Raw genomic sequence first — 57,671 nt, 5'->3', positions numbered from 1 at the left:
CATAATGGACATATTATAACCGAAGCTTTTCGGGGTCGCTGCCAGCGTCGCCAGGTTGTGTGCGTACAGAACGCCTGCCACACCGGCTAAGGAAGCAGAGATGGTAAATGCCATCAGTTTGTATTTCGTGATATTGATACCCACAGACTCTGCCGCAATACGGTTGTCGCGGATCGCCATGATCGCACGGCCTGTCCGGGAATTGATGATATTCAATACAATAAACAGGGTCAGGAGTACCAGGATAATGCCGATCGTAAAGGTCGCCGTCTTCGGTGTACCTGTGATACCCTGTGCACCCTTGATGATCACCTGACCGTCCGCTGCCAGCTTTAAGGAAGCTACATCTTTCATGGAAACGTGGATTCCGTTTCCGTCGATGCCGACGTACAGAACATTGATAATATTTTTAACGATCTCACCGAATGCCAGCGTTACAATCGCCAGATAGTCTCCTTTCAGACGCAGAACCGGAATACCGATGAGGATACCAAATACCGCCGCTACCGCCGCACCGACAAAGAGCGCCAGAATGAAGCGTACCTGGTTGCTTGCGATCAGATTTTTCATGGCATGATTAAAAAATGCACCTGAAAACGCACCCGCACACATGAATCCGGCATGACCCAGACTCAGCTCGCCGAGAATACCAACCGTGAGGTTTAAGGAAACCGCCAAAATCGTATAGGTACAAAGTGGAACCAGAATACCCTTTAAAAGACTGTTTACATGGCCGCCTGCCATCATAATCTGAATCAGAATGTAACAGCCGATTACAATCGCATATGTGATCGCATTCTGAATCCGAATTTTATTTTTATATGCGTTCATTTTAAACACCTGCACTTTCTCTTGCTTATTGCAGTTCATGCACCATCTTGTTTTCACACGGCACTTTCCGTTTCAAAAGTCCCCGGCATGAACCATCGTATAATTTTCTCTATTATACTTTCTCCGTCATCTTCTTGCCGAGAATACCGGTCGGGCGGACCAGAAGCACGATAATCAGGACAGAGAATACGATCGCGTCAGAAAGCTGGGAGGAAATATACGCCTTGGCAAGGTTTTCAATGATACCAAGCAGGATACCGCCGATAAATGCGCCCGGAATCGAACCGATACCGCCAAATACTGCTGCCACGAATGCCTTGATACCCGGCATGGAACCGGTGTACGGGGACAGGGACGGGTACGCCGAGCAGAGCAGCACGCCTGCTACTGCCGCCAGAGCGGAACCAATCGCAAAGGTTACGGAGATCGTGCGGTTTACATTGATACCCATCAAGGTTGCCGCACCGCGATCCTCAGAAACCGCCAACATCGCCTGCCCCATTTTCGTCTTGTTGATAAATGTCATCAGGGCAGCCATAATTACGATACAGCTTAAAATCGTCACGATCGTGACACTGGAGATCGAAAGCTTGCCGCCAGCCAGCTTTAATGCCGGTACAGTAATAACTGATGTAAACTGTCTCGCATTGGAACCAAAAATCAGAAGCGCCACGTTCTGGAGCAGATAACTGACACCGATCGCGGTAATCAGAACTGCCAGCGGGGACGCGTCACGCAGCGGTCTGTATGCAACTCGCTCGATCGTAACGCCCAGCACTGTACACACAACCACCGAAGCCAGAATACCCACAACCGGAGAACCGCCCATCGTTGTGACAATCGTAAACACTGTGAAACCGCCTACCATGATGATATCGCCGTGTGCGAAGTTCAGCATACGCGCGATGCCATAAACCATGGTGTAGCCCAGTGCAATGATCGCATAGACACTTCCCAGACTGATGCCATTGATTAAATAAGAAAGAAAACTCATATGTATACACCTACCTCTTTGTTTCTACGTTTTCGCATTTCCCTGTACACGCATTTCGCTGCACATGTTTACCTGTGACCGAATTTGCAGAACAAACATGACCGTCTCACAGTCCGCAGAAAGCAAACACCCGGTCGCCGTCGCAGGCAAGCATGTGCAGTGAACCGTTTTAAAAAGAAAGCTGTTACTAAATGCCCGGCAGCCATCTGCGCCGCCGGACATCCAGTAACAGTCCCATCAGAGCTACATACATATAGCCGCAACGGTTCTGCAGTTTTTAAATTTTTAATTACTGCATCATCTCATATTTACCGTCTTTGATCTCTACAGCTTTCGGCGCTTTCTGCGGCTCGCCTTCTGCCGTCCAGTGCATCTCTGTACCGGTCAGACCATCGATCTGGATCTCAGTCATAGCTGTTTTCAGTGCATCGCAGATATCGGAAGTGCTCATATCCGGTGTGATCTCTGCCTTCTCTGCAGCTGCCTTAATTGCATATACGCCGTCGTAAGCATCTGCTGCGAACTGAAGCGGGTCGATGCCGTAAGCATCACGGTAAGCAGTTACGAAGTCCTGGCTGGACTCCTCGTCTACGGAGAACGGAGTCAGAAGCATCAGACCTTCTGCTAAGGACTTATCAAAGCCATCAACGCTCAGGATACCGTCCATACCATCACAGCCGAAGAACTGCGGGTGGAAATCTTTATCGTTTGCCTGTTTCAGGATAACAGATGCCTCCTGATAGTAGATCGGCAGGAATACCAGATCAGCGCCGGACTCTTTTGCTTTATCAAGCTGTACGGAGAAATCGGTATTGTTATCAGATGTAAATGCCTCGCTGGCTACTACCTCCAGACCCTGATTCGGGGCCTCTGCTACGAAGGACTCGCGGATACCATCGGAGTACTCGCTGGAGCTGTCGTAGATGATAGCGATCTTGGTTGCCAGTTTGTGCTCGCCGATGTACTGAGCGGATGCACGTCCCTGATCCGGGTCAGAATAGCATACGCGGAATGCGTTGTCGCCGGAAATACTCTCAACAGCAGATCCGGACGGAGTCAGCTGGAACAGGTTATCTGCTGCTGTCTCTGCTACAACTGCGATACACGGCTTGGAAGTAACGGTACCAAGAAGCATCTGCATGTTCCAGTCTTTTAAGGTATTGTATGCGTTGATCGCCTTCTCCGGATCATTCTCATCATCCTGGAAGTTGAACGCTACCTGATAACCATTGATACCGCCAGCCTTGTTGATCTCATTGATTGCCAGCTCAGTACCATTCTTTACAGCCTCGCCGTAAGCGCCAGCCGCACCGGTGATCGGTCCGATACCGCCAATTTTAAATACTTCGCCGTCAGCTCCCTCTGCGCCCTGTGCGTCTTCTGCTGCTGATTCAGAAGTGCTCGCATTTCCAGAGCCACCGCAAGCGGTCATAGACATCGCCATCATGGCTGCAAGTCCAAGACTAACTACTCTTTTTTTCATAATATTCTCCTCCAATTCTATGCTGCAATGGAATACAACAACTATTTGAATGAGGCAATTATAAATTTTACCCCTCTAATTGTCAATACAAAAACCACTTAAAAAAGAGGGAATTTAGCGGATTTTCGTTTTTTTTCGCTAAATTCTCTCTTTTCCAGATCTCGTAGTTATATTAAGCATTCTTACAGGTTATAGCAAACACTTTTATAAGCTTTTGTCCACCTGACGTGGACACCTGCATTTTCCAGAAAAAAATAGTAGGTCTCATTGCTATTATTCTGAATTATATCACTCAAATTCAGAATAATGACTGCCTTCTGAATTATCCCTTCCACGGAAGATCGCTCGATTCAATCCGCGGATCGCGCATCATCAGATCCGCCAGCGCCTCTTTCGGAGATTTCCCGTCAAACAACACCTGGTTGACCTGGGAAACGATCGGCATATCGCAGCCGTATTTCTGTGCCAGCAGAAGACCGGCTTTCGCAGAATAAACGCCCTCGACAACCATCTGCACTTCCTTCATCGCCTCATCCATCGTGTATCCCTTTCCAATCAGGATACCCGCCCGGCGGTTGCGGCTGTGCATGCTCGCACAGGTTACGATCAAATCACCGATGCCGGATAATCCGTAGAAGGTCTGCTGTTTTCCGCCCATTGCAATACCCAGACGGGCAATCTCCGCAATTCCGCGGGTGATCAGCGCCGCCTTCGTGTTATCGCCGCATCCCAACCCATCCGCGGTACCGGCTGCCAGCGCAATGACATTTTTAAGAGCCGCGCCAATTTCCACGCCCAGCATATCCGGGCTGGTGTAAACACGGAACACCGGGCTCATAAACACACTCTGCATGAACTCAGCAGTCTTTTTGCGGTGCGCCGCTGCCACACAGGTAGTCGGAAGTCCCCGGCTCACCTCCTCGGCATGGCTCGGTCCGGAAAGGACGGCTACCTCCGCCAGCGGAAGTTCCTCCTCGATGACCTGTGACATCGTCATAAGACTCTGCTCCTCGATTCCTTTCGCCACATCCACAACGATCTGACCGTAACGCAGGTATTCCTTCATCTTCGCCGCCGTACTGCGGACATAGACGGACGGAACCGCCATAATCAGCATATCCTTCTCTGCCATCGCGGTGCGCAGATCCGCTGTCATCTGGATCGGATCCGGAAGTACAACCTCCGGCAGATTTTTGTGCCGTCTGGTGCGGCTCATTTCCTGGATCTCTGTATCAAATGCCGACCAGATTGTCACATCGTGTCCATTATTGTTCAGAAGCATCGCCAGGGCTGTGCCCCAGGTTCCGGCTCCGATAATTCCTACTGCTGCCATCCTGATACCTCCCGACCTGCTTTTCTCTCTTCTTCTCTCTACAGGTCAATGTTTTTTGGAATTTTTTATACATTCCCGTTACTTATGACGTTACTGTTCACGCATACGTGCCCAGTAACGGAATTTGCCGTGGCTCGCATTTCAATACGGCAAATTCCTGCTGCCACCACGTTTTCTTACGGCACTTTCGGTTCCAAAAGTGCCTACCTGTGAACAATTACCTTATGGCAACTATGTAAAGTGTTGTTAAACTTCTTTCATGATTTCTTCGCGCCCAGTTTGTTTTCTGTGCCGGACAACAGACGCCCAATATTGCTCCGATGGCGCCAGATCGCCATGCACATCAGAATCGCGCCCAGTGCATAGAACTGGATGCGGTTCGGCGTGCTTACCCGGTAGGAACCCATGCTCTCAAAGATCACAAGCTCTGCAAAAAAGGTGATCGACACAAGAATCGAACCAAGCGATACATAGCGGGTCAGGAACACCGTCACGGAGAAAATCACGAAACAGGTCAGCGTAATCCGCAGATCCATCGCTGTCATGATGCCCGCCATGCAGGCAATTCCCTTGCCGCCCTTGAATTTCAGGTAAAACGGGAAATTGTGACCGAGTGTGACTCCCAGACCCGCATACAATGCAAGAAGATCCACGTCCGCATTTCCCTTAAACAGCAGACGGCAGACTGCCATTGCAAACACCGCCTTGAAAAAGTCCCCTAAAAATACGATCGCGCCCGCTTTCTTTCCCATCACACGCAGGACGTTCGTAGAACCGGCATTTCCGCTGCCGTACTGGCGGATATCCATATGATTCGCCTTTCCATACAGATAGCCGGACTGGATCAGACCAAAGATATAGCCAATCACAATACAGATGAGACGTTCCATTATTGATCCTTCCCCTTTCTCTCGCGGATCAGGAATTTTAAGGAAGTTCCCTTGAATCCGAATGCGTCACGGATCTTGTTCTCGAGATACCGTGTATATGAGAAATGCATCAGTTCCTTATCATTGACAAACACAACAAATGTCGGCGGTTTGACCGCTACCTGTGTCATATAGTAGAGCTTTAAACGCTTGCCCTTGTCAGACGGCGGCTGCTGCAGTGCCACTGCCTCTGCCAGGATCTCATTGAGAACGCCGGTTGCAATACGCAGTGTCTGATTTTCGCGCACCATGTCGATCATCTCAAACAGCTTATTCATACGCTGTCCGGTCAGTGCGGATACGAACACGAACTCCGCATACGGAATAAAGGACAGAACGGTCTTAATCTTATTGGTGTACTCATAAATAGTCTTATCGGTCTTATCGATCGCATCCCATTTATTTACCACGATGATAATACCTTTTCCACGCTCATGTGCAATACCGGCAATCTTTGCATCCTGCTCGGTTACTCCCTCTTTCGCGTCGATGACCATCAGAACCACATCCGCTCTCTCAACCGCCGTTACGGTACGGATGATGCTGTAGCGCTCCAGCTCCTCCTTGATCTTGCTCTTGCGGCGCAGACCTGCCGTATCGATAAAGACATACTCGGTACCGTTGCGGACAATCTCTGTATCGACTGCATCGCGGGTCGTACCGGCGATATCCGATACGATGACGCGGTTCTCGCCCAGAAGCTTATTTATAATAGAAGATTTACCTACGTTTGGTTTTCCGACAATCGCCACTCTCGGACGGTCATCCTCTTCCTCGTCACCGCTTCCCTCCGGGAAATGTGCCACGACTTCATCCAGCAGATCGCCCAGTCCCAGACGGGAGGCTGCCGAGATCGCTACCGGATCACCGATGCCGAGGTTGTAGAACTCATAGACGTCATTGCCAAATTTCGCCGGATTGTCTACTTTATTGACCGCCAGAACAACCGGTTTTCTCGATTTACGCAGCATATCCGCCACCTTGGAATCCGAATCGGTCATGCCCTGACGCACATCTACGATAAACAGGATCACATCCGCCGTCGCGATCGCGATCTCCGCCTGCTCACGCATCTGGGACAGGATAATATCCTTCGTATCCGGCTCGATACCGCCAGTATCGATCAGGGTAAAAGAATGGTCTAACCAGGTACAGTCCGCGTAAATACGGTCACGCGTTACACCTGGAGTATCTTTTACAATCGAAATCATATCGCCCGCAAGGACGTTGAAAAGGGTGGATTTTCCCACGTTTGGACGTCCAACGACCGCCACCACCGGTTTCTTTTTCATATTTATGCCTCCATTTATTTTCATGCTCCGCAGCTGGTTTGTAAATCCACAGCTGCTATTTTTATTGTCCAGTTACTTGTTTCATTCATTGTGATGCATTTCACATCCAGACGCTTTCTTTCTGTGTGTCCGAAAGCACGTTTTCCACTGTATTTCCAGCCATCACGTTTCTTTCTCATCCTCCAGATCTGAGTCTTCCTCTTCAAAACAAACGACTTCATCCGGAGCATCCTCGTCCAGGTCTTCCGGCTCATATGCGTACACCTGTACGCCATCCAGATCTTCTTCCTGCCAGTTATCATCCATCTGAGCGGCAAATTCCTCCGGATCCGGCTCATACTCGCCATGCCTGGAGCTTTCCTCCTTCACAGGAGCCAGAATTGCTTCCACAAAATCGCGTCCGCTTGATTTTACAATATCCACCGGAACTTGTAAAGCATTTTGTACATCCGTGCGGGTCAGATCATCCAGAAATGTCTCCTCGCCGCTTCGGAACATGGCGCTTGGAAGCAGCAGGCGGCTGCCAAGCGTCTGTTCCTTTAACTGTGCAATCAGATCCTTTGCCGTGATCAGCCCCGCCACCGTGATCCGCTCGCCAAAGAAATCATTGCGGATCGCATATACATGTACCTTTTTCCCCGGAAACTGGCGGCACACGCGCTCTGCATACCGCTCAATATACGGAGCAGCCAACCGTCCCGTTGCAATCGAAATCTCCTCCGGGCACACCTCGCCAGCCTCTCCCGGACGCAGCTGCTCCAGCGCCTCGGCTATCTCCTCCTCCATCAGGCGGATCATGCCGACCCCATTTTCCAGCTGGATATAGCCATCATAGCGATCCGCTTCCGGAAGCGGGCGCCCGGCGCCCATATAAAATTCATCGCTGGCGTGAATGAAGTGAATACCATGTTCCGCATAGATCTTCTTCTGCCATTTCTCTATCAAATCAATGGTATCGCCCAGCTGCTCCGGTGTAAACGGCTCAAGCGGATACAGACCATCGCGGTACTTCGAGAGACCGACCGGCACAACCGAAACACTCTGCATCGCCGGAATGTATTTCGTCAGGTCACGGATCGAACGATCTAACTCCGCCCCGTCATTGACGCCCCGGCATAAAACGATCTGACCGTTCATCGGGATATCCGCCTCATACAGGCGGTCGATTTTCTGGAGTGCCTCACCGGCAAAGCGGTTATGAAGCATCTTGCAGCGCAGCTCCGGATTCGTCGTCTGCACTGAAATATTGATCGGCGCCAGCTTAAACCGGATAATCCGCTCAATATCCTTATCCTTCATATTCGTCAGCGTGATATAGTTGCCCTGCAGGAACGAAAGTCTGGAATCATCGTCCTTAAAATACAGTGTCTCACGCATGCCCGGCGGCATCTGGTCGATGAAACAGAAGATGCACTTATTCCTGCAGGAACGATAATCGCTCATCAGACCATTTTCAAAGGTAATCCCCAGATCCTGATACTCATTTACGATATCCAGTTCCCACTCCTCGCCGTTCTTCTTGCGGACCAGCAGCGTGATCTCCTCACTGTTTATCTTATATTCATAATCAAAAATATCCTCTATCTCATCTCCATCGATCGTCAGAAGGACGTCCCCCGGCTCCAGCTCCATTTCCTCCGCAATCGAGCCCGGATCGACCGATTTTATCAGATGACCTTTTTTCATTTATAAAATCCTCATTTCAAATATTTTTAAACCCTAAGAATCCAGTATTATATTAACAGTAATCAGCTTTTTTGTAAAGTTGTGCTTCTGATTCGCAGATGCGGATTTTTTGTTTCACAGGAAAATACGTCCTATGAAATAAAAAATGAAAGCACGCCAAATATTTGATTTTTTTTGTAATTTTCTCATTTGCTATTGACGTTTCTTATCATAAAATGGTATAAAGTAGTTGTATTATGTCCTGCAAATGGCAGACAAACTTGTACGCTCTGCCCGCATGCATCGAAGGACCTACACTGTTTGGAGGTATAATCATGTCGAATGACTACGTGTTTAATGACACGCTTCCGGTTGCGCCGCTTAAAATTGCCGCACTGGAGAGCTGCCGGGATCTGGCTGAGAAAGTCAACTCCCACATTATCAATTTCCGCCGCAACGATATTGAAGTCCTGAAAAAACGTCAGGAAAATTTACAGTACCGCGGCTATGATGCTGATTCCTACATGCTTGACTGCGCGTGCCCGCGTTTCGGAAGCGGTGAAGCAAAAGGCATCGTCAATGAGTCTGTCCGTGGTACCGATATTTACGCCATGGTCGATGTAACCAACTACAGCCTGACCTACAAAATGAGCGGATTTACCAATCATATGTCCCCGGACGACCATTATCAGGATTTAAAACGTATCATCGGCGCATCCATTGCTACCGCACATCGTGTCAATGTTATCATGCCGTTCTTATATGAAGGACGCCAGCACAAGCGCAGCGGTCGTGAATCCCTTGACTGCGCGATGATGCTCGAAGAACTGATTCAGATGGGCGTAAGCAACATCATTACCTTCGATGCACATGACCCGCGTGTACAGAACTCCATTCCGTTAAGCGGTTTTGATAATTTCATGCCGACCTACCAGTTTATCAAGGCATTACTGAACCATGACAAAACCTTAAAGATCGACAAGGACAACCTGATGGTTATCAGCCCGGACGAGGGCGCTATGTCCCGCGCCGTATATCTGGCAAACAACCTGGGTGTTGACATGGGTATGTTCTACAAACGCCGCGATTACTCCCGTGTTGTCAATGGACGTAACCCGATCGTTGCCCATGAGTTCTTAGGTTCTTCCGTTGAAGGAAAGACCGTTCTCATCATCGATGACATGATCTCCTCCGGCGAGAGCATGCTGGACACCTGCCGCGCCCTCAAAGAGCGCAAGGCAAAACGCGTCGTTGTATGCGCTACCTTCGGTCTGTTCACCAACGGACTTGAGAAATTCGACGAATTTTTCGCAAAAGGTTACCTCGACTGCGTTGTAACCACCAACTTAAACTACCACACGCCGGAACTTCTTAAACGTGACTGGTATGTAGAAGCTGATATGAGCAAATTTATCGCTGCAATCATCAACTCCCTGAACCATAACGTATCTCTGGAGAACGCACTGACACCGACTGCGAAGATCCAGAAGCTGATTAAGCGGTATAACGAGGGACAGATGTAATGAGAATTGACGGCTGATAAACGGCTGTAAATTTCAAAAAACTCCTGCATAAACAGATAAATCTTCATTCTGTGTATGCAGGAGTTTTTTCTAATTAATCTACTCAAACCGCGATTTGCAATTCAATCCATCCCCATCACAAATTCACCTTCTCCCATCCTCTCTCTAAATATCCATTCATCTTCCGTTTCAGCTCTTGATTCTCCTCCGCCTCCAACAGCGGATCTTTATCCATTAATTTCTTCACTTCATCCGAAACTGCCTTCAATATATCTGCATCTGCAAATATATCTGCTAAATGGAATTCGAGATCACCGCTCTGGCGGACGCCGAAGAGGTCTCCGGGACCGCGCAGTTTTAAGTCTTCGGAGGCGATGTAGAAGCCGTCATTTGACTTATTGAGAATATCCAGCCGCTTTCCGGCGTCTTCCTCGCCGGAGGCGTTGACCATGATGCAGTAGGACTGGTCTTTTCCTCGACCGACGCGCCCGCGGAGCTGATGGAGCTGCGCCAGACCGAAACGCTCGGCATTTTCGATCATCATAACGGTGGCATTCGGAACATTGATTCCGACCTCGATGACCGTGGTGGATACCAGCACATGAATCTCATTTGCCGCAAATGCTTCCATGATCGCATTTTTTTCTTTTCCCTTCATCTTTCCGTGCAGATATTCCACCCGGATCGACGGGGACAGGGCGCGGCGCAGCTCTTCGGTATAATCGATGACGTTCTCTGCCTCCAGCATCTCGCTCGGCTCGACCATCGGGCAGATGACGTATGCTTGACGGCCGGCGCGGACTTCATTTTCGATAAAACGGTAGGCGTTCGGGCGAAATTCACGGTTCACGACACAGTTCTTGATCGGCTGCCGGTTTGCCGGAAGTTCATCGATGATGGAAATATCAAGATCCCCATATAAAATAATCGCCAGCGTCCGCGGGATCGGCGTCGCACTCATGACAAGCACATGCGGCTCGCCGCCTTTTTTGCTCAGCATTTCCCGCTGTGCCACTCCAAAACGGTGCTGTTCATCCGTGATTACCAATGCCAGATTGTCGTACACCACTTTTTCCTGAATCAGCGCGTGGGTTCCAATCACGATATCTGCCTCATGATTTTCAATCGACTCTCTGGCAAGCCTTTTTTCCTTCGCTGTCATCGAACCGGTCAGAAGCACCGGACGATATGTGATTCCCAGCGACGCAAACAATTCGGTCATCGACTCGTAATGCTGGCGCGCCAGTACCTCCGTCGGCACCATCAGCGCCCCCTGATATCCATTTGCCGCCGCCTGCAGCAACGCCAGAATCGCCACAATCGTCTTACCCGAACCAACGTCACCCTGAATCAATCGGGTCATGATATGCCCGCCGGACAAATCGGCGTACACCTCCCGGATTACCTTTTTCTGTGCCCCGGTCAGAGCATATGGGAGGCGCTCTTCCACCGACGCCATTTCCCCAGAAATCGTAAATGGATATGCGCTCTTTTTATCTTCTTTTTTGTCTTTGAGCAGGCGCACTGACATCAGGAACATGAAAAATTCATCAAACACAAGACGTTTCCGGGAAAACATCAGTTCTTCCCGGTTTGCCGGAAAATGGATGTGCTCCAGCGCATAGTTGATTTCCGCCAATCCGTACTTTTCCCGCAGACCAGTCGGCAGATATTCCCGTTCCATCTGGTGCATCGTGAGGGCTTCCGTGACTGCCTTTGCGATCGTCTTATTGCCAAGTCCCTTCGTCTGTCCGTAAACCGGCTGCATAGACGACACGACTTTCGCATACTGTTCCGGGCGGTAGATCTCCGGCTGCTCCATCGTAAGTCTTCCCCTTTTTTTTACCACACGGCCACGGAAAATAAAGCGTTCCCCCGCCTTGAGCGTCCCGCGCAGATAGGGCATATTGTACCATGCCAGCGCCAGTGTGCCTCCGCTGTCCCGCAATCCAGCCGTCGTAACCTGCAGGCGCGCTCCATACCGCACCACATCCGCCGTTTTTGCCAGGATTCCGCCGACTGCCGCGATCGTATCTTCCTTCAGTTCCGCGATCGGCTGCGGTTCCTTAAACTCATCATAAGCACGCGGATAATAATGGAGCAGTTCTTCCACCGTTTCCACGCCTATTTTTTGAAATAGCTTTGCCGTCTTTTCACCGATGCCCTTGACAGCGATTATATTCTGCTGTTCCATTTATCTCCTCCTGCTTTTCAGAATATTCTCCGGAAAATCAGCCACGCGGACAGTTACCGGACAAAAAATCCGGGAATACATTGGAATGAAAGAGAGGCAGGACGCAGGGATCTCTCCCCTGACCTGCCTCATTTCATACTTATGAATTATTTTGTTTTATACGTCAAATGTTTTATCTGCGCCATCACATAGAAAATTCATTTTCTCGTTATCTGCATTTTCTCAGCCAATCGTGCAGATTCATTTAACGCATTTCAATCACTTTAAACGACCTAAATCTACTCTACCGAAATCATATAATAGTAAATCGGCTGCCCGCCATTCTGGCATTCAAATTCGCAGGATGTAAATTCTTTGCGGGCTTTCTCACAGAATGCCTCTGCGTCCTCTTCCGTGACATCCTCACCATAATAGATCGTCACAAGCTCAGACTCATCATCTACCATCTTACGAAGTGACTCCATCGCGGTCTCCTCGATATTCTTGCCAACTGCCAGCATGCCGCTGTCGCCGATCCCCATGATATCGCCCTCTGCGATCTCCATACCATCGATCGATGTATTGCGGACTGCGTAGGTAATCTGAGCGGTCTTAACGTGGCTCATCTCCTCAGACATCTGTTCCATATTTTCTTCCGCCGTCAGATCCGGAGCAAAATTAATCAGCGCCGTGATACCCTGCGGAACCGTCTTGGACGGAACTACATATACCTTGGTATCTTCTGACAGGCTCTTTGCCTGCTCTGCCGCCAGAATAATATTTTTATTGTTCGGCAGAATGTAAACTGTCTCGGCATGGACTTTTTCGATTGCTTCCAGCATATCCTCCGTACTCGGATTCATCGTTTGTCCGCCCTCGATGATATAGTCAGCGCCGATGCCCTTGAAAATCTCAGAAAGACCTTCTCCGACCGATACGGCGATAAATCTATATTTCTTGCGTGGTTCTTCCTTCTTCTCTTTGGCTTCTTCTGCCTTCTGCTGTGCCGCCAGACGTTCGGAATCTTTGATCAGTTTCTCCTGATGTTCCTCGCGCATATTGTCAATCTTGATGCGGGACAGGGAACCGTAGGTCAGTGCTTTCTGAATCGCCAGACCTGGATCGTTTGTATGAACGTGAATCTTGACAATATCATCATCTGCCACAACTACCAGGGAGTCGCCGATCGTACTCAGATAATCTTTCAGTTCCTGCTCTGTCGTCTCACCCGCCGGTTTTTCTGCATTGATAATAAATTCCGTACAATAACCAAAACGGATATCCGCTGCCTGCGTGCTTCCGACGCCTGTTGCTGTTTTTGCCGCTCTATTTCCCGATACAGACGGAGTAACTGCCGCGTCGATATCCACGACTTTCCCTTTTAAGCCCTCAATACAGCCCTTGATAACCTGAATCAGACCCTGTCCGCCAGAATCCACTACACCTGCCTCTTTCAGAACCGGAAGCATCTCCGGTGTCTGGCTTAAAACATATTCGCCGTACTCCAATACTTTCTCTGAAAATTCAAGTACGTCCTCGGTCTGCGGTGCCAGTTCTGCTGCTTTATCCGCCATTCCCTTGGCAACAGTCAGAATCGTACCTTCCTTCGGCTTCATAACTGCCTTATAAGCTGTCTCCGTCGCACGGTTAAATGCGTCTGAGAGAACACTCGTCGTAATGACATCTACCGTCTTAATCTCTTTCGTAAATCCGCGGAAGAGCTGTGAAAGGATAACGCCGGAATTGCCTCGTGCGCCGCGCAGGGAACCGGAGGAAATCGCTCGCGCCAGCGCCTCCATCGTCGGATTTTCAACGGCTGCCACTTCTCTGGCGGCTGACAGAATCGTCATCGTCATGTTCGTACCGGTATCTCCATCTGGAACAGGAAATACGTTCAGCTCATTGATCCATTCCTTGTTGGCCTCCAGGCCCTTTGCTCCAGCCAGAAATGCATTCTTTAACATCCCGGCATCTATATAATTCATGCCCACAGGGTTTGTTCCTCCTTAATCTATCACTCTTACGCCTTCAACATAAATGCTGATTTTCTCAACCTTCATGCCAGTAAACTCTTCTACTTTATATTTTACACTCTCGATCAGGTTGTCCGCAACGGTAGAGATGCTGACTCCGTATGCCACGATTACGTGGAAATCGATGCTGAGTGCATTGTCCTTGATGGCTACGTTGATACCGTGTGTCAGGCTTTCTTTTTTAAGCAGTCTTACCAGACCATCTTTCATACTGACAGCCGCCATGCCAACGATACCGAAGCATTCTACTGCTGTCGTTCCGGCGTACATTGCAATTACTTCCGGATCGATCTGGATCGAACCCATTTTATTGTCGATGCGTCCTTTCATATTGACAGCCTCCGTTTCTTTACTTGTTTTTGTTTGATTCGAATTTTATGCCATGATTTTTTACGGGCTGGACATGCGGAGCCGGAGCGGCTCCTGTGTCGGCGCGTGGGATGAGTACTTCACGGGCTGGACATGCGGAGCCGGGGCGGCTCCTGTGTCGGCGCGTGGAATGAAATATATGCGTCTCTCTACCCCGTCATGCAGCTCGATTCCGCTTCGCTCCATCTCGCTCACGGGCTTCGCCCTATGGATAAAAATGTCTGAAATACGGCTTATGTGCAAGCACAACACCGTTTTTCAGCCTTTTTTATCCGCATGACTCATGGCTTACGCGTATATTATACACCACCCACGTTAAAAAGGAAATAGAAAATAGACATCTGTCGAAAACTTTTTTTATTTTTTTTGGTTTTTCACTTGCATATTTTCCTATTTTCTGCTATTATACCTTTGTTATGGATTTTAATAGGAAGTCCAATGATCGGTTAAGGAGGTGCTACGATGGCTAAGTGTGCAATCTGCGAGAAAGCTGCTCATTTTGGTAATGCAGTGAGTCATTCACATAGAAGATCTAACAAAATGTGGAAAGCTAACGTTAAGTCTGTTAAGGTTAAAACTAATGGCGGAGCTCAGAAGATGTATGTATGTACTTCTTGCTTAAGATCCGGTTTAGTTGAAAGAGCCTAAATCGAGTTTAACTGGCCTCAGGTGTCTGCCTGAGGCTTTTTTCTTGTTCTTAGCATAAAGAGCGACAACAAATGTTGGAAATATGCTTTTTGAGCACATTCCAACATTTTATATAAAACCTTTCCTTCAAAACACCCTAAAACAAGTTCAGCAGCGTTCCATACAGCTTCTCATTTCCCATCACCACCAGCGCCAGTTCTTCTTTTGCCTCGCTGAGCTGATAAAAAAGAGCTCTCACATCGCGCTCTGTCGAGCGCAGATATCCCATTTCATCATAATAATAGCGCCCATCCAGCCGATGCACCATGCGATCGACTTCTCGCGTATGGCGAGATTGTATTTCTACGGCAGAATCGGATTGCTTTTCCAGTTTTTCCTGCCAATCGGATTCCTGGCACTCATATCCCTGACGGATGTAATCATTCAGCAAATTAGCTGCTTCTGACTCATCGTTGGCATAAACCACCGCGACATGGGGATAGTGCCGCATTCCGCGTCCGTGCGGCAGGTGCATCATATTTTGTATAAAATAGGAAAGTTCTGCATTCGCACGGATCCGATTCGTCAGGTGGAATGTCTGGATTCCCGGCTGCTCCCCCAAGAGCTTTATTGCACCCAGATCCAATTCTTCCGGCGAAATCATATCCTCACAGTTACTGGAAAAAATAACCGGACGCGTTTTGCCGATCTCCAGCAAAATTTCCAATGTATTGGGCGACAGAAGGTGTGCCTCATCTACTAAGATCGCGCTGTATGCTTCAAACCTGATTTCCGCTCCCGTTTGAACACTATCCTCCGCCAGGTACTCCACCCGCCGCAGCCGCTCATGCAGCACCTTCCACTCTTTTCCCGCTTCACCGCAGTGGATCATGCACACCCGCTGCCGCCCGGAGAGTTTCATCGCAATATCATATAAAAGCAGCGTTTTTCCCGTCCCCGGAAGCCCGGTAAACCAGAAATATCCCGTCCGGTCTGCCCGGATTTTCTTTAAAATCTGGCGTTCAATATCCCTCTGCTGGTATGTCAGGAAATATTCTTTCTTTAAGAACCGTCCCGGCTCTGTGAGCGGCGAAATCAGGTACAGCTCCGCCTGAAACAAGTCTTCGATATCGCCTGGATAATCAGCACTCTCCTGCTGCAAATCCCGGCAGAGCTGTTCCCAGTCCGCCTCCACAATGCGGTCATGATTCGTCAGACGCACCAGGCTGTTCTGGCTGCTAATATAAGTGTACGAACGAATCGGCTTTCCCAGCGCCGCCAGATAATACCGGTTTTGTATGAGCTGCTTGCTGATCGCCTCATCCGACACCTGTCCGCTCTTTAATTCAAGGTTTAAAATTTGTTCTTCCTTGATCTGAAGCAGATCAAACTCTTTCCCCAGTCTCGGAATCTGAAACGAATAGAAAAAACGCAGTGCGTACACCGCCTGCATATGTCTCTCCAACTCCGAAACAAGCGCTTTCATGCTGTCCAGCTCCCATTCCCGTATTTTCAGAAACACATCCCGCCCCGAAAGCTGTCGTTCCAGCTTTTGAAGGTATTCCGTATTCTGATTTCGGGTAATCGTGTAAATAGAGATTGCTTTCATACCTGTACCGCCTACGTTCCTTTTCGCCCTTTCCAAACTTTATAGATCCCTCTTTTTGCCGCAGCACTCCATGAGCGCCGCCAGCACCTTATCCATCTGCAGTGGTTTTGCCAGATGCACATTCATCCCAGCTGCCAAGCACTGCCTGGCATCCTCTTCAAAGGCATTTGCCGTCATGGCAAGAATCGGAATCTGCCTTGCATCCGCCCGCGGAATCGCCCGGATCGCGCGTGTCGCAGCCAGACCATCCATCACTGGCATCATCACATCCATGAGAATCGCATCGAACGTCCCCGGAGGTGCCGCCTCAAAGCAGTCTACTGCTTTCTTCCCGTTCTTCACAATCGTGACATGGGCACCCGCATCGGTCAGAAGTGTTTCCGCGATCTCTGCATTCAACTCATTGTCCTCCGCCAAAAGCAGCTTCAAACCGTGAATATCTCCTGACGGCGCTGCTTCCTTAACCGGGAACTCCTCCGGCGGCGGTGCAATCTCAAATGGAATTTCCACCACAAACGTCGTTCCAATGCCGACCTCACTCGTCACCTCGATGTTTCCGTGCATCTGTTCAATCAGCCCTTTGACGATCGTCATGCCAAGCCCAGTTCCCTGGTAAACACTACGCGCATCATTTTTCTCCTGTGCAAACGGGTCAAAGATGTGATCCAGAAATTCCTGGCTCATGCCAACTCCCGTGTCCGAGATCGTCCACCTATAGACGCACCAGCCGTCCCGTACATCCTGCGCCTCCACCCTGGTACTGATTTTTCCGCCCGGACGATTGTATTTGATGCAGTTTCCATAAATATTCAGGAAAATCTGGCGCAGATGGAGCTGGCTTCCATAAATATACGGATACGGAATCTCCGCTTTTCTTTTATCATACTCCCATTGAATGCCCGCATCTACCGCGCGCTCGATGATGATGCTCACGATATCGCGCGTCATCTCTGCCAATGAAATATAATCATGTGCCAGAATGATCTTTCCCTCTTCCAGCTTGCTCATCTGCAGCACATCATTGATGAGGGACAGCAGATGCCCCGCCGCCACCTGCATTTTCCGGTGATTTTCCATCAGCATCTCCTTATCATCAAAATGTGCCTCATCGATTTTCAAAAGCCCGATAATGCCATTGAGCGGTGTCCGGATATCGTGACTCATGCGGCTTAAGAAATCTGTTTTCGCCCGGTTTGCCGTCCGCATTTCATCAAATGCCGCCTGCAAGCGCGCGTGCTCCTGTTCATCCCGCGCGTGCATCTGCGACGTATCCTGCAGAAGAATGATCGCATGAACCACCGGCATCTCACAAGAAAGCTCCGTATCAAACACGATCGTCTGCGTCATCAGAACTGTTTTCTGTACCCAGCAGATCGTGCCATCCTCCTCCTGGATACAGTATTCCACGGAAATATGTTTCTCCCCTGCCTCAAACCGCTTCAAAAGCTTAGCCGGATCATCTGCTATGCGATAGCTTCCCAAGGTCTCCTGGGTGACCATCTTCATATATTCACTGCAATAATCACGGTAAGAGCACGGCAGCGGATAGTCCATAAATAGCTCCCGGCATCTCTCTTCTTTTCCATTCAGAACAACACCCTTCTCCAGAAGATCCTTTGTCAAATTAACTGTATATATCATATCCGACAGATCCAGGAGTGCATCCACATAGCTGTCATTTTCCAGAATCGACTGTTTGAGCTGTTCATAATAAAGCGTCAGCTGTTCCTTCGCATCTGCCCGTCCTTCTGAACTTTTCCGGATCGTCTCAAATGCCAGCAGGAAATGATGCAGCTTTCCTTTCTCATCCCAATCTACCGGGATCAGCGTCAGGCGGCTGTAGAGTCCCTGATCGTTAGTGTCATACTGCAATTCAAGTAGATCTCCCTCCGCCTGCAGCTTCCCGGAAAGCTTTGAAATCTGCAGACTCTGGCGGATGTAGGCGCGGTCAGCACGAGGCACTCGTTCCGTTGCTATCTGCTCCGCCGCACCGGAATAGCTTCCGTCCGACGCCAGGAAGAAATCAACACTGGCACGGAGTGTCCGGTAGGTATCCATGTGCGCGTCACAGTAGAGACAATCCGAAAAGTTTCTCCCGAACCGGTTTAAAAGCTTGAGCAGGCGGAAATCCAGCCGTTTTTCCGCTGCCGCTTCCTCGCGCTTTACATGGTTTTTGTTGATATACATATTTTTATCGGCAAAATTGAAAAGCTCCCGCATCGTACTGCCCGGAAAATCACTGGCAAGTGCATACCCGGCCGCATAGCTGAGCGGCATATCCGGATATCCCTTTGACTCCTCTGTCATCGCCTCCCGCACATGGGTGAGGCATTCCCGCATGGCCTCCTCATCCAGACCATGCGTAACGGCAATAAATTCATCGCCGCCGTCCCGCCCTACGAACTGTTCCGCAGGCATGGACGCGCGCAGGCAGACGGCGAACCGCCTGATGTAGGCATCCCCCGCCTCATGCCCCATGCTGTTGTTGATTCGGCGGAGATTATTCAGGTCAAAACTGCATACTCCCACATTCTCTGCCGCCGGTTCCGGATCATCCAGCAATTCTTCGCATTTATTCTTATTGGGAAGTCCGGTCGCCTTGTCCAAATACACCTTTTTCTGCAGCGCACGGTTCATCGCCGCAAAGCGCACCGCCTTGATAAATTCATATCCAATCAGAAGCATCAGAACAATAATATCAATCGTGATATATTTTTCAATTACCGTCAGCGAGGATGCCTTCCTCTGGGAATACGCCTCCGCCAGTCCCGTCGCCTCATCACAGATTTCAAAGAACCGCTCGCTCTTATCAATGATCTCTGTATTCTCATAGCCGACTTCTCGGACACGCAGGATTTCATAGTGAAGCGCGGCAAAGTACTCCTCCAACTCCTGCATCTTACTCTGAAACGCCCCGTCATCAAGGCGCACCAGCCCCAGTTCGCCATTGCCATTTCGCAGACCGTCGACGAAGGCCTCAATATCCTGAATCATACCATCCTCCGGCTGACCGGAAATTTCCAATTTAATGATACGCTGTGTCTTTCCGCGCACCAGTCCCGCATAATTGACCACACGCGCCGTTCCCTGAATACTGGAGACAATTCCCATCATCACGATAATCAGTGCCGCCAGCACAACCGCCAGCACGCCGATGCAGATCTGTATTATGTTTGAAGTCTTTTTCTTCTTACTCTTATTCGCATTCTCGGAATCCATCGCTCCGTCCTCCCGTGAAAAAGAATGTGCCTTGGCACATTCTCGCGCCAAGCGCGGTCGCTTGCGACATGTTTCTGGTACGCCCTTTTTCCTGCACCTGCCATCTTGTTATTTTACATCTTATATTCCAGAAAGCATCCATCCTCATGCGACTCAATCCGCCCGACCGCCTGCAGATACGAATAAATAATCACCGTCCCGGCAAACTTCATCCCACGCTTTTTGAGATCTGCCGACACTGCATCTGAGAGCGGCGAGCTGACCTTGCCTGTCTCATGAATCACCGCATCTCCTGTCCAGTGAGTCAGATACGCGTCAAAACTCCCATATTCATTCTGAATTTCCCGGAATATCCGTGCATTCGTGACAGCGGCATGAATTTTCAGCCGGTTATGTACAATTCCCGGGGCGGTCCGGAGTGCTTCCTCCTTCGCCTCGTCGTAACCGCACACCTTGTCCAGGTCAAATTCATCGAACGCGGCGCGGAATGCCTCCCGCTTATTGAGAATGCACTCCCACGAAAGCCCTGCCTGAAAGCATTCAAGGATCAGCATCTCAAAGAGCTTCGCATCATCCCGAACCAGCTTTCCCCACTCCTCGTCGTGGTAACGGATATACAATTCATTCTTTGGATTCGCCCAGCGGCAGCGGTGTTTTCCATCGTGCCATTCCATACGTTTATCTCTCCCTGTTCGTCATTTGCTCTCACATTTTTTGCTTATTTATCCTTGTTTTTCATTCAAGAAAACATAAATATGCCATATCTATCGTTTTGAAGTTCTACATAAGCGGCGCCAGAATCCGCAGCGCCTTCCCCGCAAACCGCCGGATAAACGGATACTTCCGGCAGTTTTCCAGAGTGATCCGCTCGCTCTTTGCAAGTGTTTTCTGGAAATCTTCTTCCACATCCATCACAACCGCATTGCGGAAGAAATAGGACGCGCACTCAAAATGCAGATACAGGCTTCTGAAATCAAGGTTGATCGTTCCGACCACCGCCTTCTCATCGTCGCTCGTAAACATCTTCGCATGGATAAAGCCCGGCGTGTATTCATAGATCTGGACACCAGCCCGCAGAAGCTCCGCGTAATAGCTGCGAGCCAGCAGGTACGCATATAACTTATCCGGTATATGCGGCATGATAATAATGACCTCCACGCCGCGTTTTGCCGCAAACTTGAGCGCCGCCAGCGTCGTATCGTCGAGAATCAGATACGGAGTCGTGATGTGCACATACCGGCGTGAACGCCCTAAAATATCGAGGTACACCGACTCGCCGACATTTTCCCCGTCGAGCGGGCTGTCCGCATACGGCATCACAAAGCCGCCGTAATCCATCCCCGCCGGCATATGAAATTCCGGCGGACATAAAAATCGGCGGTACTCCTCGCCATCCCGCTCCGTCACATCCCAGAGCTGCAGAAACATCATCGTAAAACTATCCACGGCTTTTCCTTTGATCAGGACTGCCGTGTCCTTCCAGTGTCCAAAGCGCACCCGCTGGTTGATATACTCATCCGCCAGGTTCACGCCTCCGGTAAACGCAGTATGACCATCAATCACGCAGATCTTCCGGTGATCGCGGTTATTCTGATAACTCGAGAGAGCCGGACGCACCGGCGCAAAAATCTTGCACTGAATCCCCTTCTCCTGCATCGCCTTCTCATAGCCGTGCGGCAGCGTGAAGAGATTTCCCATGCCGTCATACATAAATCGGACTTCCACGCCCTCGGCGGCCTTCGTCTCTAACACCTGTAAAATCGCATCCCACATCACTCCGTGTTCTACGATAAAATATTCCATAAATATAAAATGTTCCGCTTTTTTGAGTTCTTCCAATAATACTGGAAACATATCATCTCCCAGCGGGAAATAACGTGCCCCCGTATTTTCATACGCCGGGAAACGTCCGTACTGGTTCATATAGCGGACGAGATTGCCGCCACTGGCGCTGATGCTCTCATAGTGTGCCAGCACCTCCGGATCCTGTAAAAGGTACGGACGCAGTTTTGTCCCAACTTCCTCGATCCGCCGGTTAATACGGTGCGTGCCAGGCTGCAGCGTCAAAAACAGATAAAACAGCGTTCCAAACACTGGAAATACCAGAATCGGCACAACCCAGGACAGCTTGATCGTGCTGTTTCCTTCATCGCTGATAATATAGATCAATATCAGGGCACTGAGTATCGCAGATCCGCCATACATATAGATCAGGTACTCTCTAAACCAGTCAAACCCGGCAAAGAGCACAAGAATCTGTATCAGCAGAAACAGCGTTCCCAGCGTGGTACGACCGAAAATCAGACGCAGCAGTTTTTTCAATTTTTTAAGTATTTTCTCCATTTTCTACCAGTCCATTTCTCTATCTTGTTCATCGGGCATCTGCCATATCATTTAAAACTACAGTGCCATCTCTCATAGTATGACAGATTTTTGCAAATAAAACAAGAGGTCAGCCAGAGACTAACACAGATTTATGTGTCATCCCGACTGACCTGTCGTTGTAAGCGCTCATTTTAACAACCGCATTGAAACATCTCACGGATACCCGGCATAAAGCTGTTATATCGCCATTCTTGGCATTTTAGTCCTCCAGCGCCTGACGGATATCCTCGATGATATCATCCACATTCTCAATTCCGACACTCAAACGGATCAGGCTTGGATCAACGCCTGCCTCCCTGAGCTGCTCATCGGAGAGCTGACGGTGAGTATGGCTTGCCGGATGCAGAACGCAGGTTCTCGCATCGGCAACATGGGTTACGATGGCTGCCAGTTTCAGCTTATCCATGAACTCGCCAGCTGCCTGACGACCGCCCTTTAAGCCGAAAGAAATAACGCCGCATGTACCGTTCGGCATATATTTCTGCGCCAGTGCATGGTATTTATCATTTTCAAGTCCCGGATAATTCACCCAGGCCACATCTTCACGACTCTGTAAATACTCGGCGACCTTCTGTGCATTCTCACAGTGGCGCGGCACACGCAGATGCAGTGTCTCCAGACCGATATTCAATAAGAAGGAATTCTGCGGGGACGGGATGGAACCGAGATCACGCATTACCTGTGCGGTTGCCTTGGTGATATAAGCCGCCTTACCGAATTTCTTCGTGTAAATAATGCCGTGGTAAGACTCATCCGGCGTCGTCAGACCCGGGAATTTATCTGCATGTGCCTCCCAGTCAAAGTTGCCACTGTCCACGATGCAGCCGCCGACGGTCATCGCATGTCCATCCATATATTTTGTAGTAGAATGCGTTACAATATCTGCGCCCCACTCGAACGGACGGCAGTTGATCGGAGTTGCAAACGTATTATCTACAATAAATGGAATACCATTTCTGTGTGCAATCCGGGCAAATTTTTCCAGATCCAGCACTACCAGAGCCGGGTTTGCAATCGACTCACCGAATATACACTTTGTGTTCGGGCGGATCGCCTTCTCGATCTCCTCTTCCGGCGCATCCGGGTCAACTAACGTAACATCGACGCCCATTTTTTTCATCGTAACGACAAACAGGTTTGATGTGCCGCCGTATACGGTTGCCGAGCAGACCAGATGATCGCCCGCGCCGCAGATATTAAATACCGCATAAAAGTTTGCCGCCTGTCCGGAGGATGTCAGCATTGCTGCCGCGCCGCCCTCCAACTCACGGATCTTATCTGCGACTGCATCATTGGTCGGGTTTGCCAGACGGGTATAAAAATATCCGTTTTCTTCCAGATCAAAGAGTCTTCCCATCTGCTCACTGGTTGAATACTTAAAGGTCGTGCTCTGGTAGATCGGCAGAATTCTCGGCTCGCCATTTTTCGGCTGCCATCCGCCCTGGATGCACGTTGTTTCCATTGAACGTTTCATTTTTCTTCTCCTTCATATGTTTATTTTTAAATAATTATATAGTAATTGAGCCCATTTTTTAGTACGGCTCTTTTACATCACCATATCAAACAGCGAAAGCTGATTGCTCTCCGGCAGCCCCGTCAGAATTCCCAGCTCTGCCATCAGATCGCACACCGTCTTCGTAACCTTGGTACGGTTGATAAAGTCCTCTTTCGACAAGAACTTTCCGTCCTCCGCCGCAAAAACAATCGCGTCTGCCGCTTTCTCGCCGAGTCCGTCGATACTGCTTAACGACGGCATCAGCTTTCCGTCTATGATCTGGAAATTGCGGGCTTTTGCCCGGTAAATATCGATCGGCATGAACTCAAATCCGCGCGCGTACATTTCCTGTACGATACGCATATCGCGCAGCGTGTCCTGCTCTTTCTTGGAAAGAGAATCCGACCGGCTCTTGTACTCCGCCAGATGGTACTCCAGCTTATCGCGCCCCTGGCACATCAGCTTGTAGGTAAATCCACTCGCACGGATGCTGAAATATGCCGCATAGTACGCCAGCGGGTAAAATACCTTACAGTACGCCACACGCCACGCCATCATAACGTAAGCCGCCGCGTGCGCCTTCGGGAACATATACTTGATTTTCAGGCAGGAATCGATATACCACTGCGGCACATCGTGAGCTTTCATCTCCTCGATCCACTCCGGTTTCAGTCCTTTTCCTTTTCGGACAGACTCCATGATAGTGAAGGAGAGTCCCTCTTCGAGTCCTTTCTGAATCAGATAAATCATAATATCGTCTCGACAACAGATCGCCGTCTGAATCGTCGCCTGTCCGCTCAGGATAAGGTCTTTCGCGTTTCCTAACCATACATCCGTACCGTGGGACAGACCGGAAATCCGCACCAAATCCGAAAAATATTTCGGTTTGGCATCGATCAACATCTGCATCGCGAAGTCTGTACCAAACTCCGGAATGCCAAGCGCCCCGAGCTTACAGCCGCCGAGATCCTCCGGCGTGACACCGAGCGCCTCCGTGTTCTGGAAGAGACTCATGACCTCCTTCGAATCCAGTGGAATATCCTTAACCGGGTCGAGTCCCGTCAAATCCTGCAGCATACGAATCATGGTCGGATCATCGTGTCCGAGAATATCGAGTTTCAACAAGTTGTGGTCGATGGAGTGGTAATCGAAATGCGTCGTGACGGTACGTGTCGTCATATCGTCCGCCGGGTGCTGCACCGGTGTAAACGTGTCAATCTCCTCTCCGAGGGGCAATACGATGATACCGCCCGGATGCTGTCCGGTGGTACGCCGCACGCCGACGCAGCCGGACACGATGCGCTCAATCTCGCACCGGCGCTTACGGATTCCTTTATCCTCATAATAATGCGCCACAAAACCATACGCTGTCTTATCTGCCAGCGTACCGATCGTCCCCGCACGGAAGGTCTGTCCTTTTCCAAAGATGACCTCCGTGTAGCTGTGCGCCCGGCTCTGATATTCACCGGAAAAGTTTAAGTCGATATCCGGCTCCTTATCACCCTTGAATCCCAGGAACGTCTCAAACGGAATGTCGAACCCGTCTTTTTTCAGCGGTTTGCCGCACTTTGGACATATCTTATCCGGCATATCACAGCCCGCCATACCCGAAAACTTTTTTACATCTTCTGAATCAAAATCGTAATAATGGCAACTCGGACAATAGTAGTGCGGACTCAGCGGATTTACCTCCGTGATACCAGACATCGTCGCCGCCAGTGAGGAACCAACGGATCCTCGCGAACCAACCAGATATCCATCCTCATTCGACTTCCAAACCAGTTTCTGCGCGATGATATACATAACGGCAAATCCATTGGAAATGATCGAGTGAAGTTCCCGCTCCAACCGATCGACTACCATCTTCGGCAGCTTATCGCCGTACATATCATGTGCACGGTTGTAGCAGATGGTACGCAGCGTATCATCCGAATTCGGAATAACCGGCGGACACTTGTCCGGGCGTACCGGGGAAATGCGCTCACACATCGCCGCGATCTTGCGCGTGTTTGTGATAACGATCTCCTCCGCCTTATCGCTGCCTAAATATTCAAATTCCCTCAGCATTTCCTCGGTAGTCCGCAAATACAGCGGTGCCTGATCGTCTGCATCCTTAAAGCCCTTGCTCGCCATGATGATACGGCGGTAGACCTCATCCTCCGGATCGAGGAAATGGACATCGCAGGTCGCGCAGACCGGCTTGTTCCACTGTTCGCCAAGTTCAATCACTTTGCGGTTCAGATCCTGCAGATCCTCCCAGGTGTTGACCGAACTTTTCTCATCCCGCAGCATAAATGCGTTGTTTCCAAGCGGCTGCACTTCCAGATAATCGTAGAAATTTGCAATTTTTCCCAGTTCTTCCTCCGGAATCCCGCGCAGGATCGCCTGAAACAGCTCTCCCGCCTCGCACGCCGACCCAAGAATCAGCCCCTCGCGGTGGCTCGCCAGCAGACTCTTCGGAATCCGCGGACGTTTTGCAAAATACGTCAGGTTCGACTGGGAAATCAACCGGTACAGGTTGATTCGCCCGACATCATTCTTCGCCAGAATAATAATATGGTAGGTCGGCATCTTCCGGATCATTTCCGGTGTCATTTTGCTGAGTTCGTTGAGCTGCGTCAGGTTTTCGATATCACGAGCCTTTAACATCTCGATGAACTTGACAAAAATCTCTGCCGTCGCCCCCGCATCATCGACCGCCCGGTGATGGTTTTCGAGGGAAATTTTAAGCTCTTTCGCTACTGTGTCGAGCTTGAAGCGGTTCAGGTTCGGCAGCAGGACACGCGCCAGCGAAACCGTATCGAGAACGGTCGGCTGGAATGTGATTCCCTGCCGTCTCGCGTTTTCTTTGATGAAACTGATATCAAACGACGCGTTGTGCGCGACCATGACTGCACCCTCGCAGAATGCCAGAAACTCCGGCAGAACCTCTTCGATCGTCGGCGCGCTGATTACCATGCCGTCGTTGATGCTTGTCAGCTGTTCAATGTCATAGGGGATTGGCACTTCCGGGTTGACAAATGTGCTGAATTTGTCCACAATCTTTCCATCCGTCACACGCACCGCGCCGATCTCGATGATGCGGTTCTTGATCGGGCTGAAGCCGGTCGTCTCGATATCGAATACAACGCAGGTGTGATCTAACGTCTGTCCTTTCTCATTCTCCGCCAGTTCCTTCATATCATCGACGAGATAGCCCTCAACACCATAGAGGATCTTGAAGTTTTCGCCCTTATCGACCGCATGGTTCGCATCCGGAAACGCCTGCACACAGCCGTGGTCGGTGACAGCGATCGCGTCCATGCCCCACTGTTTGGCACGTTTGATGATATCCTTGACCTCGGAAACACCGTCCATATCGCTCATCTTTGTGTGACAGTGCAGCTCCACTCGCTTGACCGGACTGTTGTCCATCCGCTTGCTGGTGAAATCTTCGCATTTCTTGATGCCGGAAACCGAACCGATCGTCAGCTCGCCATCAAATTTATCAATGTTGGCAACACCCTTGATGCGGACAAACTGTCCCGCCTTGGTCGCCGTCTTCAAATCATCCAGCGTATCCTCCCGTGCAAAGATCTTGACGCCGATTGTATCTGTAAAATCCGTTACCGAAAACATAAACAGTGTGTTGCCGCTGCGAAGCTCCCTTAGCTCGCAGGTCAGGATCTTTCCGCGGATGACAACCTGCCCAACCTCGCCTTCCAACTCCTCGATCGGGCTCGCCTCCTCATCGAAATCGCGCCCAAACAGCACATCCGGATTGTCGGATTTCTTCATATAGCCCGAACGGCGGTACTCGCCGCCCTTGCCAGATCCAGCATTTGCGCTGCCTGCCTGGTTTCTGCCTCCTGCCGGATTCCCCCCGGCTTTCAGCTTACCAACCGGTTTTAAAACAGTCTTTCCCTCGTCAAATGGCAGATCGACACCGCCAGAGGCAGGTTCTGCCCCCGACGGTTCCATATACGCCTCATTGGCACCTGCTGCTCCGGCAGCCACGCCGCTTCCGCCTGCCGCCTGCGGCTTCATGTAGATGATCTCCGGCTCAGTATTCTTCTTCTCAACCGGACGGTAGGAAGTCTTCACAGCCATCGGCACATTGCAGCGCTCGGTGAAGATTTTCTCCAGAATCCGCACCAGTTCCGGTGCCTTATCGCGCACGATCATCGTGTCCTCCAGCGACAGCTTCAGGTATCCTTCTTCTTCAAAATCCATCTCCGCCTTACGGAACATATTATAAAGAAGGATACTGTAATTTTTCAGCTCCATCAAAATGCTGTCCCGGTATACATTCATGAGTTTTTCCGGCGTGTACTGGCTGGACAGATGGTATTTCTCCAAAATCTTGATCGTCACCCGTTTGCCCGGAAACAACTGCTCCTTGATGCCTTTTTCCAGATCGTAGATACTCTGCTTGTGCATCAGGCGCGGGCTGTCGATGTATACGCGGATCACGCTCCGGTCACGGTTCGTCGAGATCTTCTCGATCCCGACCATTTCAAGCAGTCCCCGCACATTTTCCGCAATACGTAAATCTGGAAATACCTCCAGAAATGTTTTCATTCTATCATTCCTTTGCTTTTTTATCTTCCACCATCCGGTCAAGCTCCGCTTTGAGCGCCGGTAAAAGTTCACTCTCCGGCAGTTTTTTCACAATCTCGCCCTTGCGTATCAGAAGTCCTTCGCCGATACCGCCGGCTACCCCGAGATCGGCTTCCTTCGCCTCGCCCGGTCCGTTGACCACGCAGCCCATGACGGCAACCTTGATATCCAGCGGATATCCCTGTACCAGCGTCTCCACCTGGTTTGCCAGACCGATGAGGTCGATCTGCGTGCGTCCGCAGGTCGGACATGAAACAACTTCCACTCCTCCCCGACGAAGGCCCAGCGTCTTCAAAATCAGCTTTGCCGACTTGATCTCCTCCAGCGGGCTGCCTGTCAGGGACACGCGGATCGTATCACCGATTCCCTGACTCAAAATCAGTCCCAGACCGACCGCTGACTTGATATTGCCCGCAATTACAGTTCCCGCCTCTGTGATACCGACATGCAGCGGATAATGAGTCTTTTTTGCAATTAGTTCATGTGCTTTTACACACATCATAACATCCGAAGATTTGATGCTGATAACCAGATTGTCATAACCCATCTGCTCAATCAGGGCAACCTTATCCAGCGCACTCTCAACGAGTCCTTCCGCTGTCACGCCGCCATATTTCTCTACCAATGGCTTTTCCAAAGAACCGCTGTTGACGCCGACACGAATCGGCACGCCATACTCTTTTGCCTTGTCAACCACCGCCTGGATCCGCTCTCTGGAACCGATATTTCCCGGATTGATACGGATTTTGTCCGCGCCGCACTCGATCGCCGCGATCGCGAGACGATAGTCAAAATGAATATCCGCCACCAATGGAATATGTATCTGGCGTTTAATCTCCGTCAGGGCAGCAGCCGCCTCCATTGTCGGCACTGCCACACGGATAATATCGCAGCCCGCGTGCTCCAGCGCCAGAATCTGCTCGACGGTCGCCTTCACATCCTCTGTTTTCGTATTACACATCGACTGGATCAGAATCGGATTGCCGCCGCCGATCTGTCGTTTTCCAATCTGCACCACTTTCGTCTCGTCCCGGTATCCCATATCGTTCCTCCCAAACCATTCTTCTCCGACACAAAATTTCCGGCCTTTTTCGAGCGAATCTTTCATGCCTTTGAATCAAATGAATTAGTAACTGTTCAGTACCTTCACAGTCACGCGCAAAAATCCATCAAAAATTGCCTACGGCAATGGGATTTTTGCCTGCTGGCCCATGTTTTCGTACGGTCAGCGCAGTAAATGCGCAGACCTACTGAACAGTTACATGAATTATTACAATAAATTTCTAATATCATTAAACAATACAAATAACATCAGCGTCATCAACGCCGCCATGCCCGCCATATGGACCATGCCCTCTTTTTCCGGATCAACCGGCTTGCCGCGCAGCATCTCCAGAATGATAAATACAAGCCGTCCGCCGTCCAGCGCCGGAACCGGAAGCAGGTTCATGACACCCAGATTGGCGCTGAGCAGAATACACATATTGGCCAGATTGACAAGCACAATCATAAGTCCGTAGCTCTGGCTCTCCTTGACCGTCGTGCCGATCATCGACACAATCCGCACCGGACCTGCGATATCGTTCGAGCTGACCTGCCGCTTCAGAATCATTCCAAGGCTGCTGAATGTCACACGGATCCAGTAGCGCACTTCGCAGAAGCTATACTGCGCTGTCTGAATCACAGACGCCGGTTTCCGGTAAACGCCGCCGCTGATTCCGATAAGATAGCGTCCCGCCTCCTCGGAATAACGCGGAACCATCTGCGTCGTGTAGGATTTCCCATCCCGCACATACTCCACCGTGACACTCTTTCCCGGATGGAACTGCAGATAGGTCTGCACGTCGCGGTACAGATAGGTGCGCGTGCCATTTAAGCGCTCGATCGTATCGCCCGCCTGCAGCCCCGCCTCCTGTGCCGGATAGCCGTCCTCGACACTGACAACCGATGCCGGGTCAAAGCCCACACAGCTGATCACGAAAAAGGCGCAAAACCACGCCAGAATGAAGTTGAATACGGGCCCTGCCACCACGACTTTAAAACGTGTCCAGGCAGAAACTGCATTAAAATAAGTCCCGGAGGCGCCCGGAGGCAACAGGAGCCGATCCGTTTTTCCATCTGTCAGACTCTGGTTCTGATCGCAGGAACTCCCTTTTTCCGTCTCACCCGGCGCATCATACCCTTCATCTTCCCCCAGCATCATACAAGAACCGCCAAACGGAAGCAGCTTCAGCGAGTACCGCGTCCCGCCTTTCACAAAACTGAAAAGTCTAGGACCCATGCCGAGCGAAAACTCAACGACGCAGATTCCGCCCCGTTTTGCCAATAAAAAATGTCCAAATTCGTGAAACAGCACGATCAGGCTGAATACAATCAGCGCCGCCAGCAAACTTACCAATCTACCACCTGCTCTCTATAAAATCATAGGTTTCCTGTTCTGCTGCCAGAATCTCTTCGACCGTCGGATTCTCTTTCACGGTGTGGTGTTCCATCGCCGCCTCAATCATATCAGTGATGGTCAGATATCCGATCTCGCGATCGAGGAATTTCTGGACTGCCCGCTCATTTGCCGCGTTGAACACGGTCGGAAGCGTGCCGCCGCGCCGTCCGGCTTTGTATGCCAGGGAAAGTCCGTGGAAATTCTCAAAATCCGGCGCTTCAAAGGTAATCTGTGCCAGCTTTGCAAAATCCAGCCGGTCGCCCGCCAGGAAGCGGCGTTCCGGATAATACAGCGCATACTGGATCGGAAGCTTCATATCCGGCGTGCCGAGCTGCGCTATCACCGCGCCGTCCTCGTATTCTACCATTGAATGAATCACACTCTGCGGCTGCACAACCACCTGCACCTGATCCATCTCCACGCCAAAGAGCCATCTTGCCTCCATAACTTCCAGACCTTTGTTTACCATCGTGGAACTGTCGATCGTGATCTTGCGCCCCATCGTCCAGTTCGGATGTTTCAGCGCATCTTCGACCTGAACACCTTTCATCTGCTCTCTCGTCCATCCGCGGAACGGTCCGCCAGACGCTGTCAGGAGAATCTTGTGGATCTTATTTCCCGTCTCACCGTTCAAACTCTGGAAAATCGCGCTGTGCTCGCTGTCCACCGGCAGAATGCGGACATGCTTCTCCTTTGCCAGCGACATAATGATATGCCCGGCCGTTACCAGGGTCTCTTTGTTTGCAAGTGCAATATCTTTTCCAGCATTCATCGCTGCGATCGTCGGGCGGATACCGATCATTCCGACTACCGCTGTCACCACAATCTCCGCACCCAGCTCCGTTGCCACTGCGAGAAGTCCATCCATGCCGCTCTCGACACGGATATCCAGATCGCGCACACGGTCTTTCAGTTCTTTTGCTTTTTCCTCGTTCCAGACCGCCGCGATCTTCGGAGAGAACTCCCGGATCTGTTTCTCCAGAAGATCAATATTGCTTCCAGCCGCCAAAGCCGTTACTTCTATATCTTTATTCGCCCGGACCACTTCCAATGTCTGTGTTCCGATCGATCCGGTTGATCCAAGTATCGCAATTTTTTTCATTTCTTATTCTCCTGTTTCTGTATTTTCATACATGCTTTCGTTTTATCGTAAAAACGTCAGTGCAAAATAAATCGCCGGTGCCGTAAAAATCATGCTGTCGAACCGATCCAGCACGCCGCCGTGTCCCGGAATCAGGTTTCCGTAATCCTTGACATTGTGGTTCCGCTTGATCGCCGACGCCGCCAGATCCCCGATCTGGGAAATGACCGCCGCAATCGCACACGCCACCGCGCATGCCACCATCGGATTGCTGACCTCGTCCATCTTCGCACCGAAGAAATACGCATAAATGCAGCCTAACAGAGCCGATCCGACCACACCGCCGACGGCGCCCTCGATCGATTTTTTCGGGCTTAAAACCGGTGCCAGACGGTGTTTTCCAAGGAGCATTCCCGCGCAGTATGCGCAGGTGTCACAGCCCCAGGAGCTTAAAAAGATCAGCCAAACAAGGTATTTTCCGTCCGCCATTGCCCGCACCTGATACAGGTAGGAAAGCATAATTCCCAGATAAAAAATGCCGAAAAATGCTACTGTAATCTGCTCGGTCCCATATTTCGGAAACGTGAACACGTAAATGCTCATCAGCACCATCAGGGCTGCAATCGCAAGCAGCGTCACATAATGCTGCCCTTCAAACCACACCAGCCCATAATATCCCAGACACGCCAGATACCCGGCGATGCCCGGCGCTTTTTTCTCAATCCCCATAACCCGGTAAAGCTCAAACATACCGATCAGGGAGATCGCGGCGGTCACACAGTACAGAAGGACACCGCCCTTTGTAACCAGTAAAATCGCGAGTGCTACAAGCACAATCCCGCTTATCAGCCTCGTTCTGAACATGGCAACTCCTCCTTATGCCTTGACTCCGCCAAAGCGTCTGTCTCTTTGATTGAACTGCTCAATTGCCTTTATAAGCTCGTCGCGGTTGAAATCCGGCCACAGGCAGTCCGTGATATAAATCTCACTGTAGGCAAGCTGCCACAGCAGATAATTGGACAGGCGGATCTCGCCGCTGGTGCGGATCAGAAGATCCGGATCCGGGATGCCCGCCGTATCTAAATAGGACGCAACGGTCTGCTCTGTCACGTCCTCCGGCACCAGCTTTCCGTCCTGACAGTCCATCATCATATGGCGCACCGCACGCGTAATCTCATCTCTGCCGCCGTAGTTGACTGCGATCACAAAGGTCATGCCCGTGTTTGCCGCCGTCTCGTCTTCCAGACGGTTGATGCCCTCGATGATATCACGGTCAAAGCGCGTGCGGTCGCCGATCATTTTGACTCTTACATTATTTTTCTTGGCAATCTTTAAAAGCCGTTTCAGATAAAAACGGAAGAGCTGCATCAGCGCCCCTACTTCTTCAGCAGAACGTTTCCAGTTTTCCGTTGAAAAACCATATACCGTCAGATAACGGATTCCCAGTCTCGCTGCATCCTCAACCGTCTGTTCAACCGTCACACACCCCTGTTTATGACCTGCGGTTCTCGGGAGACCTCTCTTCTTCGCCCATCTGCCGTTGCCATCCAGAATGAGGGCGACATGCTGCGGAATTACCAGGTTTTCGATGTCCCTTTCCATCCAGTTTTCCTCCATAATATTCCCTTAATAGCCAGAAAACAGGACCAGCCGGCCATCCGCATCTGCAATGCCGGCCAGCCCTGCTTGAGGCAGCCTGATTTTTACATTTAAACTCTATTGTATTTTTATACAGTCATGATCTCAGCTGTTTTTTCTTCTACTGCTTTATCAACCTTTGCGATCATCTTGTCAGTCAGCTTCTGGATCTGATCCTCGCCATCTGCCAGCTCATCCTCGGTGATCTCGCCGCCTTTTTCCAGCTTCTTTAACAGGTCGTTTGCATCACGGCGGATATTGCGGACTGCAACCTTCGCGCCCTCGCCCTTTTTCTTAACATCCTTTGCCAGATCTTTACGGCGTTCCTCAGTAAGCTCCGGGAAAATCAGGCGGACTGCACTTCCATCGTTGTTCGGGTTGATACCCAGATCGGAAGTCAGGATCGCTTTCTCGATGTCCTTAATGAGCTTCTTCTCCCACGGCTGGATCAGAATCATACGCGGCTCCGGTACAGAGATATTTGCCACCTGCTGTAACGGGGTCGGTGCGCCGTAGTAATCTACCTTGATTTTGTCCAGTACATGCGGGTTCGCACGTCCAGCACGAATGGATGTATACTCATTCAGCAGTGCGTCATAGGACTTATTCATCTTCTCTTCGTAAACTTTTAATCTCTCCTGCATAAAATCCTCCTAGTTATGCGGTAACCACTGTACCGTTAATTTTTCCGCGCATTGCATTTACAATTCCGTCTTTTTCATTCAGGCTGAATACTGCCATCGGAACGTGATTTTCCATACACATGATGGAAGCTGTGAGGTCTACGACCGCCAGCTGCTTATCGATCACCTCCTGAATCGTGATCGTATCATACTTCTTTGCATCCGGGTTGATCTTCGGATCGCTGTCATAGACGCCGTCGATCGCCTTGGCCAGAAGAATGCAGTCTGCATCCATCTCAATCGCACGCAGCGCTACGCCGGTATCAGTTGAGAAATACGGATGGCCTGTACCACCTGCAAAAAATACGACCATACCCTTTGAGAAATATTTATTGGCTCTGTCCTTTGAAAACAGCTTCGTCATGGAACCGCACTCAAATGGTGTCAGAATCTGTGTCATCATACCCTCGCTCCGGAAGATCTCCGACACGTAAATACAGTTCATGACCGTTGCCAGCATTCCGATCTGATCCGCCTTGGTCCGATCGATTGCATTGCTCTGGCGGCCTCTCCAGAAGTTTCCGCCGCCGATCACGATACCTACTTCGATTCCGTCATCGACCGCCGTCTTAACCTGTCTGGCTACTTCCTTGACCGTTGCTTCATCAAACCCGGTTTTCTTGTCGCCTGCCAGCGCTTCTCCGCTCAGCTTCAGTAATACCCGCTTTAATTCCATAATTCGGTTCTCCCTGTCTATATGTACGTTCTGATGTACATTTTATCTGTGATGACCGTAAAAAGCTGCGTCACCTTATCAAAGATATTCTACCACAAAAAATCCGAATGTGCGATAGAATTTTCGTAAATCCTGTGCATCCTTTCATCATTTTCCCCAAACGCCTTTCTGTATACGGATTCTTCGCCCTATTTTTCATTTTTTCTCGAATTTTAGCGCCCGTTTTACTTTTTTTCTATTTCACCTTTTCCCGCCGCTCTCATTCTGCCCCCAGTTTCTCATTATTTATCTGCACTTATCCTCTGCAATCTTTTTCTGTGCATTATTTAACAGCCTTCCTAGGTGCAATCCATGTATGTGCATTGTTTTATTGGATATGCATTTTATAACATTGCAAATTTGAATCATTATATTGTTTGATAAAAATCAATTTCCAGCTACAATAGTTATATCAGTTGTAATTATTTATTATCTCTGAAATAACAATAACGCATGATTCTTTCGGATCGGGGAGGCACTTGAAAAATATGACAGCAATCGATCAAAAACAAATTAACAAGCAGCAGACAAACCGTTATGAAAAATATTACCGTCAGATAGGTCTCAACATCGCTTATTACCGCAAACTCCGCGGCATGAGCCAGATGGCTTTAGCAGAGGCGACCGATTTAAGCCGGACTCATATATCCAACATCGAGGCACCGAACATGAAAACGAGTCTTTCCTTAGAGAGTCTCTTTGATATTGCAGGTGTTCTGCAGGTTGCACCGCGCGCCCTGCTCGATTTCCGTGATGAGAAACCGCAGGATTTTCATGAATAAATCATGATAGAGCACGTAGATTCATGAATTTCTTTAAAGCATGACATTTTAGGGTTCCAAAGATAAATTGGAACCCTTTTTGTGGTATTCAAAAGTAAAAAATCAAAATTATGGTGAGCATTTTCCACCTATTTATTCGTCTTCCGGTTAATAAACTCCGTCCTCGTCTTCGAGTAGATAAATTTCTGACTCGCATACAGGCTGTAATAACCAGAGAAACTAAAGCTGACTGCAATCACCAGCACGAAAAACGGCATCGCCTCATAGCCAAAAAGCTCAAAGCCCAGCAGAAGCGTTGAGATCGGGCAGTTTGTGACTCCCACAAAGAGTCCCAGCATACCGCAGGCGGTCATAAGACCGACCGGCTGTCCAAAGAGAAATGCAAAGAAACTGCCAAACGCCGCACCGATCGTCAGGGTCGGCACGATCTCGCCTCCCTTGAAGCCTGCCTCCAGCGTAACCGTCGTAAAGAGAATTTTCATCAGGAAATCCCATGGAAGTCCCTCGCCCTCGAAACATTTTTCAATCAGGGAGACGCCGCTTCCGTTGTAGCGGGTCGAACCGGTCAGAAGCGTCAAAACAATCACAATCGCCGCGCCGGATAGAATCCGCCAGACCGGCGATGGAAGATATTTTTTGTAGAGATGTTCCGTTGTGTGAAGCGTGATGCAGAAAAGCTCCGACACCAGCGCGCAGCCAGCCGCCAGACCGACAGCCACGATCGCTGTTTCAATACTCCACGCAGGAACCGCACCAATCGCAAACTGCTCCGGCATCAGTCCCCAGAACCTCGCCAGCGCCGCCGCCGTAAAGGCAGAAAAGACACATGGAACCAGCGCTGCATAGTACATAACGCCGATGCTGATAACCTCCATCGAAAAGATCGCCGCCGCCATCGGTGTGCCAAACAAGGCGGCAAACACACCGCTCATGCCGCACATGACCGCAATTTTCTTATCTTTCTCATCAAATTTCAGCCATTTTCCGATCTGGGTTCCGATGCTTCCTCCCATCTGCAGCGCCGCGCCCTCCCGTCCGGCAGAACCACCGCCCAGGTGCGTCAGAAGTGTTCCTGCAAAGACTGCCGGGGCAGTCGCAAAACTGATCTCTGTGTTCGAATAGATCGATTCGATCACCATATTTGTGCCCCGGTTATTACTCTCTCCCAGCACATGGTAAACACCCAGAACCAGAAGACCGGTAAGCGGCAGCAGAAAGACCATCCACGGGTGGCTTTGAAAGAATGCCGACACCCATAGGACACATTTTCCAAATGCCGTGCCGATGCAGCCGCTCACAATTCCAATCACAATCGCGCCTTCCACCCATTTTATAAAATAGGAAATATTTTTTAACACCGGCTCATATTTCTCCCGCTTCATTTCAACTCTCCCCTGTCTGCTCTATCCACACTGCTTTTCATTTCCATCTTAGACATCATAGATATTTTTGGATTTTACCAGCTTCGGACGGTAGCCTGCTTCCTTGAGTGCTTCCACTATCTTATTCTTGTGATCCGTACCAAACGCCTCAACGGTGATCCGCAGCTCCACTGCTGCGTTGCGGTTGATGCTGACAAACTGGTTGTGCTCCAGTTTGATGACATTGCCCTGCTCCGCTGCCATCAGATTTGCAACCTTTGCAAGCTCTCCTGGCTTATCCGGCAGCAGTACCGATACGGTAAATACGCGGTCTCTCTGGATCAGACCATGCTGTACGATGGATGCCATTGTGATCACGTCCATGTTGCCGCCGCTCAGGATGGATACGACTTTTTTCTTCTTCACATTCAGGTGTTTCAAAGCAGCCACAGTCAGAAGACCGGAGTTCTCAACGATCATCTTGTGGTTTTCTACCATATCAAGGAATGCCACGATCAGCTCGGAATCCCCGATGGTGATGATATCATCCACATTGATCTGGATGTACGGGAACAGCAGATCGCCCGGGCGTTTAACGGCAGTACCATCCGCGATTGTGTTGACGCTCGGGAGAGTCACTACTTTTCCTTCTTTCAGGGATTCCTGCATACAGTTTGCGCCTGCCGGTTCTACACCGATCACTTTGATCTTCGGATTCAGCAGTTTTGCCAGCGTTGCAACACCGGTACAGAGTCCGCCGCCGCCAATCGGAACCAGAATATAATCAACAGTCGGAAGCTCTTTGATGATCTCCATGGCGATGGTTCCCTGACCGGTGGCTACGTCCAGATCGTTGAAGGGATGGATAAAGGTATATCCGTGCTCCGCTGCCAGCTCATTTGCATATGCCAGCGCCTCATCGAATACATCGCCGTGAAGAACCACCTCTGCGCCATAGCTTCTGGTACGGTTTACCTTCATGAGCGGCGTGGTCGTCGGCATAACAACCGTTGCCTTGCAGCCAGCCAGTTTTGCCGCGTATGCAACGCCCTGTGCATGGTTTCCAGCCGATGCGGTGATCAGACCGCGCTGTTTCTCCTCATCACTCAGGGTGCTGATCTTATAAAATGCACCTCTTACCTTGTAAGCACCTGTATACTGCATATTTTCCGGTTTTAAATATACTTTATTGCCGGTCAAATTCGAAAAATATTCACTGTAAACCAGTTTTGTCTCGGAAATAACCTTGCTGACAACCTCAGTTGCTTCTTCGAATTTCTCCAGCGTCAATCCCTGCGGCTCATCCTGTACTGCCTCTGCTGTCTCTTCCTTTATTGTCTCACTCATTGTCTTTCCTCCATTTATCCGTATTTCTCAGAATGCGCCCTGCTTTTGCCGGTTCTCTGACCAGACAGTCTGCCGGGTGTATCCTCTCTATCTGAATCTACGGCTTAAGCAGATTTGTTCTCCGCCAAACCAGTTTCAGCCGTGGCATGCTCAGCTATTTTTAGCTTTATTCATTCTCTGTCAATGCTTCATTTCTCTTAAACAGTGCATTGACGAAATCATTCGCATCGAATTTCTGTAAATCGTCAATCTTCTCGCCGATTCCGACGTACTTAACCGGAATACCAAGCTCGGACTGGATCGCAACCGCGATACCGCCCTTTGCCGTGCCATCCAGCTTCGTCAGGATGATGCCGGTGATATCCGCCACCTCCATAAACTGTTTTGCCTGTGCAAGCGCGTTCTGACCGGTGGTTCCGTCAAGGACAACCAATGTCTCACGGTAGGCGTCCGGATATTCTTTGTCGATGATCCGGTTGATCTTCTTTAGCTCTTCCATCAGGTTTTTCTTGTTATGCAGACGACCTGCCGTGTCGCAGATCAGCACATCGGCATTTCTTGATTTTGCCGCCGCGATCGCATCGTAGATAACAGCTGCCGGATCAGAACCTTCCTGCTGGGCGATCAGATCAACGCCCGCGCGTCCTGCCCACTCCGTCAGCTGCTCAATCGCTGCCGCACGGAATGTATCCGCCGCCGCCAGAATGACCTTCTTGCCCTGATCCTTTAACTGACCTGCCAGCTTGCCGACCGAGGTCGTCTTGCCGACGCCGTTGACGCCGATCACCAGCACAACCGACTTGCGGTTCTCAAATTCGTAAGCATTTTCGCCCAGATCCATCTGCTCTTTGATGCTGGCAATCAGAAGATCCTTGCACTCTGCCGGATCCTTGATGTGGTTTTCTTTTACCTTTTTCCGGAGATCCTCGACGATCGCCATCGTCGTCTGGATACCCAGATCGCCCATGATAAGCGTTTCTTCGATCTCCTCGTAGAAATCATCATCGATCGCGGAAAAACCGCTGAATACGGAATCAATTCCGCTTACGATGGAATCTCTCGTCTTCGTCAGCCCTTCTACCAGACGGCTGAAAAAACCCCTTTTCTTCTCTCCCATGCCTGCGCCTCCCTTTCTATTTCTGCTCTCTTTTTTGCAATTATAATTCTGCTTTTTTCTCTTCCCGCTCCATCTGCGCCTCGATCAGGCTGACCGATACCAGCGTGGACACACCTTTTTCCTGCATCGTGATACCGTACAGGCGGTCTGCCGACACCATCGTGCCTCTTCGGTGGGTGATGACAATAAACTGCGTGTAGCGCGTCAGCTTATGCAGGTACCCGGCAAACCGGTCTACGTTGGAATCGTCGAGTGCCGCCTCAATCTCATCAAGCAGGCAGAATGGCGACGGTTTTAAGTTCTGAATTGCAAAAAGCAGCGCGATCGCCGTCAATGCTTTCTCCCCACCGGAGAGCTGCATCATATTCTGCAGTTTTTTGCCCGGCGGCTGTGAAATAATCTGGATGCCTGCCTCCAGAATATCTTCTTCCTGCGACAGCTCCAGCGTACCCGTTCCGCCTCCGAATAATTCCTTAAATACTTTATCAAACTCGCGGCGGATCTCACCAAATTTTTCCCTGAACTGACGCCGCATTCCTTCATCGAGCTCCTCGATAATTTTTTCCAGCGCCGCCTGTGCCGCTACCAGATCTTCATGCTGGTTTTTCATAAATTCGTAGCGACCGGATATCTCCTTGTAGTCCTCGATCGCGTTGACATTGACATTCCCAAGGGCGCGGATCTCCATCTTTTTCCCATTGATCGACCGCTTCATTTCTGGAATCGAGGTCAACTCTTCCTTCCGCAGCTCTTCCGCGCGCGAATACGTAAGCTCATACTCACTCCACATATAATCGACCTGCGACTCCAGGCGCTCATTCAGGCGTTCTCTCTGATTCTGGAGACGGAAGTTCTCGCGGTCTAAAAGCTGGAGACGTTCGTTCAGCTCTTCCTTTTTATCAAAGAAAGTTTTCTGCCGCCCCGCCTTTTCTTCCTTCTCACGCTGCTTGTTCTGGATTACCAGTTCCATCTGCGTCCGCTTGTCCCCGGACGCCTGTATCTCGGCTTCCAGCGCTGCAATCTCTCGCTCTCTGGCAGCGATCGTCTCGCTGCTGTCCGCGTGACCGCCGGAAAGTTTCTCTTTCTCTGCCCGGAGACGTTCCTGCTCCTGCAATACACGGCGCAGATTTTCCTCGATAAACGCGCCTTTCTGCTCCGCCTGGGAATACCCAAGCTGTATCTCCGAAAGGGCTGCCGCCGCTTCCCCACGCTGCTTTTTCGCCGTATCAAGACCCGTCTGCTGCTCTTCCACGTACTGGTTCTTCTCATTGCTTAGCGTTTCAAGCTTCGTCTCTTCGGTCTGCAGCTCCCGCAGCGCCCCGCGCAGATCGCCTACCTGCAGTTCGAGTTCCTGATTTTCTGAAGACAGATCCTGCGAGGAATCTGCAATCTCCTGCCGTCTCGCCTCTAACTGGCAGATCGTCAGTTCCAACGTATTCTGCTGGATCTGCATCTGCTGGCGCCTCTCCTGGACGGATGCCAGTGTTCTCTTCGCTTCCGTCAGCCTGCGCCCTGTCTCTGCCAGCTCCTTCTGTACCGCTTCCACCTGTTCCAATGCCTTTTTGCAGGCAGCTTCCAGTTCTTCGATCTCACGGCGGCGTCCCAGCAGATTGCTGCTGTTCTTGAATGCACCACCGGTCATCGAACCGCCAGGGCTTAAAAGCTCGCCGTCCAGCGTCACGATCCGGAGAGAATACCGGTATTTCTTTGCCAGCGCAATCGCATGATCGATCTGATCCACCACGACCACGCGTCCCAGCAGATAGGACACCAGCCCGCTGTATTTCTCATCCGCAGAGACCAGTTCGCTTGCCAGTCCAAGAACCCCCATTTCTTTCAGCGCCCCCGGCTGTCCAAAACTCTGGCGACGTTCCATGCTGGTCAGCGGCAGAAACGTCGCACGGCCATACCGGTTCTTTTTCAGATGTTCAATCAGGCGTTTCGCCGTCTCCTCTGAATCCGTCACAATGTTCTGGATGCTGCCGCCAAGTGCCGTCTCGATCGCCGTCTCATATTTCTTCGTCGTGCTGATCAAATCCGCCACAACGCCATGAATACCCGGAACGCAGTTCCTGACTTCCATCACGCGGCGGATACTGCCGCCGTAGCCCTCGTAGCGCTCCGCCAGATTCCGCATCGATTCCAGCTTTGTCCGGTTCGTGTGGTAATCCTGCTGAAGGCTCGAAAGTTTCTGGTTCAGGCGGCGTTCCTGTTCTTCCTCCGTGCGCGTCTGCTCCTGCAGCGATTTTTCCTGCGCCGAAAACGCTTCCAGACATTCCCGCACCTTCCCTAATTTGGCTTCTTCTTCTTTTTTCTGCTCTTCCTGAACCGACTCATCGCTCTTGAATTTCAAAAGCTTCTGCGTCACTTCCGCCCGGCGCACATCCGCCTGCTCCAGCATCGTCTCATAGCGCTGACGGCGGGCGGCAAGTTCCGCTTTCTGGTTCAGAGCGTCCATGATCTCGGCTTTTGCCGTCTCGATCAAGGTTTCCGTCCGGCTGACCGCCTCGTCCATCGAACGGACTGCTGCCTCCGCCTCCTGCTGTTTTGCTTCGATCGTCTGCACCGATGCATTTAATGCCTGTTTTTCAGACTCATATTCCGCCTGTTCTTCCTCTTTCTGATGCATTTCGCCGTCGATCGACGCCATCCGGCTACGGATATGTTCTTCGTTCATCTGCTCCGTCCGGATCTGCTCTCTGAGAACTCCGATCCGTCCGGTCTTCTCCTGGCGTTCCAGGTCTTCCCGGCTGCACGCCTCACGATCCGCGGCAATCGCCGCATCCAGCGCATCCAGCTCGGTTCCGAGCAATTCGTACTCCGATTTCAGTGTCTCCGATTCCGCCCGCACACTCTCCTGATCGCCGGTCAGAATCATCTCCTTCTGCTCCACTTCCCGGATCTGGCGCTTCAATTCCTCCGATTCTGCCAAAAACAGGTTGGCGTCCAGGCAGCGCAGCTCTTCCCGCAGACGCAGATACTCCTTCGCCTCCTCCGACTGCCGTTCCAACGGTCCTACCTGTTTTTCCAGCTCGGACAAAATATCCGTCACGCGGATCAGGTTCTGTTTTTCATCTTCCAGCTTCTTCTGTGCGATCGCCTTGCGCCGCTTGAATTTCACGATTCCAGCCGCCTCGTCAAACAGCTCGCGCCGTTCCTCCGGCCGCCCGCTTAAAATCTGATCAATCTGCCCCTGTCCGATGATGGAATATCCCTCTTTACCGATACCCGTATCGTAAAAGAGCTCGTTGATATCTTTTAGACGGCAGCTCGTTCCATTAATCTTATATTCACTCTCACCAGAACGGTAAAGACGTCTTGAAACCGTGACTTCATCGTACTCAATCGGAAGTTTGTGATCGGCATTATCCAGTGTGATCGCCACGTAGGCAAATCCTTGCGGTTTTCGAAGCTCCGTACCAGCAAAAATAACGTCCTGCATCGTGCCGCCGCGCAGCTGCCTGCTTCTCTGCTCACCGAGCACCCAGCGCACTGCATCGGCGACATTGCTCTTGCCGCTGCCGTTTGGCCCGACGATGCCCGTGATTCCGTTGTGGAACTCAAACAGAATTTTATTGGCAAATGACTTAAAACCCTGTATCTCAATACTCTTTAAATACATACCTACTCCTGCAGTTTTCTGATAGTGAGGATCCCACGGTACGCCGCACGCTGTTCCGCTGATTTTTTCGTCCGTCCGATGCCGCGGCCGATCTCCTGATCACCCAGCATTGCAGACACTTCGAAACTCTTGTTGTGGTCCGGTCCTTCTTCTTTCAGAAGAACATATGTAAGTGTCTCGTCCGTGTGTCCCTGCACAATCTCCTGCAAGATAGTCTTGCTATCATAAAAGAGCTTTTTGTGTTCCATATCGTTGAGAATAAATCGATGAATAAACTCTTTTGCATTAGCAAAACCACCGTCCAGATAAATCGCACCGATCAGTGCCTCCATCGCATCCGACACCACCGAATCGCGCCCCCGTCCGCCGGTCGCATCCTCGCCTTTTCCAAGCAGCAAAAATCCACCCAGATCGATCTCCTGTGCGCAGAATGCAAGGGTCGGCTCGCAGACCAGACTCGCACGTGTCTTTGTCATATCGCCCTCCGGCATCTCCGGAAACGTGCGGAACAGGAAATCACTCGATACCACTTCCAGCACCGCGTCGCCTAAAAATTCAAGACGCTCGTTGCATCCCAGTTTTCCAAGATGGTGCTCATTGGCATACGAACTGTGTATCATCGCATGTTCCAGAAGCTTCTTGTCCTGAAACGAATAGCCAATCCGTTTTTCCAATTTATTTAATGTATACTCCATATATTTCTCTCTTTCCAGCCTGTCCTGCTGCTGACTGATTCCGGCAATCATTGCTATTTGTGTCTGTGAGCCAGAGTCAAACATCCGTTCTTTTTGGAAAGGAGCTGTCGCGATCCTGCCCTTCGGCAGCCCGCCCAGCCCCTTTGCCTGACAGACTTCTCTATAACTTTTTAACAAACATTGAATTAGTTCAGTGCGTTCTTGATCTGCTCTACTGCATCGCCCACAGATACAATCTTTTCTGCCTCCTCAGTCGGAATTTCGATATCAAACGCCTCCTCGATTCCCATGATAATCTGAAAAATATCCAGCGAATCAGCGCCCAGATCATCCACAAACGTCGTATTTAACGTAATTTCATCTGCTTCAACATTCAGTACCTCCGCGATAATGTTCTGTAATTTTTCAAATTCCATAATTTTCTTCCTTTCTATGAACTTATTTTAAAATATTTAGAATTCTAGATTGATTAAAAACATATCGTTTTTTCGCTACATTTTATAATTTCACGAAAGTTTCACAGACTTTCCTTGATCTTTTCATTAATCGCCTGCTCTTTAAAGGTCACACACTGAAGAATCGAATTGCACACCTCGATGCGCTTGGAATTTCCGTGCGTCTTGACAACCAGCCCCTTCAATCCCAGAAGCGGTGCGCCGCCGTACTGGCTCGCATCGAATGCTTTGAGCGTCGTCTTTAACGCCGGTTTTACAAGCAATGCGCCGATCTTTGAGCGCAGGCTCGTCATCATGCCCTGTTTTACCATGGAAATCAGGGTTGCACCAACACCTTCATAGAGTTTCAAGATGACATTTCCGACAAATGCCTCAGAAACGATGACATCCGCGCCGCCGTGCGGAATCTCGCGTGCCTCGATGCTGCCGATGAAATTGATGTCCTTACATTCTTTTAAGAGCGGGAATGTCTCTTTCACCAGCGCATTGCCCTTCTCTTCCTCCGCACCGATGTTGACGATCGCCACACGCGGATTCTTGATGCCAACCACGTGTTCCATGTAGATGGAGCCCATCTTTGCAAACTGTACCAGATGGGACGGTCTTGCATCGACATTGGCGCCGCAGTCGATCAGCAGGGATACGCCCTTTTCTATCGGAATCAATGGAGCCAGTGGCGGACGTTCAACGCCCTTGATTCTGCCGACGATCACCTGTCCGCCGACCAGAATCGCGCCGGAGCTGCCCGCGGAACAGAATGCATCCGCCTCACCCCTGCGGACCATATTCATGCCGACCACGATGGACGAATCTTTCTTCGTGCGGATCGCATTGACCGGCGGTTCCTCCGTCTCGATGACCTCAGTCGCATTGACAACCTCGATCTGTTCTTTCTTATATGTATGCTTTTTTAATTCTTCTGATACGACTTCTTCCTTGCCGATCAGGAAAATCTGAATATCTTCCCTCGACTGGGCTGCCATCACGGCACCTGCCACGATCTCACCCGGTGCGTTGTCGCCCCCCATGGCATCTACTGCTATCTTAACCATTGCGTGTTCTCCTTCTATAATTTATAACGATACACATACCAAACCTGTCTTCCGCCACTGCGGCATATGTGGTCCGAACGAATCGCTCTTTCATCGTCACGCTGCAGCTGTCCCGCTTTTTATTGTCCACAGCCACATTACATCAATCTTTACTATACTAGAGATCAATCTATAAATCAATAAGATTTGAACCAATTTTCCATTGCATGCATCTGATTGGCAGCATCCTTCCTGCCGATATCATACGTCTCCTGCAATTTTTCAACACTATGTTCGGTTCTGCCGATTGGAAGCGCCACGCTCGGACGGATAACAAAAATTTTTCCCTCTTGTTCGAGGCGATCGATCCATTCCACCGTCTTATTATAGAAATAATAGCGGCTGCGAAGCGCCCTCACGAACGCCGGATATTTGTGATATGCCGCCTCCGGCAGCCAGAAATTGCCCGGTTTCTTGCGGTAGCCCGCCGGACGGGTCAGCACAACGACGCATTTTTTATACCCCATCTTAGCGAAGGCACGCAACGGAATGCTGTCCGTGCAGCCGCCGTCCAAAAGCTTCATTCCACCAACCTCGACCATATGGGACACATACGGAAGGGATGCCGTCGCACGGAAATATTCGACATCTTTGAACATATCTTTGATCTCCAGATACTCTGCTTTCCCTGTCTCCACATTGCTGCATGCAACATAAAACCGTGTATTTCCCCGGTCAAATGCCTCGTAATCATACGGATCCAGCCGTTCCGGTATATCATGGAAGCAGAACTGCTCGTCCACCAGATTTCCCGTCCGCAGCCAGTTTTTAAAGCTCATAAAACGCTTGTCATTGCAGTATTTTTTATAATAGCGGATGCTCCGCTCCTTCTGCCCCGACACAAACGAAGCCCCATGCACTGCCCCCGCCGAGACGCCGATCACGCCGTCAAATGAAATATCATGATCTAAAAACACATCCAGGACGCCCGCTGTGTAAATACCGCGCATCCCGCCGCCCTCCAGAACGAGACCGGTCTTTTTTTCTTTTTTTAACTCTGTCATATATCATCAAACTCCTATTAAATATCTTATATACTATAAAACAAGATCGAACAGATAGCAAATACGATTTTTCTATCTAATTCCATATTTTTTAGTATAACGTTTCTGTTCACGCATACGTGCCCAGTAACGGAATTTGCCGTGGCTTCGCATTTAAATACGGCAAATTCCTGCTGCCACCACGTTTTCTTACGGCACTTTCGGTTCCAAAAGTGCCCACCCGGGAACAGTAACAGTATAACACCTCGGCAGAAAAAGGGAAAGGGGGACGTGCGCCGCCTATGCACACGTTCCCCTTTCTCTTTTTCTTCGATATCCCTATTATTTTATTTCTGCATCGCGTCCATCCGCGCCTGCACATACTCCTCCAGCATCTTCGTCGTTCCCTCAATTCCCAGCCGGCTGCTGTTGATCGAAAGGTCATAATTTCTGGAATCTCCCCAGCGTCCGCGGCTGTAACAGTTGTGGTAGGATTTCCGCCGCCAGTCCTTCGTCTTTACCAGACGTTTCGCCTCGTCCTCTGAAAGTCCGTGCAGCTGCTCGATTCTCTTCACCCGTGTTTCCTCATCGCCCAGCACAAAGATCGTGATCAGTCCGTCATATTCCTTTAAAACCGTCTCCGCACACCGTCCAACTACCACAAACGATTCCCCCGAATCGGCCTTGTCTTTCAGGTAACTGAACTGCATCTGCGCCAGATTGTTCTCCAGAGAGCTTGAAAATCCGCTGACATTGCGCGCCAGAAAACGGTTTAGCGGCTTCTCGTCGTATTTTTCCAGCACACGCGGATCCACACCCTTTTCCTTGGCAATACTGTCCAGCATCCTATGATCATAAATCGGAAGTTCAAAATGCTCTGCCAGCGCTTCCGCTATCTTGTGTCCGCCGCTGCCAAACTGTCTGCTGACCGAGATGATCACTCTGTTTTTCCTCTCCTCCATATAAAAGCCCCCTTAAAAGTATCTCACATATATACAAACCATGGAAATCAGGATTACCAGCACCGTCGCCGGAGCTGCATACCGGCAATATTTCCCCCAGCCGATAAAATGTCCGTTTTTCGCTGCCACTGAGATACCAACTACGTTTGCCGAGGCTCCGATCGGAGTTCCGCAGCCGCCAATATCCGTACCCATCGAAAGCGCCCACGCCAGAACCGAGAGATCCATGCCGCCTGCCTGCGCCAGACTCCGGATAACCGGGATCATCGTCGCCGCAAATGGGATATTGTCCACAAATGCACTCGCAAGCGCCGACAGCCACAGCACAATCGCTACTACCCATTTTACATTATTTCCACTGACTGCGTCAATGATCCCTGCTAAAGAATTTAGGACGCCCGTCTGCTCCATGCCGCCGACCACGACAAAAAGACCAATGAAGAATAGCAGCGTCTTATAGTCAAGCTTCTTAATCATGCTGAGCGCCTCACCGCCGGATGCCAGCAGCGAAAAAGCACCGATAAATACGCCGATCGTCGCAACTGTCAGTCCCGTCTGTGCATGCGTCACCAGCATCACGATCGCCGCCGCAAAGATTACCACGCTGACCGCAAACCGTTTCCGATCCGCGATCGCCTCCTGTGGGGATGGATATGTAACCGCTTCGTCATGCTTTTCACTCGCCTTTAATTCTTTCCTAAAGGAAAAATAGAAAAACAGCACGACAAAAATCAGCGAAACACCCGCCATCATACCTGTATTTAAAATAAAATCTTTAAATGAATATCCGAGCGAGGTTCCGATGATGATATTCGGCGGATCGCCGCACATCGTCGCAGAGCCGCCCAGATTCGAACAGAAGATCTCTGAAATGATCATCGGAATCGGATCAAAATGCAGAAGATGCGCCAGCTCTACCGTGACCGCTGCCAAAAAAAGAATAACGGTAATACTGTCGATAAACATCGCCAGAAGCGCCGACATCAGCATAAATGAAATAAAAATCGGGATCGTCTTATAATGTACCGCCTTGGCGATTGTCAGGCACAGCCACCGGAAAAATCCCGCGCGCTCCATGCCCTCCACCATCAGCATCATACCGGCAATAAAAAGAATCGTCGCCCAGTTGATGCCGCTCGAGGACTCTGCCGCCGCCTCGGTCTGAAACCAGAAGTTCGGAACCATGAAGCTGTGCAGGCTCAGTGTCTCCGCCGCTGCCGCCTCACTGTGCATACAGACGCCAAACACCAGCACCAGCGTCAGAAGCCCGCATCCGAGCGATACGATATGCCTCTCAATGTGATCCCAGATGATAAGTCCAAACATTACAATAAAAATAATCACAGCCAAAATTTGTGCTGCCATCTTTGTGCCCCTCCTTTGTCAGTCCTTTTTCTGCCATCCTCCATACTGGCTTAGAACCCCTTGCAGTCTCTTCTCAGACCGCCCCTTCCCCTAGATTGTTAAAAAATAGGCAGTCATGAGATACCACCTCTATCTTACTACTTATTTCACAATATGCAAGTATACTTTTTGTTATTTTTTTTATTTCATCAGAAATAACTGTCAGCTTGTTCTTCAGCACTCTTTTCATGTATGTGTTTTCATTCTACCCATCGTTCTGTTTGCAAATATTCTCTTTATTTTTCTCTGTTTTTAAATGTAAAAGAGACAGACCGCATATTCCGTGCAATCTGCCTCTTCTCACATCTATTTTACAATTCTGTCTCCATCTTCCCTGACGGATTTTCATCAAAATTGTTTCTTAAAAATTTTACAGAAGCGCCCCATCTTCCCCGACCTGCTTGCCGTCCGGCGTCGTCGTATTAACTAACATCGCGCCGTTTACATCCAGATAATACCATTTTCCATTCCAGAACACCCAGGTATTCGTCTTGCAATATGCATTTTCATCGAAGAAATACCACACACCGCCGATCTGCTGCCAGTTATTGGTCACATAGCTTCCATCGGAATTGCGGTACTTATAGCCAAGCGTATCCTGTTCCCACGCACCGGCTGCCGGACCGCTGCCTGCTTCTTTGAAGACAAGCGTCTTCTGAATTTCCTGCGCCTGCTCCGCCGTGATTGTGAAGGAATCCGATGTCTGCCATTCGCCGTGCCGTGAATCGCTGTAAACCGCGCGCACATCAAACGTGTAGGTTCCCGCCTGCGTAAGATAACGTCCAAGATTGTATTTCGTTTCTTTTCCCGGTTTTACCGTACTTAAAAATTTCGCATCCCGGTAAACGCGCAGCTCATAGTATTTCGCATCCTCACTGCCGTTCCACTCTGCAACGCCATCCATCTGATCCCACTCTGCCTCATCTACATCCAGGCTGTAATCACTGGAGGTTCCTTTTAAAGCTTTCAGGGTGATCACGACCCGGAGTTCCTCATCGCCCTTGCGCTTGATGGAAGTAACCGTCGCACTGTCACCGCTCAGAGTTACATTCTTTTTCGCATAACCGGATTTAAAATAATAATCATCGTCCGCCTCCAGAGTAACCTCCAGCTTTGGCTTATCCTTGTCCACCCATTTACCGGACGGCTCGTTGATCACATCAACATTGGAAATATCGCAATCACCGAAATCGAGCGAAACATCCACATCTGAACTCTCATCACCGACATGGATCGAGGACGAAACATTTAAGCCGATCGAGCCAACCGGGCTGCGGTCCTCCGTATCCTTCGACGCAAATGCCTGAAATGGGATCGCCGCCAGAAGCGCGGCAGCTGTGACGGTCAAAAGTAAATATTTTCCCCTTTTCATATGTAAAACCTCCTAACGTGATATTTATAAAATATTATCCCTCTTTTTTCTTCTTCTCTATATTAACAAAAAATAGCGGTATTGTACACCTTTTTGCATACAACACCGCCATCTACATAGTATCTCAGTTACTGTACACACATACGTGTCCAGTAACTGAATTTGCCGTGGCTTCGCATTTAAATACGGCAAATTCCTGCTGCCACCACGTTTTCTTACGGCACTTTCGGTTCCAAAAGTGCCTACCCATGAACCAATGTCAGTAAGTTAAGCTTTAGCGTTAAATCCCCTATAGGAGTCTAACATATTTTTAAATTGATACTTGACAAAAATGTCAAAATATGCGACCGCTCTCGCTATTGATCTTTTTCAGAAGTAGTGAGAGCGGCCCCTGTAATTAGAAATATATTTTCATTTACAGGAGGCACATATATGACTTTTGCTAGTAAAAGTTAAATAACAAATAACAGTACATAAAATACTTTGTTAAATAACATTCTTATAGGGATAGTTGAGCTTAATGCTCTTCTATCCCCATTTTTTACATTTTTACTAATAAAAATCACAGATTTGATAATATTCACGAAATATAAAAAATGGAGAGATTATTGCAAATTAATAATCTCTCCTGTTTTTGACCACATTTTATAAGCCATAAGTTATAGTTGCTAAAATCTACCCAAAAACACCTGTTAAACACCCTCTTGAAATGGGCTAAAAATGGGCTAAAATGCGAAAAATGGGTTAAGCAAAAATCGCTTAACCCCTTATTTTTCAATACTTGTAGCTTAGTCTTCTACTTTAACGATTTCTTTCTTGTTGTAGCTTCCGCAAGCTTTGCACACTCTGTGAGGCATCATCAGAGCACCGCACTTGCTGCACTTTACTAAGTTCGGAGCACTCATTTTCCAGTTAGCTCTGCGGCTGTCTCTTCTTGCTTTGGAAGATTTGTTCTTAGGACAGATAGACATGGTTACACCTCCTTAAATTCATTGAATATCTCCTGGATAACCGACATCCTTGGATCGAGCGACCTAGTGTCACAGGTACAAGTCCGAAGATTAAGATTTGTACCACATCTATTGCAAATCCCCTTGCAGTCTTCTCTGCACAGGACTTTCATAGGCAAGCTCAGTAGCAGTTCGTTGCAAACCAACTGGTCTACATCCAGATTGTACCCCTTCATAAAGGGTTCATCATCTAAACTCTCCTCCTGACCGTCCTGCACCTCAAACTCTCGTCCAAAATCCAGTTCGCAGTCGAAAGATACTGGCTCCAGACAACGCGCACAGTGACCTCCCACCGTCAGCGTCGCATGACCACTCATCGTATACTTATGCCGTGTCTTAGCCGTCAGTTCCAGTTCAAAAGGCTCAGCCTTCTCAATCTGAAACGTCTCTCCGTCAAAATCAACAGAGTCCAGCGCAGTCTCGACTGTATAGACTTTCTTTCTACCCTCGCAGTTAAAAAGTTCCGATAAATGAATCAGCATACTAATCTCCTAATACGCACTTTGATATTATACAAAGGTCGAGCGCGTTTGTCAATGATTAATTTTACATATTTTTGCAAATTTTAATTCATATTTAATTATTTTACCAGTGCAAGAGTCTCGCGGGCGATAGCCAGCTCTTCGTTGGTCGGAACCAGGAGAACCTGAACCTTGGAGTCGTCAGCAGAGATGATTCTCTCCTCACCTCTTACGTTGTTCTTCTCCTCATCCAGTTTAACGCCTAAGTAGGTCAGGCTGCTGCAAACATCTTTTCTCATCTTGATGTTGTTCTCGCCGATACCAGCGGTAAATGCGATTGCATCTACACCGTTCATAGCTGCTGCGTATGCACCGATATATTTGATTACGCGGTAATCGAATACGTCCAGGGCCAGCTGTGCTCTCTTGTTGCCAGTCTCAGCTGCTGCTTCCAGATCACGACCATCGCTGGATACGCCAGAGATACCGAGCATACCGGATTTCTTATTCAGGACTTCGTTCATCTCATCCAGGGACAGACCTTCTTTTTTACCTACGAAATCGATGATAGCCGGATCGAGGTCACCAGAACGTGTACCCATAACCAGACCTTCCAGTGGAGTCAGACCCATGCTGGTGTCTACAGATTTGCCGCAGTTTACAGCGGAGATGCTGGCGCCATTACCCAGGTGGCAAACGATGATCTTCATCTGATCATACGGTTTTCCAACGATCTCAGCGGTTCTCTTAGATACGTAGCTGTGGGAAGTACCATGGAAGCCGTAACGTCTAACTTTGTATTTCTCATAGTATTCATACGGAATACCGTAGGTGTAAGCAACATCCGGCATGGTCTGATGAAAAGCGGTATCAAATACAGCTACCATCGGTACGCCTGGCATAAGTTCCTGGCAGGCACGGATACCGATCAGGTTTGCCGGGTTGTGAAGCGGTGCCAGATCGTTGCACTCTTCGATCGCTTTCATAGACTCGTCGTTGATTAAGCAGGAAGAAGTAAATTTCTCGCCGCCGTGTACGACACGATGTCCAACTGCACCTACCTCAGACAGGCTCTTGATAACGCCGCTCTTCTCGTTAGTCAGGGCTGCCAGAACTGCGTTGATAGCCTCTGTATGGGTCGGCATAGCGATCTCAGATTTCTCTTTTTCGCCGCCCTCCGGCTGGTAAGTCAGCATACCATCGATGCCGATTCTCTCGCAAAGACCCTTAGCCAGAACGCCCTCTGTCTCAGAGTTGATTAACTGATACTTTAAGGAAGAACTTCCGCAGTTAATAACTAAAATATTCATGGTAATAGATTCCTTTCTTTATAACATCACAATTCAGCCGCAGGTATTCTCTATATGCGGTTCACACGGAAGCATCTGCAAAAACGTCTGCACTGCCCTGCTGTGAACTGCAGGATTATGTATGAATACCGGGCTGAACTGTAATTATCACTTTTAATTCTTAATTAAACGGATTTAAGATTCTCTGACGCGGTGCCAGTTCTCCATCCATTTGATTCCAATTGGTATTAATTATGCCTGCTGAGCCTGTACAGCTGTGATAGCTACTACGCCTACGATATCGTCTGCGAAGCATCCTCTGGACAGATCGTTTACCGGCATGGACAGACCCTGAAGAACCGGACCATAAGCGCCAGCTTTTGCAAGTCTCTGAACCAGTTTGTAACCAATGTTGCCTGCTTCCAGGGACGGGAATACTAAGGTGTTAGCATGTCCAGCTACGGAGCTGCCCGGTGCCTTAGCCTCGCCTACAGACGGAACCAGTGCTGCATCAAGCTGAAGCTCGCCATCCAGTTTCAGTTCCGGGAACTTCTCATGAGCAATCTTAACTGCATCTGCTACCTTGGTAACATCATCATGTTTAGCGGAACCCATAGAAGAATAGGACAGCATAGCTACCTTCGGCTCTGCGCCAACCAGCATCTTGAAGCTCTCTGCGGATAGACCAGCGATCTCAGCCAGCTTGTTGGAATCGAAGTCAGTGTTTACTGCACAGTCAGCGAATACGAACAGACCGTTCTCACCGAACTCGCAATCCGGAACTTCCATCAGGAAGAAGCCAGATACAGAGCTGATACCCGGTTTGGTCTTCAGAAGCTGCAGAGCCGGACGAATGGTGTTGCCGGTAGAATGGCATGCACCAGATACAGCGCCGTCAGCATCGCCGCACTTGCACATCAGGCAAGCATAGTACATATAGTCTTTCTCCATCTGCTCTTTTGCAACTTCCGGAGTAACACCTTTTTTGCCTCTTAATTCAACGAACTTGTCGATGTATTTCTGCTTATTCGGATCATTGTACGGGTCAACGATGGTGGCACCGGAAATGTCGAAGCCTTTGCCGTTTTTCTCAATCTCTTCCGGAGTACCGATGATGATCAGATTTGCGATACCCTCTTTCAGAATTTTCTCAGCTGCCTCGTATGTTCTCTTGTCCATTGACTCTGGAAGAACGATGGTTTTCTTGTCTGCTTTTGCTCTTTCCTTAATCTTGTCAATAAATGCCATGGTTATAAAACCCCTTTCATAAGTGTGTGTCTATTACTGCTAACATTATATACCAGTTGTTTATTGTATACAAGAGCGATTTTCAAATTTTTGATTAATTAAATTTTTAACAAGATGCACTATAATTTTCCCTTTACGCTCCCACACTTCCACTATATAATGTAAATGAAGCAGAAAATGGCTGCTATTTTTTACAGATTTTTCTGCCGCAACAGCAACAGTCTTTTATTTTTATTTCTATTATAAATAGGCTGCTACAAAATTCCTCGCAAAAATGCAAAAAACAGGATTGAAATTTATGAAAATCGTTGGTTTAATTACCGAATATAACCCGTTCCATGCCGGACATCTGTATCATATGCAGCAGGCAAGGGAACTGACCGGCGCAGACTACTGCGTCGTCCTGATGAGCGGCAGCTTCGTCCAGCGCGGCGAACCCGCCATCTTTGATAAGTACCGTCGTACAAAAGCCGCTCTTCTCGCCGGTGCCGACCTGGTACTTGAGATGCCGGCCGCTTTTTCTACCGCTTCGGCGCATGAATTTGCCGCCTATGGAGTCGCGCTTCTGTCGGCGATCGGTGTGGATGCCGTTGTGTTCGGCAGTGAATGCGGGCAGATTGAATTCCTTAAGCAGGCTGCTTCTGCGCTGAACCACGAATCGGCGGAATTTCAGGAACGGCTGCGGAAAGGGTTGAAGGCGGGACTGACTTATCCGCAGGCACGGGCGAAGGCGCTGGAAATGGAGGATACATGGGCCTCGGTTCTGAGTTCTCCAAACAATATTCTCGGGATTGAATATCTGCGGGCGGCGGAAGATCTGCATAGTCCGATGGAATTTTATACGATTTCGCGGAAGGGAAGCGGATATCATGAAGATACACTGGCAGATGCTAACTTTCCATCGGCTTCGGCAATTCGCGGGATAATTCGAAACTCACTTTCAAAAGACAAAGATTTGCTCGATATTCTGGCATCTCACTTGCCAGCCGTAACACATCCCGCATATACAGGTGCGGTTCCAGTTTTTGTGGATGATTTTTCAGAGCTTTTGAATGCTGCTGTTTTACAGCTGCAGGCGACATTTTCTATCGCAGATCTCTCCCCGGAGCTTGCCGCCCGCCTTGCAAAACCACCTTACTTTCCTCTCTCTTTTGAAGAACGGATTCAGGCATTAAAGACGCGCCAGCTTACCTACACGCGTGTCAGCCGGGCGCTTCTGCATCTGGTACTCGGTATGCGCGAGGAAGATATTTCCCGGTGGAAGGAAGAGGGCTATGCACTCTATGCACGGATTCTCGGTTTTCGTAGGCAGAGCAGCCCTCTGCTCTCCTGTCTGCATAAAAAAAGCAGCATCCCCCTCATCACTAAAATGGCAGATGCCGCCCAGAACCTCTCCCCGTCGGCGCTCGCGCTGCTGGAGCAGGAGGTGTACGCCTCGCATTTATACCAGACGGTGCGGATGAAGCGCAGCGGCGTATTTCAAAATGAATATACAGAAGGACTGGTTTTTGTATAAAAATGAACCAATTTTCAAGTCGAACGTCCGTGAGACTTGGCGCGTGATTCTGGTCAGCGAAGCTGACATATTCCATACAGAATCACTGCGCATCCCCGCGGAGCGTTTATCTCAGTCGGAGACCCACCTCCCACTGAGACAAATTTGCTATTACTCGCCACCTAAAGAGGTGGGACTCTTCTCGACTGAGATAAAACTTACAAATGGAGGAAACCACAGTGAATAGAAAATCACCTATTATCATCGGAATTGCCGGAGGAACCGGTTCAGGAAAATCCACTTTTACAAACCGTCTGAAAGACGCATTTGGTAATCAGGTGACCGTGCTTTACCACGACAACTACTACCGCGCCCACGACGATATGCCATTTGAACAGCGCAAAAAGCTGAACTACGACCACCCGGATGCATTTGAGACGGAGCTGCTTCTTGAGCATCTCAACAAACTGAAAAACTGGGAGGCAATCGACTGTCCAACCTACAACTACGCCAACCACAACCGCGCCGAAGCGACCATTCACATCGAGCCGCGCCCGGTTATCCTGTTGGAGGGCATTCTCGTTCTCTATGACGAAGCACTCCGCAATCTGCTCGACATCCGCATTTTCGTCGATGCCGACGCCGACGAGCGCATCCTCCGCCGAATCTTACGTGACACGAAAGAGCGCGGACGCGATATCGAAAACATCATCGACCAGTATCTGACTACCGTCAAACCGATGCATGCTCTCTTTGTTGAACCGACCCGCGCCTATGCAGATGTCGTTACAACAGTGGACGGAATGAGGTTGCATTCTCGCTGGTGCGGGGGGAGATTGCACGGCTGCTGGAGGAGGCGAAGGCGGAAGAATAATATTTCAAAATATTGGGATCATCGAGGTCACAAATGAGGTCATCGAGGTCATGATTTGATTTCTGACCTCAATGACCTCATTCTGACCTCGATTTACACGCCAAAAAGCAGCGGTATCACACAGTCAGCGCTCCATTCTTTTTTGAATGTCTCGCCACTGCCGATACCGCCGCTTTTTCCTATATACTTTTTCTATGATGCCTGCTCTAACATAACATTTTATTTAATTCATAACCACACAGCTCTGCTCGATCTCAATTTGGCTCTCTGCAATCACTCCCTGAAACCGTTCATATTCCGCCGGTTCCATCCGCCAGGCAATTCCACAGCCTGCTGAGAGTTCGCGTGGGACAGGCACCAGGCGCCCTCTGATTCCCTGTTCCCGGCAGAATGCCTCCATCTCCATCGCCGCAGCCGTCGTGTGAAAGGTAAAAATCCGATATTCCCGTTTCTGCCTCATCATTTCCACCTATTTAATATTCCAGAGCAGCATCACGCTTCAAAGGTAATGGTGAAACAGCCGTTTTCCAGCACCTTGGTGTGCCCCTCTTTTCCATGATACTCCAACGTGCGCTCAATATTCGCCCGGGTGTGTGCCTCATCGCCAAGCACACGGATCTGTTTTCCCGGATGTTCATCCATCGCATCCATCACCATCAAAACCGGTTCCGGACAGGAGAGTCCCCGCACATCTACCTCAACAAAATCTGACATTTTCCGTTTCCTCTTTTCTTTATTTCTTTCTACGTTTCATATTTGCCGCTGCAATCACGAATAACAGGGCAATACATACAATTACGGCAATTTTGCCCGGCATCGCCGGACCACCCAAAACGGCTGCCTCTGTCTCGGTTGCCGCTTTTGCTGCCGCACCAACCAGGTTAAAATTGTGTGCAAGTGCCGCCCCTAACAGCATTCCCAGAAAGGTTACCGCACTGTCCGAGGAGCCCTGCCCTGCCAGAATGATCTGACGCAGCGGGCATCCGC

46 protein-coding genes (2 of these 46 cut by a window edge) are annotated in these 57,671 nt (G+C 49.7%); 5 read left to right on the top strand and 41 right to left on the bottom strand.

The genetic code is table 11. The annotated features are described in order from the left end of the window. The 7 genes from DXB70_RS05230 to DXB70_RS05195 form a co-directional block, all read right to left on the bottom strand. Nucleotides 1–831, bottom strand: partial view of a branched-chain amino acid ABC transporter permease gene (locus tag DXB70_RS05230; RefSeq protein ID WP_118293682.1) — the 5' portion only. It extends 234 nt beyond the left edge of the window; 831 of the gene's 1,065 nt are visible here — the first part of the coding sequence; its start codon is at nt 829–831; its stop codon lies off the left edge, out of view. Between the two features lie 112 nt (nt 832–943). Continuing rightward, the gene (locus DXB70_RS05225) at nt 944–1,825 is read right to left on the bottom strand and encodes a branched-chain amino acid ABC transporter permease (protein WP_022359707.1); all 882 of its coding nucleotides are present in this window, start codon (nt 1,823–1,825) and stop codon (nt 944–946) included. A gap of 289 nt (nt 1,826–2,114) precedes the next feature. Beyond that, nucleotides 2,115–3,308 (bottom strand): ABC transporter substrate-binding protein, encoded by a 1,194-nt coding sequence (locus DXB70_RS05215; protein WP_118672807.1) that lies wholly within the window; start codon nt 3,306–3,308, stop codon nt 2,115–2,117. Nucleotides 3,309–3,630: 322 nt separating this feature from the next. Next, nucleotides 3,631–4,641, bottom strand: a complete 1,011-nt coding sequence (locus DXB70_RS05210) for an NAD(P)H-dependent glycerol-3-phosphate dehydrogenase (protein WP_118672806.1) — start codon at nt 4,639–4,641, stop codon at nt 3,631–3,633. Nucleotides 4,642–4,898: 257 nt separating this feature from the next. Then, complete coding sequence (gene plsY, locus DXB70_RS05205; protein ID WP_022359710.1) at nt 4,899–5,531, bottom strand: glycerol-3-phosphate 1-O-acyltransferase PlsY; 633 nt, start codon at nt 5,529–5,531, stop codon at nt 4,899–4,901. After that, nucleotides 5,531–6,862, bottom strand: a complete 1,332-nt coding sequence (gene der, locus DXB70_RS05200; RefSeq protein ID WP_118481766.1) for a ribosome biogenesis GTPase Der — start codon at nt 6,860–6,862, stop codon at nt 5,531–5,533. The genes plsY and der overlap by 1 nt, the downstream gene beginning before the upstream one ends. Nucleotides 6,863–7,024: 162 nt before the next feature. Further along, nucleotides 7,025–8,548 (bottom strand): DUF512 domain-containing protein, encoded by a 1,524-nt coding sequence (locus DXB70_RS05195; RefSeq protein WP_118672805.1) that lies wholly within the window; start codon nt 8,546–8,548, stop codon nt 7,025–7,027. Between the two features lie 314 nt (nt 8,549–8,862). Here DXB70_RS05195 and DXB70_RS05190 point away from each other — a divergent pair, with 314 nt between their 5' ends. Then, nucleotides 8,863–10,050, top strand: coding sequence for a ribose-phosphate pyrophosphokinase (locus DXB70_RS05190; protein WP_022359714.1), 1,188 nt, complete (start codon nt 8,863–8,865; stop codon nt 10,048–10,050). Nucleotides 10,051–10,186: 136 nt separating this feature from the next. On the opposite strand, the gene recG is transcribed toward DXB70_RS05190, so the two are convergent. The 3 genes from recG to DXB70_RS05175 all read right to left on the bottom strand — a co-directional run bounded on the left by recG (nt 10,187) and on the right by DXB70_RS05175 (nt 14,586). After that, nucleotides 10,187–12,244, bottom strand: a complete 2,058-nt coding sequence (gene recG / locus DXB70_RS05185) for an ATP-dependent DNA helicase RecG (RefSeq protein WP_118672804.1) — start codon at nt 12,242–12,244, stop codon at nt 10,187–10,189. 278 nt (nt 12,245–12,522) lie between these two features. Continuing rightward, nucleotides 12,523–14,214, bottom strand: coding sequence for a DAK2 domain-containing protein (locus DXB70_RS05180; protein ID WP_118672803.1), 1,692 nt, complete (start codon nt 14,212–14,214; stop codon nt 12,523–12,525). Between the two features lie 15 nt (nt 14,215–14,229). Continuing rightward, nucleotides 14,230–14,586, bottom strand: a complete 357-nt coding sequence (locus DXB70_RS05175; RefSeq protein WP_106999821.1) for an Asp23/Gls24 family envelope stress response protein — start codon at nt 14,584–14,586, stop codon at nt 14,230–14,232. A gap of 501 nt (nt 14,587–15,087) precedes the next feature. Here DXB70_RS05175 and rpmB point away from each other — a divergent pair. Continuing rightward, entirely contained in the window at nt 15,088–15,273 is a 186-nt protein-coding gene (gene rpmB / locus DXB70_RS05170; RefSeq protein ID WP_003504147.1) for a 50S ribosomal protein L28, read from the top strand. A 136-nt stretch (nt 15,274–15,409) separates the two neighbouring features. On the opposite strand, the gene DXB70_RS05165 is transcribed toward rpmB, so the two are convergent. The 13 genes from DXB70_RS05165 to pyrH form a co-directional block, all read right to left on the bottom strand. Beyond that, on the bottom strand, nt 15,410–16,861 hold the full coding sequence (locus DXB70_RS05165; protein WP_118672802.1) for an AAA family ATPase: 1,452 nt from the start codon (nt 16,859–16,861) through the stop codon (nt 15,410–15,412). 39 nt (nt 16,862–16,900) lie between these two features. Continuing rightward, on the bottom strand, nt 16,901–20,080 hold the full coding sequence (locus DXB70_RS05160; RefSeq protein WP_118672801.1) for an ATP-binding protein: 3,180 nt from the start codon (nt 20,078–20,080) through the stop codon (nt 16,901–16,903). A gap of 113 nt (nt 20,081–20,193) precedes the next feature. Beyond that, complete coding sequence (locus tag DXB70_RS05155; RefSeq protein WP_118472299.1) at nt 20,194–20,754, bottom strand: DNA-3-methyladenine glycosylase I; 561 nt, start codon at nt 20,752–20,754, stop codon at nt 20,194–20,196. Between the two features lie 106 nt (nt 20,755–20,860). Next, the gene (gene cls / locus DXB70_RS05150) at nt 20,861–22,402 is read right to left on the bottom strand and encodes a cardiolipin synthase (protein ID WP_347559591.1); all 1,542 of its coding nucleotides are present in this window, start codon (nt 22,400–22,402) and stop codon (nt 20,861–20,863) included. Between the two features lie 262 nt (nt 22,403–22,664). Continuing rightward, nucleotides 22,665–23,939: an aminotransferase class I/II-fold pyridoxal phosphate-dependent enzyme gene (locus DXB70_RS05145; RefSeq protein WP_117795288.1), complete on the bottom strand. Its 1,275-nt coding sequence runs from the start codon at nt 23,937–23,939 to the stop codon at nt 22,665–22,667. Nucleotides 23,940–24,011: 72 nt separating this feature from the next. Beyond that, on the bottom strand, nt 24,012–28,520 hold the full coding sequence (locus DXB70_RS05140) for a PolC-type DNA polymerase III (protein ID WP_118672799.1): 4,509 nt from the start codon (nt 28,518–28,520) through the stop codon (nt 24,012–24,014). Nucleotides 28,521–28,524: 4 nt separating this feature from the next. Then, nucleotides 28,525–29,601, bottom strand: a complete 1,077-nt coding sequence (gene ispG / locus DXB70_RS05135) for a flavodoxin-dependent (E)-4-hydroxy-3-methylbut-2-enyl-diphosphate synthase (RefSeq protein WP_106999778.1) — start codon at nt 29,599–29,601, stop codon at nt 28,525–28,527. 228 nt (nt 29,602–29,829) lie between these two features. Next, nucleotides 29,830–30,957, bottom strand: coding sequence for an RIP metalloprotease RseP (rseP, locus tag DXB70_RS05130; RefSeq protein WP_118672798.1), 1,128 nt, complete (start codon nt 30,955–30,957; stop codon nt 29,830–29,832). Nucleotide 30,958: 1 nt separating this feature from the next. Further along, the gene (locus DXB70_RS05125) at nt 30,959–32,101 is read right to left on the bottom strand and encodes a 1-deoxy-D-xylulose-5-phosphate reductoisomerase (RefSeq protein ID WP_022360463.1); all 1,143 of its coding nucleotides are present in this window, start codon (nt 32,099–32,101) and stop codon (nt 30,959–30,961) included. Nucleotides 32,102–32,143: 42 nt separating this feature from the next. After that, a complete protein-coding gene (locus tag DXB70_RS05120) occupies nt 32,144–32,944 on the bottom strand; it encodes a phosphatidate cytidylyltransferase (RefSeq protein ID WP_106999776.1) in 801 nt (266 codons plus the stop codon). A gap of 12 nt (nt 32,945–32,956) precedes the next feature. Continuing rightward, nucleotides 32,957–33,682: an isoprenyl transferase gene (locus DXB70_RS05115; protein ID WP_118672797.1), complete on the bottom strand. Its 726-nt coding sequence runs from the start codon at nt 33,680–33,682 to the stop codon at nt 32,957–32,959. 125 nt (nt 33,683–33,807) lie between these two features. Then, nucleotides 33,808–34,362 carry a ribosome recycling factor gene (gene frr, locus DXB70_RS05110; RefSeq protein WP_022360460.1) on the bottom strand — a complete coding sequence of 185 codons (555 nt, stop codon included), beginning with the start codon at nt 34,360–34,362 and terminating at the stop codon, nt 33,808–33,810. Nucleotides 34,363–34,375: 13 nt separating this feature from the next. After that, on the bottom strand, nt 34,376–35,077 hold the full coding sequence (gene pyrH, locus DXB70_RS05105) for a UMP kinase (protein WP_106999774.1): 702 nt from the start codon (nt 35,075–35,077) through the stop codon (nt 34,376–34,378). 527 nt (nt 35,078–35,604) lie between these two features. Here pyrH and DXB70_RS05100 point away from each other — a divergent pair. Then, entirely contained in the window at nt 35,605–35,898 is a 294-nt protein-coding gene (locus DXB70_RS05100) for a helix-turn-helix transcriptional regulator (protein WP_022360458.1), read from the top strand. 128 nt (nt 35,899–36,026) lie between these two features. Here DXB70_RS05100 and DXB70_RS05095 read toward each other — a convergent pair whose 3' ends face one another. From DXB70_RS05095 to pta, 15 genes are all read right to left on the bottom strand, one after another. After that, nucleotides 36,027–37,280, bottom strand: a complete 1,254-nt coding sequence (locus DXB70_RS05095) for a chloride channel protein (RefSeq protein ID WP_118467603.1) — start codon at nt 37,278–37,280, stop codon at nt 36,027–36,029. Nucleotides 37,281–37,328: 48 nt separating this feature from the next. Then, on the bottom strand, nt 37,329–38,606 hold the full coding sequence (ilvA, locus tag DXB70_RS05090) for a threonine ammonia-lyase (RefSeq protein ID WP_118672796.1): 1,278 nt from the start codon (nt 38,604–38,606) through the stop codon (nt 37,329–37,331). Nucleotides 38,607–38,772: 166 nt separating this feature from the next. Beyond that, the gene (gene ftsY / locus DXB70_RS05085) at nt 38,773–39,723 is read right to left on the bottom strand and encodes a signal recognition particle-docking protein FtsY (RefSeq protein ID WP_118672795.1); all 951 of its coding nucleotides are present in this window, start codon (nt 39,721–39,723) and stop codon (nt 38,773–38,775) included. A gap of 40 nt (nt 39,724–39,763) precedes the next feature. Beyond that, nucleotides 39,764–43,345 carry a chromosome segregation protein SMC gene (gene smc, locus DXB70_RS05080; RefSeq protein WP_118672794.1) on the bottom strand — a complete coding sequence of 1,194 codons (3,582 nt, stop codon included), beginning with the start codon at nt 43,343–43,345 and terminating at the stop codon, nt 39,764–39,766. A 2-nt stretch (nt 43,346–43,347) separates the two neighbouring features. Further along, entirely contained in the window at nt 43,348–44,040 is a 693-nt protein-coding gene (rnc, locus tag DXB70_RS05075) for a ribonuclease III (RefSeq protein ID WP_117795762.1), read from the bottom strand. Between the two features lie 185 nt (nt 44,041–44,225). Beyond that, complete coding sequence (acpP, locus tag DXB70_RS05070; protein WP_106999769.1) at nt 44,226–44,456, bottom strand: acyl carrier protein; 231 nt, start codon at nt 44,454–44,456, stop codon at nt 44,226–44,228. Between the two features lie 101 nt (nt 44,457–44,557). Beyond that, a complete protein-coding gene (gene plsX, locus DXB70_RS05065; protein WP_118672793.1) occupies nt 44,558–45,547 on the bottom strand; it encodes a phosphate acyltransferase PlsX in 990 nt (329 codons plus the stop codon). A 176-nt stretch (nt 45,548–45,723) separates the two neighbouring features. Continuing rightward, the gene (locus DXB70_RS05060) at nt 45,724–46,590 is read right to left on the bottom strand and encodes a patatin family protein (protein WP_106999767.1); all 867 of its coding nucleotides are present in this window, start codon (nt 46,588–46,590) and stop codon (nt 45,724–45,726) included. Nucleotides 46,591–46,916: 326 nt separating this feature from the next. Next, nucleotides 46,917–47,531 carry a cytidylate kinase-like family protein gene (locus tag DXB70_RS05055; RefSeq protein ID WP_118293659.1) on the bottom strand — a complete coding sequence of 205 codons (615 nt, stop codon included), beginning with the start codon at nt 47,529–47,531 and terminating at the stop codon, nt 46,917–46,919. Between the two features lie 12 nt (nt 47,532–47,543). Next, nucleotides 47,544–48,896, bottom strand: a complete 1,353-nt coding sequence (locus DXB70_RS05050) for an SLC13 family permease (protein ID WP_118672792.1) — start codon at nt 48,894–48,896, stop codon at nt 47,544–47,546. 409 nt (nt 48,897–49,305) lie between these two features. Continuing rightward, nucleotides 49,306–50,307, bottom strand: a complete 1,002-nt coding sequence (locus DXB70_RS05045; RefSeq protein WP_118672791.1) for a hypothetical protein — start codon at nt 50,305–50,307, stop codon at nt 49,306–49,308. A 788-nt stretch (nt 50,308–51,095) separates the two neighbouring features. Further along, nucleotides 51,096–51,278 (bottom strand): 50S ribosomal protein L32, encoded by a 183-nt coding sequence (gene rpmF / locus DXB70_RS05040; RefSeq protein WP_003499726.1) that lies wholly within the window; start codon nt 51,276–51,278, stop codon nt 51,096–51,098. 2 nt (nt 51,279–51,280) lie between these two features. Then, on the bottom strand, nt 51,281–51,799 hold the full coding sequence (locus DXB70_RS05035) for a DUF177 domain-containing protein (RefSeq protein WP_022360443.1): 519 nt from the start codon (nt 51,797–51,799) through the stop codon (nt 51,281–51,283). 98 nt (nt 51,800–51,897) lie between these two features. After that, nucleotides 51,898–53,088 (bottom strand): acetate kinase, encoded by a 1,191-nt coding sequence (locus DXB70_RS05030; protein WP_022360442.1) that lies wholly within the window; start codon nt 53,086–53,088, stop codon nt 51,898–51,900. Between the two features lie 231 nt (nt 53,089–53,319). After that, nucleotides 53,320–54,315, bottom strand: coding sequence for a phosphate acetyltransferase (pta, locus tag DXB70_RS05025; protein WP_022360441.1), 996 nt, complete (start codon nt 54,313–54,315; stop codon nt 53,320–53,322). A gap of 298 nt (nt 54,316–54,613) precedes the next feature. Between pta and DXB70_RS05020 the strand changes: the two genes are divergently transcribed. Beyond that, nucleotides 54,614–55,831, top strand: coding sequence for a nucleotidyltransferase family protein (locus DXB70_RS05020; RefSeq protein ID WP_118672790.1), 1,218 nt, complete (start codon nt 54,614–54,616; stop codon nt 55,829–55,831). 218 nt (nt 55,832–56,049) lie between these two features. After that, nucleotides 56,050–56,721 carry a uridine kinase gene (gene udk, locus DXB70_RS05015; RefSeq protein WP_347559590.1) on the top strand — a complete coding sequence of 224 codons (672 nt, stop codon included), beginning with the start codon at nt 56,050–56,052 and terminating at the stop codon, nt 56,719–56,721. 186 nt (nt 56,722–56,907) lie between these two features. Here the strand turns inward: udk and DXB70_RS05010 are convergent, their stop codons facing one another. The 3 genes in view from DXB70_RS05010 to yedE are tightly spaced (at most 32 nt apart) and all read right to left on the bottom strand, a layout consistent with a single transcriptional unit that may run on beyond the window. Beyond that, a complete protein-coding gene (locus tag DXB70_RS05010; RefSeq protein WP_106999761.1) occupies nt 56,908–57,144 on the bottom strand; it encodes a DUF3343 domain-containing protein in 237 nt (78 codons plus the stop codon). A gap of 32 nt (nt 57,145–57,176) precedes the next feature. Continuing rightward, nucleotides 57,177–57,398: a sulfurtransferase TusA family protein gene (locus DXB70_RS05005; protein ID WP_118522360.1), complete on the bottom strand. Its 222-nt coding sequence runs from the start codon at nt 57,396–57,398 to the stop codon at nt 57,177–57,179. 19 nt (nt 57,399–57,417) lie between these two features. After that, nucleotides 57,418–57,671, bottom strand: the final stretch of a protein-coding gene (gene yedE, locus DXB70_RS05000) for a YedE family putative selenium transporter (RefSeq protein WP_347559598.1). 895 nt of this gene lie beyond the right edge of the window; only the last 254 of its 1,149 coding nucleotides appear in the window; the start codon falls outside the window, past its right edge — the gene reads right to left on this strand; its stop codon occupies nt 57,418–57,420.

The organism is Clostridium sp. OM05-5BH (assembly GCF_003481505.1).
GTDB classification, from domain to species: domain Bacteria; phylum Bacillota; class Clostridia; order Lachnospirales; family Lachnospiraceae; genus Otoolea; species Otoolea fessa.
This window is presented reverse-complemented; position numbering and strand designations above follow the sequence as displayed.

Excerpts from the sequence above, each read along its gene's own strand:
- DXB70_RS05120 (WP_106999776.1), bottom strand. The coding sequence starts at position 32,944 with ATGTTCAGAACGAGGCTGATAAGCGGGATTGTGCTTGTAGCACTCGCG.
- plsX (WP_118672793.1), bottom strand. The coding sequence starts at position 45,547 with ATGGTTAAGATAGCAGTAGATGCCATGGGGGGCGACAACGCACCGGGT.
- plsY (WP_022359710.1), bottom strand. The coding sequence starts at position 5,531 with ATGGAACGTCTCATCTGTATTGTGATTGGCTATATCTTTGGTCTGATC.
- rpmB (WP_003504147.1), top strand. The coding sequence starts at position 15,088 with ATGGCTAAGTGTGCAATCTGCGAGAAAGCTGCTCATTTTGGTAATGCA.
- DXB70_RS05010 (WP_106999761.1), bottom strand. The coding sequence starts at position 57,144 with ATGAGGCAGAAACGGGAATATCGGATTTTTACCTTTCACACGACGGCT.
- acpP (WP_106999769.1), bottom strand. The coding sequence starts at position 44,456 with ATGGAATTTGAAAAATTACAGAACATTATCGCGGAGGTACTGAATGTT.
- DXB70_RS05165 (WP_118672802.1), bottom strand. The coding sequence starts at position 16,861 with ATGAAAGCAATCTCTATTTACACGATTACCCGAAATCAGAATACGGAA.
- ilvA (WP_118672796.1), bottom strand. The coding sequence starts at position 38,606 with ATGAGTGAGACAATAAAGGAAGAGACAGCAGAGGCAGTACAGGATGAG.
- DXB70_RS05195 (WP_118672805.1), bottom strand. The coding sequence starts at position 8,548 with ATGAAAAAAGGTCATCTGATAAAATCGGTCGATCCGGGCTCGATTGCG.
- DXB70_RS05125 (WP_022360463.1), bottom strand. The coding sequence starts at position 32,101 with ATGAAAAAAATTGCGATACTTGGATCAACCGGATCGATCGGAACACAG.
- DXB70_RS05140 (WP_118672799.1), bottom strand. The coding sequence starts at position 28,520 with ATGAAAACATTTCTGGAGGTATTTCCAGATTTACGTATTGCGGAAAAT.
- DXB70_RS05210 (WP_118672806.1), bottom strand. The coding sequence starts at position 4,641 with ATGGCAGCAGTAGGAATTATCGGAGCCGGAACCTGGGGCACAGCCCTG.
- DXB70_RS05155 (WP_118472299.1), bottom strand. The coding sequence starts at position 20,754 with ATGGAATGGCACGATGGAAAACACCGCTGCCGCTGGGCGAATCCAAAG.
- pta (WP_022360441.1), bottom strand. The coding sequence starts at position 54,315 with ATGGCATTTATTGACAAGATTAAGGAAAGAGCAAAAGCAGACAAGAAA.
- DXB70_RS05215 (WP_118672807.1), bottom strand. The coding sequence starts at position 3,308 with ATGAAAAAAAGAGTAGTTAGTCTTGGACTTGCAGCCATGATGGCGATG.
- DXB70_RS05145 (WP_117795288.1), bottom strand. The coding sequence starts at position 23,939 with ATGAAACGTTCAATGGAAACAACGTGCATCCAGGGCGGATGGCAGCCG.
- DXB70_RS05115 (WP_118672797.1), bottom strand. The coding sequence starts at position 33,682 with ATGGAAAGGGACATCGAAAACCTGGTAATTCCGCAGCATGTCGCCCTC.
- DXB70_RS05030 (WP_022360442.1), bottom strand. The coding sequence starts at position 53,088 with ATGAATATTTTAGTTATTAACTGCGGAAGTTCTTCCTTAAAGTATCAG.
- DXB70_RS05175 (WP_106999821.1), bottom strand. The coding sequence starts at position 14,586 with ATGAAAGGACGCATCGACAATAAAATGGGTTCGATCCAGATCGATCCG.
- rpmF (WP_003499726.1), bottom strand. The coding sequence starts at position 51,278 with ATGTCTATCTGTCCTAAGAACAAATCTTCCAAAGCAAGAAGAGACAGC.
- smc (WP_118672794.1), bottom strand. The coding sequence starts at position 43,345 with ATGTATTTAAAGAGTATTGAGATACAGGGTTTTAAGTCATTTGCCAAT.
- pyrH (WP_106999774.1), bottom strand. The coding sequence starts at position 35,077 with ATGGAATTAAAGCGGGTATTACTGAAGCTGAGCGGAGAAGCGCTGGCA.
- DXB70_RS05225 (WP_022359707.1), bottom strand. The coding sequence starts at position 1,825 with ATGAGTTTTCTTTCTTATTTAATCAATGGCATCAGTCTGGGAAGTGTC.
- frr (WP_022360460.1), bottom strand. The coding sequence starts at position 34,362 with ATGCAGGAGAGATTAAAAGTTTACGAAGAGAAGATGAATAAGTCCTAT.
- DXB70_RS05005 (WP_118522360.1), bottom strand. The coding sequence starts at position 57,398 with ATGTCAGATTTTGTTGAGGTAGATGTGCGGGGACTCTCCTGTCCGGAA.
- DXB70_RS05050 (WP_118672792.1), bottom strand. The coding sequence starts at position 48,896 with ATGGCAGCACAAATTTTGGCTGTGATTATTTTTATTGTAATGTTTGGA.
- DXB70_RS05020 (WP_118672790.1), top strand. The coding sequence starts at position 54,614 with ATGAAAATCGTTGGTTTAATTACCGAATATAACCCGTTCCATGCCGGA.
- DXB70_RS05100 (WP_022360458.1), top strand. The coding sequence starts at position 35,605 with ATGACAGCAATCGATCAAAAACAAATTAACAAGCAGCAGACAAACCGT.
- rnc (WP_117795762.1), bottom strand. The coding sequence starts at position 44,040 with ATGGAGTATACATTAAATAAATTGGAAAAACGGATTGGCTATTCGTTT.
- ispG (WP_106999778.1), bottom strand. The coding sequence starts at position 29,601 with ATGGGATACCGGGACGAGACGAAAGTGGTGCAGATTGGAAAACGACAG.
- DXB70_RS05055 (WP_118293659.1), bottom strand. The coding sequence starts at position 47,531 with ATGGAGGAGAGGAAAAACAGAGTGATCATCTCGGTCAGCAGACAGTTT.
- DXB70_RS05095 (WP_118467603.1), bottom strand. The coding sequence starts at position 37,280 with ATGAAGCGGGAGAAATATGAGCCGGTGTTAAAAAATATTTCCTATTTT.
- der (WP_118481766.1), bottom strand. The coding sequence starts at position 6,862 with ATGAAAAAGAAACCGGTGGTGGCGGTCGTTGGACGTCCAAACGTGGGA.
- ftsY (WP_118672795.1), bottom strand. The coding sequence starts at position 39,723 with ATGGGAGAGAAGAAAAGGGGTTTTTTCAGCCGTCTGGTAGAAGGGCTG.
- DXB70_RS05045 (WP_118672791.1), bottom strand. The coding sequence starts at position 50,307 with ATGAAAAGGGGAAAATATTTACTTTTGACCGTCACAGCTGCCGCGCTT.
- recG (WP_118672804.1), bottom strand. The coding sequence starts at position 12,244 with ATGGAACAGCAGAATATAATCGCTGTCAAGGGCATCGGTGAAAAGACG.
- DXB70_RS05160 (WP_118672801.1), bottom strand. The coding sequence starts at position 20,080 with ATGGATTCCGAGAATGCGAATAAGAGTAAGAAGAAAAAGACTTCAAAC.
- DXB70_RS05060 (WP_106999767.1), bottom strand. The coding sequence starts at position 46,590 with ATGACAGAGTTAAAAAAAGAAAAAAAGACCGGTCTCGTTCTGGAGGGC.
- DXB70_RS05035 (WP_022360443.1), bottom strand. The coding sequence starts at position 51,799 with ATGCTGATTCATTTATCGGAACTTTTTAACTGCGAGGGTAGAAAGAAA.
- DXB70_RS05190 (WP_022359714.1), top strand. The coding sequence starts at position 8,863 with ATGTCGAATGACTACGTGTTTAATGACACGCTTCCGGTTGCGCCGCTT.